Origin of the sequence: Pseudoalteromonas sp. MMG005 (assembly GCF_018101015.1) — a bacterium.
Lineage (GTDB): Bacteria > Pseudomonadota > Gammaproteobacteria > Enterobacterales > Alteromonadaceae > Pseudoalteromonas > Pseudoalteromonas aurantia.
On the sequence record NZ_JAGJEK010000032.1, the window covers coordinates 1 to 57,671 of the forward strand.

At 40.6% G+C, this 57,671-nt stretch carries 47 protein-coding genes (1 of these 47 running past the window's edge); 14 read left to right on the plus strand and 33 right to left on the minus strand.

All coding sequences use genetic code 11. From position 1 onward, the window contains the following. Window positions 1-276: 276 nt before the first annotated feature. The 23 genes from J8M01_RS21485 to fabR form a co-directional block, all read right to left on the minus strand. Window positions 277-780: a hypothetical protein gene (locus J8M01_RS21485; protein WP_192506216.1), complete on the minus strand. Its 504-nt coding sequence runs from the start codon at window positions 778-780 to the stop codon at window positions 277-279. 22 nt (window positions 781-802) lie between these two features. Continuing rightward, window positions 803-1,315, minus strand: a complete 513-nt coding sequence (locus J8M01_RS21490) for a hypothetical protein (RefSeq protein WP_211059285.1) — start codon at window positions 1,313-1,315, stop codon at window positions 803-805. Further along, window positions 1,312-1,869, minus strand: coding sequence for a hypothetical protein (locus J8M01_RS21495; protein WP_211059286.1), 558 nt, complete (start codon window positions 1,867-1,869; stop codon window positions 1,312-1,314). Before J8M01_RS21495 ends, J8M01_RS21490 begins: the two co-directional genes overlap by 4 nt. 2 nt (window positions 1,870-1,871) lie before the next feature. Then, window positions 1,872-2,384, minus strand: a complete 513-nt coding sequence (locus J8M01_RS21500; RefSeq protein ID WP_192506219.1) for a hypothetical protein — start codon at window positions 2,382-2,384, stop codon at window positions 1,872-1,874. A gap of 333 nt (window positions 2,385-2,717) precedes the next feature. Continuing rightward, a complete protein-coding gene (locus J8M01_RS21505) occupies window positions 2,718-3,380 on the minus strand; it encodes a hypothetical protein (protein ID WP_211059287.1) in 663 nt (220 codons plus the stop codon). Between the two features lie 74 nt (window positions 3,381-3,454). Beyond that, the gene (locus J8M01_RS21510) at window positions 3,455-3,955 is read right to left on the minus strand and encodes a hypothetical protein (RefSeq protein ID WP_211059288.1); all 501 of its coding nucleotides are present in this window, start codon (window positions 3,953-3,955) and stop codon (window positions 3,455-3,457) included. A gap of 23 nt (window positions 3,956-3,978) precedes the next feature. Continuing rightward, window positions 3,979-6,351, minus strand: a complete 2,373-nt coding sequence (locus tag J8M01_RS21515; protein ID WP_211059289.1) for a PKD domain-containing protein — start codon at window positions 6,349-6,351, stop codon at window positions 3,979-3,981. A gap of 20 nt (window positions 6,352-6,371) precedes the next feature. Beyond that, on the minus strand, window positions 6,372-6,923 hold the full coding sequence (locus tag J8M01_RS21520; protein WP_211059290.1) for a hypothetical protein: 552 nt from the start codon (window positions 6,921-6,923) through the stop codon (window positions 6,372-6,374). A gap of 59 nt (window positions 6,924-6,982) precedes the next feature. Then, on the minus strand, window positions 6,983-8,914 hold the full coding sequence (locus J8M01_RS21525; protein ID WP_211059291.1) for a hypothetical protein: 1,932 nt from the start codon (window positions 8,912-8,914) through the stop codon (window positions 6,983-6,985). A gap of 55 nt (window positions 8,915-8,969) precedes the next feature. Continuing rightward, entirely contained in the window at window positions 8,970-9,887 is a 918-nt protein-coding gene (locus tag J8M01_RS21530; RefSeq protein ID WP_211059292.1) for a hypothetical protein, read from the minus strand. Between the two features lie 20 nt (window positions 9,888-9,907). Next, a complete protein-coding gene (locus tag J8M01_RS21535) occupies window positions 9,908-11,746 on the minus strand; it encodes a hypothetical protein (RefSeq protein WP_211059293.1) in 1,839 nt (612 codons plus the stop codon). A 1,443-nt stretch (window positions 11,747-13,189) separates the two neighbouring features. Then, a complete protein-coding gene (locus J8M01_RS21540; RefSeq protein ID WP_211059294.1) occupies window positions 13,190-13,783 on the minus strand; it encodes a hypothetical protein in 594 nt (197 codons plus the stop codon). Window positions 13,784-13,889: 106 nt separating this feature from the next. Further along, window positions 13,890-14,489, minus strand: coding sequence for a 3-isopropylmalate dehydratase small subunit (gene leuD, locus J8M01_RS21545; protein ID WP_211049507.1), 600 nt, complete (start codon window positions 14,487-14,489; stop codon window positions 13,890-13,892). After that, window positions 14,486-15,889, minus strand: coding sequence for a 3-isopropylmalate dehydratase large subunit (gene leuC, locus J8M01_RS21550; protein ID WP_210997862.1), 1,404 nt, complete (start codon window positions 15,887-15,889; stop codon window positions 14,486-14,488). Before leuC ends, leuD begins: the two co-directional genes overlap by 4 nt. 56 nt (window positions 15,890-15,945) lie before the next feature. Next, on the minus strand, window positions 15,946-17,022 hold the full coding sequence (leuB, locus tag J8M01_RS21555) for a 3-isopropylmalate dehydrogenase (RefSeq protein WP_192506230.1): 1,077 nt from the start codon (window positions 17,020-17,022) through the stop codon (window positions 15,946-15,948). Continuing rightward, entirely contained in the window at window positions 17,019-18,566 is a 1,548-nt protein-coding gene (gene leuA, locus J8M01_RS21560) for a 2-isopropylmalate synthase (protein ID WP_192506231.1), read from the minus strand. Before leuA ends, leuB begins: the two co-directional genes overlap by 4 nt. 432 nt (window positions 18,567-18,998) lie before the next feature. Further along, window positions 18,999-20,063 (minus strand): hypothetical protein, encoded by a 1,065-nt coding sequence (locus J8M01_RS21565; RefSeq protein ID WP_192506232.1) that lies wholly within the window; start codon window positions 20,061-20,063, stop codon window positions 18,999-19,001. 50 nt (window positions 20,064-20,113) lie between these two features. Continuing rightward, complete coding sequence (locus tag J8M01_RS21570) at window positions 20,114-21,592, minus strand: internalin (protein ID WP_192506233.1); 1,479 nt, start codon at window positions 21,590-21,592, stop codon at window positions 20,114-20,116. Window positions 21,593-21,601: 9 nt separating this feature from the next. Next, a complete protein-coding gene (locus J8M01_RS21575; RefSeq protein ID WP_210997858.1) occupies window positions 21,602-22,447 on the minus strand; it encodes a GEVED domain-containing protein in 846 nt (281 codons plus the stop codon). Between the two features lie 10 nt (window positions 22,448-22,457). Continuing rightward, window positions 22,458-23,708 (minus strand): hypothetical protein, encoded by a 1,251-nt coding sequence (locus tag J8M01_RS21580; RefSeq protein ID WP_211049522.1) that lies wholly within the window; start codon window positions 23,706-23,708, stop codon window positions 22,458-22,460. A gap of 50 nt (window positions 23,709-23,758) precedes the next feature. Continuing rightward, on the minus strand, window positions 23,759-25,768 hold the full coding sequence (locus J8M01_RS21585; protein ID WP_211059295.1) for a Hint domain-containing protein: 2,010 nt from the start codon (window positions 25,766-25,768) through the stop codon (window positions 23,759-23,761). Between the two features lie 117 nt (window positions 25,769-25,885). After that, window positions 25,886-29,161 (minus strand): M4 family metallopeptidase, encoded by a 3,276-nt coding sequence (locus J8M01_RS21590; protein ID WP_211059296.1) that lies wholly within the window; start codon window positions 29,159-29,161, stop codon window positions 25,886-25,888. A 274-nt stretch (window positions 29,162-29,435) separates the two neighbouring features. Next, window positions 29,436-30,041, minus strand: a complete 606-nt coding sequence (gene fabR, locus J8M01_RS21595) for an HTH-type transcriptional repressor FabR (protein WP_192506238.1) — start codon at window positions 30,039-30,041, stop codon at window positions 29,436-29,438. 105 nt (window positions 30,042-30,146) lie between these two features. On the opposite strand from fabR, the gene J8M01_RS21600 reads away from it, so the two are divergent. Then, window positions 30,147-31,283: a fatty acid desaturase gene (locus tag J8M01_RS21600; RefSeq protein WP_210997854.1), complete on the plus strand. Its 1,137-nt coding sequence runs from the start codon at window positions 30,147-30,149 to the stop codon at window positions 31,281-31,283. A gap of 42 nt (window positions 31,284-31,325) precedes the next feature. Then, window positions 31,326-32,762 carry a Si-specific NAD(P)(+) transhydrogenase gene (sthA, locus tag J8M01_RS21605; RefSeq protein WP_211059297.1) on the plus strand — a complete coding sequence of 479 codons (1,437 nt, stop codon included), beginning with the start codon at window positions 31,326-31,328 and terminating at the stop codon, window positions 32,760-32,762. 45 nt (window positions 32,763-32,807) lie between these two features. Here the strand turns inward: sthA and J8M01_RS21610 are convergent, their stop codons facing one another. Both J8M01_RS21610 and J8M01_RS21615 read right to left on the minus strand, forming a co-directional pair. Next, window positions 32,808-34,037, minus strand: a complete 1,230-nt coding sequence (locus J8M01_RS21610) for an OprO/OprP family phosphate-selective porin (RefSeq protein ID WP_247671225.1) — start codon at window positions 34,035-34,037, stop codon at window positions 32,808-32,810. Beyond that, window positions 34,030-34,668, minus strand: coding sequence for a methylamine utilization protein (locus J8M01_RS21615; RefSeq protein ID WP_211059299.1), 639 nt, complete (start codon window positions 34,666-34,668; stop codon window positions 34,030-34,032). Before J8M01_RS21615 ends, J8M01_RS21610 begins: the two co-directional genes overlap by 8 nt. 208 nt (window positions 34,669-34,876) lie before the next feature. Here J8M01_RS21615 and J8M01_RS21620 point away from each other — a divergent pair, with 208 nt between their 5' ends. Both J8M01_RS21620 and J8M01_RS21625 read left to right on the plus strand, forming a co-directional pair. After that, window positions 34,877-36,919 carry a glycoside hydrolase family 97 protein gene (locus J8M01_RS21620; protein ID WP_211059300.1) on the plus strand — a complete coding sequence of 681 codons (2,043 nt, stop codon included), beginning with the start codon at window positions 34,877-34,879 and terminating at the stop codon, window positions 36,917-36,919. Between the two features lie 242 nt (window positions 36,920-37,161). Then, window positions 37,162-37,650: a hypothetical protein gene (locus J8M01_RS21625; protein WP_211059301.1), complete on the plus strand. Its 489-nt coding sequence runs from the start codon at window positions 37,162-37,164 to the stop codon at window positions 37,648-37,650. A gap of 24 nt (window positions 37,651-37,674) precedes the next feature. Here J8M01_RS21625 and J8M01_RS24395 read toward each other — a convergent pair whose 3' ends face one another. Continuing rightward, on the minus strand, window positions 37,675-40,227 hold the full coding sequence (locus J8M01_RS24395; RefSeq protein WP_211059302.1) for a serine/threonine-protein kinase: 2,553 nt from the start codon (window positions 40,225-40,227) through the stop codon (window positions 37,675-37,677). 125 nt (window positions 40,228-40,352) lie between these two features. Continuing rightward, window positions 40,353-41,483: a hypothetical protein gene (locus J8M01_RS21635; protein WP_211059303.1), complete on the minus strand. Its 1,131-nt coding sequence runs from the start codon at window positions 41,481-41,483 to the stop codon at window positions 40,353-40,355. A gap of 644 nt (window positions 41,484-42,127) precedes the next feature. Between J8M01_RS21635 and J8M01_RS21640 the strand changes: the two genes are divergently transcribed. Further along, window positions 42,128-43,060 (plus strand): alpha/beta hydrolase, encoded by a 933-nt coding sequence (locus J8M01_RS21640; RefSeq protein ID WP_211059304.1) that lies wholly within the window; start codon window positions 42,128-42,130, stop codon window positions 43,058-43,060. A gap of 227 nt (window positions 43,061-43,287) precedes the next feature. Beyond that, window positions 43,288-43,971, plus strand: coding sequence for a LiaF domain-containing protein (locus J8M01_RS21645; protein ID WP_211059305.1), 684 nt, complete (start codon window positions 43,288-43,290; stop codon window positions 43,969-43,971). A 56-nt stretch (window positions 43,972-44,027) separates the two neighbouring features. Here J8M01_RS21645 and J8M01_RS21650 read toward each other — a convergent pair whose 3' ends face one another. Together J8M01_RS21650 and J8M01_RS21655 are read right to left on the minus strand one after the other, a co-directional pair. Further along, window positions 44,028-44,549 (minus strand): GNAT family protein, encoded by a 522-nt coding sequence (locus J8M01_RS21650; protein ID WP_211059306.1) that lies wholly within the window; start codon window positions 44,547-44,549, stop codon window positions 44,028-44,030. After that, on the minus strand, window positions 44,546-45,748 hold the full coding sequence (locus tag J8M01_RS21655) for an MFS transporter (protein ID WP_211059307.1): 1,203 nt from the start codon (window positions 45,746-45,748) through the stop codon (window positions 44,546-44,548). Before J8M01_RS21655 ends, J8M01_RS21650 begins: the two co-directional genes overlap by 4 nt. Window positions 45,749-45,849: 101 nt before the next feature. Between J8M01_RS21655 and J8M01_RS21660 the strand changes: the two genes are divergently transcribed. Next, window positions 45,850-46,743, plus strand: a complete 894-nt coding sequence (locus J8M01_RS21660; RefSeq protein ID WP_211059308.1) for a LysR family transcriptional regulator — start codon at window positions 45,850-45,852, stop codon at window positions 46,741-46,743. 80 nt (window positions 46,744-46,823) lie between these two features. Further along, window positions 46,824-47,021 carry a hypothetical protein gene (locus J8M01_RS21665; RefSeq protein ID WP_192506252.1) on the plus strand — a complete coding sequence of 66 codons (198 nt, stop codon included), beginning with the start codon at window positions 46,824-46,826 and terminating at the stop codon, window positions 47,019-47,021. 60 nt (window positions 47,022-47,081) lie between these two features. On the opposite strand, the gene J8M01_RS21670 is transcribed toward J8M01_RS21665, so the two are convergent. After that, on the minus strand, window positions 47,082-48,257 hold the full coding sequence (locus J8M01_RS21670; protein WP_211059309.1) for an MFS transporter: 1,176 nt from the start codon (window positions 48,255-48,257) through the stop codon (window positions 47,082-47,084). A gap of 99 nt (window positions 48,258-48,356) precedes the next feature. On the opposite strand from J8M01_RS21670, the gene J8M01_RS21675 reads away from it, so the two are divergent. The 5 genes from J8M01_RS21675 to J8M01_RS21695 all read left to right on the plus strand — a co-directional run bounded on the left by J8M01_RS21675 (window position 48,357) and on the right by J8M01_RS21695 (window position 55,172). Then, window positions 48,357-49,163 carry a helix-turn-helix transcriptional regulator gene (locus J8M01_RS21675; protein ID WP_211059310.1) on the plus strand — a complete coding sequence of 269 codons (807 nt, stop codon included), beginning with the start codon at window positions 48,357-48,359 and terminating at the stop codon, window positions 49,161-49,163. Between the two features lie 144 nt (window positions 49,164-49,307). Beyond that, window positions 49,308-52,040 (plus strand): hypothetical protein, encoded by a 2,733-nt coding sequence (locus J8M01_RS21680; RefSeq protein ID WP_211059311.1) that lies wholly within the window; start codon window positions 49,308-49,310, stop codon window positions 52,038-52,040. A 343-nt stretch (window positions 52,041-52,383) separates the two neighbouring features. Continuing rightward, window positions 52,384-53,694: a trypsin-like serine protease gene (locus J8M01_RS21685; RefSeq protein WP_211059312.1), complete on the plus strand. Its 1,311-nt coding sequence runs from the start codon at window positions 52,384-52,386 to the stop codon at window positions 53,692-53,694. Between the two features lie 146 nt (window positions 53,695-53,840). After that, the gene (locus J8M01_RS21690) at window positions 53,841-54,362 is read left to right on the plus strand and encodes a hypothetical protein (protein WP_211059313.1); all 522 of its coding nucleotides are present in this window, start codon (window positions 53,841-53,843) and stop codon (window positions 54,360-54,362) included. Window positions 54,363-54,518: 156 nt separating this feature from the next. After that, window positions 54,519-55,172, plus strand: coding sequence for an XRE family transcriptional regulator (locus tag J8M01_RS21695; protein WP_211059314.1), 654 nt, complete (start codon window positions 54,519-54,521; stop codon window positions 55,170-55,172). Between the two features lie 64 nt (window positions 55,173-55,236). Here J8M01_RS21695 and J8M01_RS21700 read toward each other — a convergent pair whose 3' ends face one another. Further along, window positions 55,237-56,130: a bifunctional GNAT family N-acetyltransferase/hotdog fold thioesterase gene (locus J8M01_RS21700; protein WP_192506259.1), complete on the minus strand. Its 894-nt coding sequence runs from the start codon at window positions 56,128-56,130 to the stop codon at window positions 55,237-55,239. A 175-nt stretch (window positions 56,131-56,305) separates the two neighbouring features. On the opposite strand from J8M01_RS21700, the gene J8M01_RS21705 reads away from it, so the two are divergent. Then, window positions 56,306-56,983, plus strand: a complete 678-nt coding sequence (locus J8M01_RS21705) for a fused MFS/spermidine synthase (RefSeq protein WP_247671226.1) — start codon at window positions 56,306-56,308, stop codon at window positions 56,981-56,983. On the opposite strand, the gene dtd is transcribed toward J8M01_RS21705, so the two are convergent. Both dtd and J8M01_RS21715 read right to left on the minus strand, forming a co-directional pair. After that, window positions 56,980-57,417: a D-aminoacyl-tRNA deacylase gene (gene dtd, locus J8M01_RS21710; RefSeq protein ID WP_210997835.1), complete on the minus strand. Its 438-nt coding sequence runs from the start codon at window positions 57,415-57,417 to the stop codon at window positions 56,980-56,982. The two genes, J8M01_RS21705 and dtd, sit on opposite strands and share 4 nt — an antisense overlap. Window positions 57,418-57,478: 61 nt before the next feature. After that, window positions 57,479-57,671, minus strand: partial view of an alpha/beta fold hydrolase gene (locus J8M01_RS21715; protein WP_211059316.1) — the final stretch only. It continues 749 nt past the right edge of the window; 193 of the gene's 942 nt are visible here — the last part of the coding sequence; its start codon lies beyond the right edge, outside the window — the gene reads right to left on this strand; the stop codon is at window positions 57,479-57,481.

Consider the following 57,671-nt stretch of genomic DNA (forward strand, 5'->3'; position numbering starts at 1 on the left):
GACGCTGACTGCGTTTTGCTTTGCTAAGTTAGCGTAGCGCTCCGTGTCAGTGGGGTCGCATTATAGGGAGATGAAGAAAAAGCGCAAGCCTTTATTTGCAGAAAAGTGATAAAAATAACGTGTTCGTGCAAAAATCAATCTCTAACCCTGATTTTCATATAAAAACGCTCTAATATCATACAGAAATACAAAGGTTTTCTATAAATAGAAGAAAGGTCAACTTTAAAAGAGAAAAAATTGACCTTATTTATACAATGCGATTATACGATTTACCGTTTAAAACGGTGCCAATAGATAAACATTGATATCTATATCTCTTATATTCGTATAATACTGCCGAGCAATACTGCCTACCTTGTCTAACCGTACGGTAACTTCTTGACAGCCAGCAGGGATATGAACAGAGCTTTTTACAATACTAGGCTTAACTCTGTAACTGACTCGCTCATATCTAACACCAAAAGTAGTGTCTTCCCCAATCTTTGTGTCATTACAGTATAATGAAGCGGTCATACCAAAATTAGATGAATACCATGCAGACGTAATCGAGCCACTCAAATGGACATCCAATTGAGATATACCCGCTGTATGTACAAGAGGTAATTTAACTTGATACGCTACTTCTGCATACCTGTCTACGCCACCTTCAGAAACAAAAAGTTTCTTTTCATGGGTAAAATCTGACTTTGTAAGTGAAGTCGTTTCACCACTCACAATGATTGGTAAAGCTGAAGCTGTACATGTAAATAAGCTTAGCAACAGCAAAGGTGCATATTTCATTTTACATATCCTCAATAGAAGACTAGTTTGGCAGCTTCTCTATAATGTGCACATTAAATTGTAGATCAGTCACTCTAGTGTAAAACTGCCGACTCAAATGGCCCACTTTATCTAGTCTAACCGTCATAGTCTGGCACTCACCACCGGTGTTCAGGTCATTAGAAAAACTCGGATTAGCTTCGTATGAAGTTCGGTTGTAGCGGAAGCCTGTTGCTAAATCTTCGCCAAGAAATATTGGCGCTGCAAGGCCAGGTCCAGTGCATGTAGCCGATAGTGATACAGCCATAGAACCAACGAACCATCGTGTATGGTACTTGCCACCAACTTGATAAGTAAGATCTTGTCCAAAATCACCATCCATCTCAAATGTCGCTTCATATGCCACAACAGCTTCCCGGCCTGCATATGGTTTTGTTATGGGTGAGAAGTCTTGAAAACGAAGCTCGACAACATTACCACCAACAGACACACTACCAGTGTCAGCAAACGCATTTACTGCACATAAAAGACTACCTATCGCTAATATTTTTTTCATAAATTTACATCATAATTTTTAAAAGTGGGAATTGACGTTGAATCTTTAAAACGAACAACGCCTGTAATAATGGCATCATTAGCACCATTAACTGTACGTACATTGACATTAAGATCAGAGCACTCAATCCGATTAAGCTTTATTTCAGAGTGAACAAATGCAAGCTGACTTGCCGTCGTCACTATTTCTTCATTAGTAAACTCAATATTGTTTTTGGTTTTCTGATAAAGTGCTTGACCGTTGCATTCCACAGAAACGTCAACTTCGTGCAAGAACTCACTATGCAAAATATCTTTTGCTGCCCCAACACAAGTACTGCCTTGCCACTCAGTACAAGCGGGTAGCATTTGAAAAACTGAGTCTCCTTCACCTTGGATTCGAATATCAACTTCTAATACCGACGCATTAATCGTATTCATGGTCTCTAGCGCATAAGAATAAGTTGCACCGCTTTGCACCATATCTTTATTTGTAAATAAGACTTCCATTTCAGATGCGTTAATTGCTGCGCTAGTCGTCATAAACGCTAGTCCTATTGCGGCTACTTTAAACATAATCAAACTCCTCCCGATGTGTTGTTGAGCCCTTTAACTGACAATGAGAAATTGATGTCTTGGATTCGAGTGTAAAATTGGCGGCTAATACTGCCTTCTTTGTTAAACTCGATCTTCAGTTGAGTACATGCACCCACATTATGTCTAAGTTCTGATATCTCTGGGCTAGCTGGCGTTGACACTCTGTTGATACGGTAGCCATACACTTTATCCATACCGATGGGAATCCCACTGCATGATACTTTTGCGGTCATCCCAAAATTAGAAGCAAACCATCTAGCCGTTAGCTCACCTTTGCCCTGAAACACCAAACTTGACTCGGCTCCCACAACATCGATTAAAGCTTGATATCCCGTTGTCACTTCACGATTAGCCCAATTTGTTGTAATAGGCTGAAAATCTTCCATCGATAACGTAATTACATCTTGGTTTACGGTCACTACTTTTTGTTGTTCTAGTGCATATGCTTGGCTCATACATCCAATCATACCGACTAAAATACATAGTTTTTTCATAAATAATTTCCTTATACTTTCACTTATTTGAAAGACTTTAATACTTTCTAAATTCGTTAAACTCGGATCTTAATGACCTTTCCTCAATACCTCTGGCAACGAGGAAAAGACAAACTTTATTTATTAACAAATCAGTTAGTGCCACGCAATATGAATTATATAAAACAAGTTAAGCTAATTAACAAATAAAAAACAAAAGCACCACACATAACCATTTAAAAATAAATTTACATTTAAAGAAAAATTAAAAATAAATACAAATAATTTAAAAAATATAAAATCAGCACCTCGTACGTAGTAAGGTAACTACGACGAGGAACAGAAATTAATTTATTATATTTCTTCTGAAATAGTAACATTCAGATTAATATAACTCGGTGCTGACCCCGTAAATCTGAATTTAACATGCATGTTTTTACAGCTTCCACCGGTATTTTTACGAGTAGAGATCACATATTTACTACCTGAATCAGAACCAGAGAAACTTCCACACGATGCCGATAGCGACATTGATTTATTCGAGCGACCTACCAGATCATAAATTAAGTCTTGACTCAAATCCCCATCAACTGGGAATGACACTTCATACCCGACAAGTTGGCGATAAGTGCGAGGTGGTTCAAAATCACAAGGGTCGTAAATAACACGTGTTTCATAAATACCATTGAAGTTAGATTTATTTAATGTATAGCGAGCACCTCCTATATAAATAGGTGCTGATAACATCGAAGGCTTGGCAGCAGCTAGCATTTCCTCAAGTGGCACTGAATTTGGTCCTGGGCAACCTTCCTCACCGGGTCGACCTCTGTCACGATCATAACAACAGCGAGGTCCGAAGACGGTGTTATTAAACTCAGCTTGCTCTGAATTGTTTAATTCTACTTGCGCTGAATGGTCAATTTTCGATAGTGCTAAATCACTCTCTTGCTCATTTGCAGCAGATTGAAAAGAGATGGCCCCTACCGAAAGTACAGCCAATGTAATAAGATTTTTCATAAAGTAGTCCTTTTATTTTTTGTTATTTTAAATGTAATTATTAAAACAACGCTCTGTTGATTTTATTTTTAACTTTAGTAGCCAAAGTAAACAATCAAGTCAAAATTAAAATTATCAATATAAGCTTCTGTATCAGTAACTGAACTGTGAATTTTTTCAATTTTAACATTCAAGTTTTTACAAACACCATTTGTACGCAACCTATTATAAATAGAGAAACGTGCATTTCTAACGGCACCCGCCCTTTTAATAATAATGTCAGCATCACGACCAATATCGACGCTTGATGCATCACCTGAACAAACAGCTGACATTTCGGCAAACATTGGGGCTGCCCCAATACTGCCTTTGACTTCAGATTTAATATCAAAAACCAGCTCTGGATAACCAAAGAAAGGGTCTTCTAGATCCACATGCACTGGAATATTAGCTTCATAACCAATGACATGACCTCGCTCTATAATAGGATCAAAGTCACTTTCATTATATTGAAACTTCTCACCACTCACATATATAGGCACTACGGCATTAGCTGAAATAGATATAAACAAAAAAAGCATAGATAGATATTTCACTTTTAATTTTCCTTATTGAAAAGTTAATTACAGATATTAATTATATTAACTGCACCAAAATCAGGAGCGTAATATATAGTTTTAGTTGATTCCGATGGCGATATAGTTATATTGTCATCGGTAGTTACTTCGTATGTAGCTGTTGCTGGTAAAGAGATTTTTTTATTACCTTCAACAGTAAATAGAAATGATTTTTCAAACTGGGCTGTGAATTTGTCCATGGTAGGGAAAGTCTCTACCATTTTAAATTTAATGCTTACCTCTTGTGGCCCGGTATAGCCAGCACAACCCCAAATATAGGTATCTACAACCTGATTCACTGGCACAAATGACTCACCCACATTAACAATAAAGTCATTTTGACTTATATGAGTCGTTATGTGCTTAGCACTGACCAAGCGCTCATCGTATGTCTCTAGTGTTATTACTGCGCCATTTTCCACTTTTACTGGAAATTCATAAAACCCGTCGCTACCGGCTGTGTGTAACTCGTCATTTATCTTAAATACCGCATTTGGCACACCATTTAATCCAGTATCAACTACACGACCTTTTACTGTCCCTGACAGGAGATCATCCATTTGCTCTGTGACCGTAACAGTGACTGTACTACTGGTCTGCAACCCGCCTGCGTCTGATACGGTTAAATTAACACCGTAAAGCCCTGCTATATCAGGTGTGAAGTTCAATAGCCCAGTACGACTATCATCCATTACGGTGTTTGAACCTGCTGGTGCAACAAGCTTCCATTGATAAACCAGTGCTTCGCCCTCTGGGTCATAGCTAGCTGTTGCATCAAGGGTAACTTGATCTCCAAGACGTGCACTTTGGCTATCTCCACCGTGAATATTGATCACTGGAGCTCTATCTTGTGTTACTAAAACAGTTTGTGTCACTGTATCGGAGTATTGTGTACCATCATGGGTTTTGAGTGAAAATACATAGGTGCCCGTATGACTGGCTTGCAACATTGCTTTACCCACTACAGATGTATCAAGCACCTCATTAGCTGGCTGCGAAACAACCTGCCATTCATAGGTAAGGTCTGCACCTTCAGGATCTGAACTGCCCGTCCCATCCAAAACTATCTGAGAGCCGAGAGCGACTGTAGATATAGGAGCTATTTGCGCGATTGGTTTTTGATTTGCCTTGACATCAAACATTTGAGTATTAGACGTTGTAGAATGCAGTCCATCTGAAACTCGCACTGCAACTAAATATTCCCCTTCAACATCCGGAGTAAACTCTGTAACAGCTGACTGACTTGACACTATGTGCGCGGCACTACTTTGCGGTGCGCCTAATAACAACCACTCATAGCTGAGTTGCTCTCCTTCTGGGTCAAAGCAAGATACACAGGATAAAGACACGGTTTCAGATAGATTAACCACTTTATCCGAACCTAAAACGGCAATCGGTACCTGATTTTCTGATTGAACTATAAATTGATGCACCACCTCATCCTGAGCTCCATGCTGATCGGTAACCGCTAATTGCACATCGTAAACACCGTCGATATTCGAGGAGAAAGATGCTCTCTTTGCGGATGCTTTACTCACAACCGGTTGACTATTCTCTGGAGCCGATAACACAGACCAGCGATAGCTCAAACGATCTAGGCGGTCCGGATCATGGCTTTTAGAACCATCTAATCTAATAATCTCATTAGGTGCTAATGTTGATTTTTCAACATTAATTATTGCCATTGGCGGCGAGTTTACATCAATGGCATCACTGGTGATCACAACCGAATCCTGTGCCGTCAACCCAGCTTTATCCGTCACCGATAATTGCACTATAAATGTACCTACAGCATCCGCGACAAAATTAGTTTTAGTACTTTGGTTTCTAAAGATCCGTGCACTACTATCCGCTGGTTTATCAAGAATTTTCCAGTGATATTCCGATATTGTTCCATTACTTGCTTTGCTATTTGCCCCGCTTAGTGAAATCACCTGCCCTTTTTTAACAGTAAAGTCTCTGCCCGCATCAGCAACAAGTGCAGCTTGCTCTGGTACCAAAAACTCAAACTGAGCTGCAGTGCTATCTTCATGCCCATCATTCACATACAGTCGCAAAGAGTAATTACCTTGCTCCGCGACACTGACGGCTATTTCATTGCCGGTATTTTGTTCTAGGGGAATCACTTTCTGATCGATCACTCGCACTAAGCTCCAGTGATAAGTTAAGGCATCACCATCAGCATCGGAACTATCCGCGCCATTGAATTTCAATGGCGTTTGAATCGCTTTAATCGGAGTCATATCTACAATTTTCGCGACTGGCTTAATGTTACTTACAAGTACTGTGTTTCCGGTGTCACTGTGGCCTTCGCTGCTGCCACATGCTGACACAACAAAACAAAGGGGAACTAATATGCTTTCTGTCCATTTCATTTACTTCATCTCCTTAGTGGCTACTTATTGTAGGCCGCTTCTCTAATCGCTTGATTCAGCGCCATAGCTTGCTGTCCTAGTACTCTTGCTTGCGCCAACAAAATATCCTGTTGCTCCTTCAAGGCACTATCAGCACCACTATCAATATTTTTTGACAACGACACCTGTTTATTTCTTTCGCTCATATGTGCACTAAACACACTCACTTTTTGCCGCTGCTCTTTAATCGCATGTCGATATGTATTGACGTCTTCAGTCAACTCAGGGAAGTTTTCAATAATGAAGTCGTAATATTTGTCTTCTTCGCTGGTATCGATATCAATGGCGTTTTGTACTATATCCTGTACATTCGTCTCTTGTTCTACGCTGACTTGAGCACCTTTCTCTCTACTTTTAATACCAACAGGTTTAGCTATGCCTTTACTCGTAGCAAGTTCAATATCTTCTAAGGTCACTGCAGTTGTTGAAGTGGAAGTTGGTGCGTCATTGGTTAAAGCAATCTCTTTACTGGAAAGCCCCACATAACCAATAATAGATACGGCGATAACAGCACCAATTGCTTTGATTTTCATATCCAAATCCTAAAATTAAACATGATTAAAGGGGGCAGGACCCCCTTTAAAAACGCAAACTAATTACATTGCGTGTTATCAACACATACCTTAACTTGTACTAATGCACTGCCTTCTTGTACATTCCATATTTTCTTATCAAAACGTTTATAAATTTTTCCGTATTGACGAGAAACATGTGACGTTGTACCCGTTGCTTTAGTACCACCGAGTGCATTCAGTGCTTTAAGAACAATGTTGCTATAACGACAATAAGTATTTCGACTGTTACATATCTCAGTTAAACCAGCTTCTTTCTTAGGATCTTGGAGCTCTGGCTTTTCTAGCTCAATATCATAAGATTTAGCATAGATTGACAAGAACATTTGCCACATATCGCTGTACATCTCTCTTTCGATTTCTTCAGCGATACGCGCTGCTTCATCAGGGTCATTTGTTTGTGGTTTAAGATCCAACTTACATTCCATCCCCATATTGTCTCTTGCCGTCTCAACAGTGTTATCCCAGCTCGATGTTTTACGCTTAAACCAGCTCCAACCCGTAGATTTTCCTACACTTCTCCAGTAACTATTCATACGGTCAACATTAATAGAACACTCACCAGAAATTGGACCAGGATAGGCATAGTAGTTATACGACAACCCTAAATTAGCAACAAACACTGCGCGGTTTGGTTGTGGTTCCCAAAGTTTACGTGTGACTTTCCAAGAAACAGATACATTGTTCTCTGTACCTGAATAATTTTCTTCCACTGTCTGGCTGTAATCACCACAACGTGCATCACGAGTAACAAAGAAATCAATTCCGCCTGATGCAAATGACCCTTCATCCATTGCATCAAAGTGGATAGTGTCACCAATTTCTTCACGCTCAAACGGCATTTTCCAATCATTCAAGATATCTTTATTGATCAAAGTATCCGCTGGGTAACTCCAAACATTACGTGAAAATAAACTCTCTCCAGATGCCGTCACATTAGGGTTATTTCGTGTAACCCCTGAGTTCACCCGTACATTAAACAAGTTCAACTGTTTCGCCGAGAATTGGTGGTTGTTTGAATTTCTCAATGCGGTTGATAATAGGTCTCGTTCTTTATCCCAAATGTTATAACCCGCACTGGCTAATCCAACTAACGCCTTACCATGTTCTTTGACAACGTCAGTTTCTAATGCCCAAGCATTTTTAGAAATAACCGATTGCGAGTTAATGATTAAACTATGGAAATTCACATTACTTTCAGCCAATACCAGCTTTTCTTTGTATGCGTCGTATGCCCCTTTCGCTGTTAGATAGCTCGTTCTGATATTGCCAACTTGCGTTTGCAAATCACTAATCGTCGAGGCAACAGCCGCTTCAAGAGGCTGGTACTTATTGGTCACCTTTGTAATACATTCAAAGTACTTGGCGAAATCACCACCGCTACTCGTAAAGCATCCTTGACCTTCCGATATTCTTGCTCGCTCTAACCTGTCACGCTCAGCAAAGGCTGCACTTAATTCAATGTTTAGCTGATTCCACTGTGCTTTCAATGTATTGTATGTATCAATCAAACCTTGATTCGCTAGTGCTGCATCAGTAATCACCTTGCGCGCCTTCTTGATCTCATTAAGACCTTCAAAGTTGGCTCGTGGAATACCATAAGTCAGCTGATACCAGTTACTGACAAAATCACCTTTTAAATACGCTTGCTCTTGTAATACCGGTGTTGCCAGCTGACGGTAGGCTTGAGTTTTAGTATTTACATAGTTATCACAACCCGGGCCTGCTCCTCCTAATTCTGCGTATAAACCATTGATTTGTTTCACAGGTACCGGTGCAACATGCAGCGTTAAAGGGTTCTCACTGTCAGACATAATATTGCCAACACCTGCAGGCGTTGACATGCCAAGTGCATCAAGTGGATTACCTGTCGTTAAATCCGGTAAAGCATTTGCTGCTGTACTTTGCAGTAACGCAGCGACAACCGAAGTTGTTATTAATTTTCCGTACATCTTTCATTTCCTTTATTACGGTTTGGGTGAATAAATCCTTACTCTTTAAAATCAGTTACAAGCGGCTACGTAATCTGTTAACCGCATTTGAAAGCACAAGCGCGTCTCTGCCGATTGATTGACCAGATAACCAACGCGTTTGCTCCGACAAATAAGTATGCAAACTTCTAATTCCGGCTTCATTCCACGTTAAATTATTCTGCAATACTTGACGCAAACGCGAGAGTTCTATGGTGCAATGAGATGAAGAACTTCCGGCACGGCAGTTATTTGTAAAAACAGCCTTTGAACGCTCTAAATCGGCTTGGGCGGTTGTGATTTGATCGAGGAATATCGGATCTTCAATATCAAACGTTAAGTTGCTTAACAGATCTAACGTGTTATCGATTGAGCTGACTAATTGAACACTGTTAGTTGATGGTTGTGCGATACTAACTAGCGACTTTATTACGCCATTATGTGTCACTAAATGTGAGGCTAACTGGCCAAAATAGCTTGGCTCAGGATAAGTCAGTAACTGGTTAACATTGAGTTGGCAGCCTGGCTTTATTGCCTGAAAACCCACAACACCATCTAATCCATTGAAAACTAAGTCAGCATCATGATTTCCATGCACCATAGATAAGGTATTAATTTCATTAATGCGTGAACCGGCAATTCTATTGGTCTCGGATGCATCGGAGCCTGCACTCAACGTATAACGTACAGACAGAGGTCGTAAAGACTCACAGACAAAGTTGTAATTCAAAATAGTTTTAAAAGAACCATTCCTGACAAGTCCGTCACTCGAGTACGCTGTATTACGGTCGGCTGTCATGCTTTGTGAAGAGAACTGACAAGGAGGAACAAATCGTTCTCCTGTGCCCGTCATTCTTGACGCACACTGTGTGTCTGCATTAAATACTTCTATTGGAGCTGCTTGAGCTAAGGTAGCACCTGTCAAAGACAAAGTGGCTAACAATAACATTTTCATAATATATCCTTTATTAATACTTATAGTTGATCGAAATTAGCGGTTAAAACTTGACGACTGACGGTGCCTTGTCCATCAGTCACTTTTACAACGGCATTTATCGTGGCATTATTTGCAGAACAAGCATGGAAAGCACTTTGGCTAAAGGTAATTTGCAAATTATTTAGCTGAGAATTTGCAGTTACTCCTGAAGGTAAAAGCGACCCTGACATTGTGCCGGCATGGTATATGGAAGGAAAAATTTCAGACAGCGTTCTTGACATGTTCGGTGTCCAAAACATGCCATTGTATTCAAGGTACTCCAGCTCAATAACCTCTCGTGAATGAGTTAATGCTGATGCTTCAAACAAATCCCAATCAATTGTTACTAATCGGTCTTTATCAAACATTTCGACATTGCTAATCACTTGACTTCGAGCTGCGAGTTGATTCAAGCGAGCGATTATTGCCTCTAACTGAGTCAGTAACTCTGCCGTATACCCGTCACGAATCATGAGTGAAAGCAAACTTCTTGCTTCTGTGGCTAACGTAAAACCCTCATCCTGAATCGCTGCCATTTCAGGATTTATTTTTCTAAACTCCTGACACAATAAAATAGGTTGTGTACCAAAAGCGCTTAAACTGGTGACTCCCATATTATCTGTAACATCACTGCGCTCAGTTAACGCAGCCAATACCGCTTTACCAGTTTGGTTTTTCGACAAATAAGCTATGTCTATTGCTGTCGCTAAACGTTCTAAATTAGCCTGAGAACGTAGGGCCTTATAATCCACTAACTTACTACTCACAAAGCCGGCAAAATCTGGCTGCCTCAATAACCTAGGTTCGATCACCTGATAATTATCATTATAAATATTAGTTAATGCAGATGCTTCATTGTTAAGTGCTGTTAGCACTTGCTCAAACTTCAGCAAACGATAATCAAACTCAGGATAGAACGGCATCGCTTCAGGTGCTGTGATCTTCGTATAACAAATACCTGTGTCACATTTTTTCAATTCAATATTGATATGTGGTGTAAGTAATTGCGACTTTTCGAGCATTTTATCTTGCAGAGCAAGCGGCAAAACATTAATCAGCCTAGACAATGTTCTGACTCGTCTATTCAAATGACCCACACGACTACTGGAAATTTGTTCTGGTGTATAGCGCTTTAATAAATCCCAATAACGTAGTTTCACAGTTAATACAGAATCAATTTCTGCTTTTAATGATTGACGCTGAGCTGTATCAAAATAAGGGTACTTATCAATATTAAATTTAATATCTATGATTGCTCTATTTAACTGTTCTTCCAATAACAGACCTAACGAATAGCGTCTATACAACCCAGCAAAACGTAAAGGAGAGGCTAAAGAGTCTAGTTTAGTAAGAACATCCAACCTAAAGTTTACCCGTCGGAATTCATCACTTGCTGGACTAAAGCCAAAATATTTTGGTTTATTGACAAACTCACCATATAACTCATCAAACAACTCTTGCTGAAAAATATGAAGTTCTGAAATAAGTTCTGGGTAAGTCAATAAATCAGATACATGAAACCACGAATAATCATCACGACTTTGAAAGCCTTTACCTGTGGAATGTAATCCTGAAATCACATCACACGGTAAATCCAGTGATTTAAAACACTGTGGGCTATATTCCGGATCAGCTGCCGCACACACATCGGTACAATCTGACTCACTAAACTCCGAGTAACATTTTTGAGGAGAATAATTTACCAATTGAAAGCTTGCGCTACACATAGGTTCTTGTGCATAGGCAACCCCTAAATTGAGTAACCCTATCGTGAGAATTTTCAACTTTAATCGACTTTTACTTTGCTTTTTCAACACAAAATCCTTCTTCATATTCATAAAAATACAATTTGATATTAAGGGAAAAATACTTATATGCGTTTAAGTTAGGGGTCCATCCTAATTGACAAAAACGGGAAAGTAAACATGTTAAAAACAACACATTAACATTTTATTAACCATTCTTTTGTATACATACTATTGTATGCAATAAACAAAAACATCATGGAATTTGTAAGGAGAAGGGCTATTTCTTTCAAGGATCAATATCTATCATGGCTATATCTAGTGTAATAATTAATCGAAAGGGGGTTGTTTTTACTACTTATTTTATCAAGTCAAAACCCCCGCACCTTGGGAGTAACAAAACTATAGTAGTACTTACTCTAAGCCTGTATTCTTTAAAGAAACATGATTTAATTACTCGGAAAATAGAATTATTCTTCTTGAAATAATAATTAAAATATTAATTTTTTATCGATAAAATAAGATTAGAAACATTGATGTAGCATAAAAAAGGACTGTTTATCATACTTCCTTAAATAAAAAGTGGCATAACGCATGTTTTAAATTAAGAGATTTAAAGAGGTTAAATTTAATATATTTTATTGCTTATATGAAATTTAGGCTGCTCTTCAAAAACCCGAGCTAGATAAAATTAATGATGCACAATGAAGAAAACCAACATCAAAATTACGCTAATAACAAATCTAAACAGCTAATCATTAGTAATAAGGCATTGCGTCACAAACTAAAAAATCATACGATACGCTAAATAAAATCACACAATTAAACGGACCATTGCTGAATTTGAGATTGAATACAACGGCTTTGTAAAGGCTTAAAAGTGCTCCCTCTCATTAAAACCTATCTTTATCAGTAATATTGTAGCGACTGTAATGCAGGGAAAATAGATTATAAACTAGTTCCACTGATATATTCATTTAATCACACTTATGGCGACAAGGTTTATAGAAACACCTACGGTATTGATAGTAGCATTCGACTTATAGAAAATTACGGAAAATATACGAATGGCTCATAGTCGAAGATTCAAGTTCAAAGATGTTGCTGACAGCCAAAAAATAAGCGTCACTAAAACAAGATAAATTATTGCTCATATAAAGTACGAGAATATCAATTATTACATTTTTATTAAAAATATAATTCAATGAAGGTACCTCTATAAAAACAGGCATCTCGTAAATTCAAGGCTCTTACATAACTGATTTTTGTTACATAAATATTAAGAGTAACATGATACTTAGTTAGTAAATGGCACCAATAAGTAAAACCCTATTTATTAATAAGGTTTACCGTTCAACATCGCATTAAAATATGCCTTGATGCATAGCGTGTTAAGCTTAAACAAGCTACTTGTGAGGTGGTTAACTAGTTTAGCTATTTATTATATTGCGATGAATGGACTGATTTAAGCTGTTGTAGGAAACAATTATTGTCAGAAATTAACAGTCAATCACTGCTAACTTCCGAAATAGTATATTAATCTTTATAACCCCATGGGGCTTTTGGTGGCGTAATAGGCTTCGTTAAATCAAAATCAACTCTAAACTCTCGACCTTGACGCACTAAGCGGTAAGTGAACTGCTCATCATATATATACATTTGCCATGTATTGCCCATCGACTGGGGAATGCCTTGACGAGCAAATGACTCTTTTGAATACTGATCAGCAGGGAACGACTGTACATTTGCAAAGCCAGCGTCTATTGTGTGACCGCCATACATGGTTGCATCATCATCGGTACCATCTTGATGGCGGTGGTCATGCTTAAGGCTCAAACCGCTGCCCGTTTTAGTGATCAACCAAGTACGTGACGCATCACTGCCTACATGAAAAGGCACTTGCAATTCGCGCTCATTACAACGACGTACGTGCATTACTAACTTTTTACCTGCAAATGAATTTGGTCCAGTTGCATTGTCAACTGTGATTTTACCTTCATACGCTTTACCACAGTGCGCTGCAATATTATCAAAAAAAGCGTCATGGCTAGGGATAGAGACCAAAGGTGCTGGGCGAGCGATAGCGACACTGCCCATTAACGTCAGTGCTGTTGCAACCACAAATTTCATAGTAATGTTCCTAAAAATTAAAAACCAAAGGGTAACTAGCCCTTTGGTTGTTTGCAATTAAATGCGCTTAACCCACTGCTTGATATAGTGGACCGCTAAAGTCACATTATTGCCATGGTCGCTCAGATTCTAATTTGCTCTCAAAGGCACTAATCGCGTCATTGAGCTGTTCTGTTTCACCAATAAAGTCTAGCCCGCTTAATAGTCGGGCTTTTATATCAGCCCGAACATCAAAGTTAATCGCATCAAAATAAGGACTGCGTAACTGTTGCTGTACTAAGTCTACTTCAACTTGCATATCATCATGCTGTTCAGCGAGTGAGAATAAAGATTCTAATGTGTCAGCCGCGAGCGCGATACACAGCATTTGATTGTTGCCACAATTATTAAAGAAAATATCAGCAAAACTTTCGGCTAGTATAATACTGAAACCATATTGCTTAAGCGCCCATGGTGCATGCTCTCGAGATGAACCACAGCCAAAGTTATCACGGGTTAGTAAAATTGATGCACCTTTATAGCACGCTCGATTTAATACAAAGTCAGGATTAGACGCACCATCATCTAAATAGCGCCAATCATAAAAAAGGGCTTTATCAAAACCATCACGGCTCGTCGATGTCAGAAACTGTTTAGGAATAATCTGGTCGGTGTCCACATTATTTTTATCCAGCGGTGCTAATAGGCCTTGGTGATATGTACTCATGATGCCTCCCCTCTTATATCCGTGAAGTGACCGGCAATAGCCGCCGCTGCAGCCATCGCTGGACTAACTAAATGTGTCCGCCCACCGCGCCCTTGCCGCCCTTCGAAATTTCGATTTGATGTTGAGGCACACCGCTTACCGGCGCCAAGTTTGTCATCATTCATAGCTAAGCACATAGAGCAACCAGGCTCACGCCATTCAAAACCAGCCGCTTTAAAAATATCAGCTAGGCCTTCTTGCTCAGCTTGCTGTTTCACCAAACCCGACCCTGGCACAATCAACGCTTCAACACCGTGCGCAACTGTTTTACCTTCGACCACTGATGCCGCAGCACGCAAATCTTCAATACGGCTATTGGTACAAGAACCAATAAATACAGTATCCACTTTTGCATCTGTTAATTTTTGCCCAGCTTCAAGTCCCATGTACTGCAAAGCACTGCGGATCGCATCGGCTTTAATTAAATCGCTTTCTTGCTCTGGGTTCGGCACAACCTCATCAATACCAATCACCTGTTCAGGACTGGTGCCCCACGTCACTTGAGGCTGTATATCTTGCGCATTCAGCTCAACCACTCTGTCAAATTGCGCCCCTTCATCTGAATGAAGCGTGCGCCAGTATGAAACAGCCGCTTCAAACTCTTCCTCACTAGGTGCAAACGGGCGGCCTTTTAAATACGCATATGTGATGTCGTCTGGCGCAATCAAACCGGCTTTGGCACCCATTTCAATGCTCATATTGCACAGCGTCATTCTCGCTTCCATCGATAGTGCTTCAATACCAGCACCACAGAATTCAGCCACATAACCAGTACCACCAGCAGTACCAAGTACGCCAATCACTGCCATGATCAAATCTTTTGCTGTCACTGTTGGGCGAAGCACACCATTAATTTGTATTTTTAACGATTTGGCTTTTTTTTGCTGTAAAGTTTGTGTTGCTAATACATGTTCGACTTCAGAAGTACCAATACCATGTGCCAATGCACCAAAAGCACCATGGGTAGAGGTATGGCTGTCACCGCATACAATCGTCGTGCCAGGCAGAGTGATCCCTTGCTCCGGCCCCATAACATGAACAATTCCTTGGTTTATTGAATTTAAGTCATACAACACAATGCCAAATTCTTTACAGTTTTCAGCTAATGCCATCAACTGGTTTTTTGATACCTCACTGGCCGCATCTAAAGACCGGCTTTTAGTAGAGACATTATGATCCATTGTCGCAAAGGTTTTTTCAGGGCAACGTACTGGACGATTTTTTTCACGCAAGCCTGAAAATGCTTGAGGTGACGTCACTTCATGAACTAAATGTCTGTCTATATAGAGTAAGTCGGTTTGTTCATTGATCTGTGCAACCACATGTGATTGCCAAATTTTGTCATATAAGGTTTGAGCCACGTGCTACATCCTCAAATAGAGCGGTAACCTGACGGAAGTCACCGCATTCGTTGCAATTAAATTCGCGATACTATGGCTTGTGCCACATCTTGTGTGGTGTAACCACCTTCTGGGTATATATCTGGTGTACCGACACCTGCTGCAACCGCCTCAGCGACAGCCTTTTCTATGGCGCGTGCAGCTTCATCTTGACCCAGCGAATAACGTAACATTAGGGCTGCACTTAGAATTTGTGCTATTGGGTTAGCAATGCCTTTACCGGCAATATCAGGCGCAGAGCCGCCAGCAGGTTCATATAAGCCAAAACCTGATTGATTCAAACTCGCCGAAGGAAGTAATCCCATGGAGCCGGTGATCATGGCACACTCATCAGATAAAATATCGCCAAACAAGTTATCGCATAACAACACGTCAAACTGACTTGGTTGCTTTACGAGCTGCATTGCAGCATTATCAACATAGATGTAATCCAACTGAACTTCAGGGTAATCTTGACTCACCTCTGTGACCACTTCACGCCAAAGTACACTGGATGCCAATACATTAGCCTTATCAACCGACGTGACATGATTATTACGTAGTTTAGCTGCTTCAAACGCAAAGCGAGCAATTCGCTCTATTTCTTTTCGAGAATAACGCTGGGTATCAAAAGCTGCTTCTTGATCACCTTCCCCGTCACGACCTTTTTCACCAAAATAAATCCCGCCCGTTAACTCTCGTACACACAAAATATCGAAGCCTTGCTCGCTAATATCTGCACGTAATGGAGAAGCACCACTTAATGCAGGTAATAATTGTGCAGGACGTAAATTACAAAATAATCCGAAATGTTTACGTAGCGGTAATAAAGAAGCACGTTCAGGTTGCTCACTCGGTGGTAAGTGTTCCCACTTTGGGCCACCAACTGAACCAAATAGAATAGCATCCGCAGCTTCACACGCTTCCAATGTTGTCTCGGGTAATGCTTTACCAAACTCATCAATGGCTGCACCACCAATCGCGTGGGTTTGACGATTTAACTTGAACTCAAATTTTTCACTCACAGCATCTAGCACTCTATCTGCTGCTGCCATAACTTCTGGGCCAATGCCATCTCCGGCTAATACGGCAACTTGGTAACTTGCTTGGCTCATCCTGCTTTCCTTTGTTGTTTCAAATCAGAGACTTTTTGCGCTCTGTTAATAAGATTATAAACACGGACCATAGCCCGTACCGATGCTTCAACAACATCAGCAGCAAGACCTGCACCGTGATATTGCCGTCCGTTGTACTTTGCAATGATATCGACTTGGCCAAGCGAGCTTGCACCTTGCCCCGTCGCGTCTAAGTTGTATTCTATGACTTCAACAGACATACCGATAATTCGCTCAATGGCTAGAAAGGACGCTTCTACCGGACCATTACCCGTTGCGGCTTCTTGTTTAGATTGACCTGCGACTGTCATACCAATAGTAGAACTGGCAACCGACTGGGAATTCGAGGTTGAATTGACAAATTCAAGCTTAAATTGATCATCATCATCACCCATTTGGTTAAAGTGGATCATGGCCTCAAGATCATAGTCATACACGGTACCCTTTTGGTCTGCCAATGCTAAAAAGCTAGTATATAGACTGTCCATATCGTAATCCGACTTTTGATAACCCAATTCAGATAAGCGATGCTCTATGACATGGCGACCCGAACGAGAAGTCATATTGAGTTGATTGTTTGGTACACCAACACTTTCTGGTGACATGATCTCATAGGTATTCTGCGCCTTTAAAACGCCGTCTTGGTGGATCCCAGAGCTATGAGCGAACGCATTTTCACCCACAATTGCTTTATTTGGCTGCACTGACATATTACAAATTTTTGCGACCTGTCGGGATGCTCGGTAAATTTCTTCACTGCGAATAGCAGTATGCACTTTTAAGTAGTCTTGACGCATCTTCATGATCATGGCCACTTCTTCTAATGAACAATTACCTGCGCGCTCTCCAATACCATTAATGGTACATTCGATTTGTCTCGCACCCGCTTGCACCGCGGCAACAGAATTGGCCACCGCCAAACCTAAATCATTGTGGCAATGCACACTTAAGCGTGCCTTATCTATATTCGGCACGTTATTCATTAAATGACGGATCATGGCTGAATATTCATCAGGTGTAACGTACCCTACAGTATCTGGCAAATTAATGGTCGATGCACCGGCATTAATCGCAGACTCGACAATACGACATAAATCTGCATGTGGGGTGCGCCCAGCATCTTCACATGAGAACTCAACGTCATCAGTATAATTACGTGCTAATTTAATTGATTTAACAGCCATAGCTGTCGCATCATCCAAGCTCATACGTAGCTTGTGCTCTAGGTGCAAGGGGCTGGTTGCAATAAATGTATGGATACGACCACGTTCTGCAGGTCGCAGAGCTTCGCCACATGCTTCAATGTCTTTGCTTACCGCGCGTGCCAAACCACAAATGATTGGATTACGTACTTCAGTCGCAATACGCTGTACTGCTCTGAAGTCAGCGGGGCTAGATACAGGAAATCCAACTTCCATAACATCAACATTGAGGCGGCTTATCACATGCGCAAGTTGCAATTTATCATCTTCTGTTAAACTGGCTTTTAATGCTTGCTCGCCATCACGCAATGTCGTATCAAAAATCCAAACTTTATCCTGCATACCCTATTCCTCGGCCCAAAAAATAAAAAACCCCGCAATGTGCGGGGTTGAAAGTAGTTGCTCAGTTACGCGCACTACGCCCCGCTCTTACATTTAATGAGTAAGAGGTTAAGCAGTAATGACAAGCGCGTTGTTTTTTTCATTGAGCAAAGTTGTCCTGTTGATGGATTAATTATGTTTTATCATGCATTCAAAACCAAGATCAAGCATATTTTTTTCAAAAATAAATCTAATATTCTTTTTTTAAGAAAAATAAAACCAATAAAAAAACAAATAAAGACTATATTAACCACTTCGTGTATCTAAAAAGAATAAATCCTAATCTTTATTTTTGATCTGTAGTAGATTTATAAAGCAATTAAATATCTATAAAAAGCAACATGCCGTTGTCAGCTCTGCTCATTAACTCTACTCGCTTCATTTGTGAATAAATTAGCTACACTCCCCAAGCCATGGCCTCTGCTGACATGTTTCTCGCAGTGCGCTTAATTCAGATAAATTCTGAGTTGCCATATCATATTCAATTTGCGCATCATCATACTCATTCTCAGTCGCTATAGTAAGAAATGCTTCAGCACGTGTATGTCGTCGGACAGCATCGCCAAAACGCGCTTCAACTGAGCGCCATATGTGATCATATTGGTGGTCAACTCGTACCTGCGCAGCATCCATCAGATCATAGTGACCAGAGTCTTGATAAGAACGCGTCGCCACACTACGAGGTGCTTTCTTTAACTTATTTAAATCACTCGTAAATCCAGTATCCCCAAATACATAATCGGATAAACGCTGTAACGTATTCAAACAAGGCGTGATATCACTTCCTCTGCAATGCTGTGTATTGCTATTTAATAATTGTGTCAAACCTGCGGGGAGTGAAGCATTTGAATTTGCATCAATACTTAACACTGCATTTGCTGCATATTTTTCAATTAACTTCACTTTAGTGATGGTTTTCTTGAAAAATAATAGACGTATTTTAATTTTCGTGACGAAACGCTTAAAATCAGCTTCAGAGCGAAAGTGTAAACGTGTATTAATAAATATATCTCGGCCATAATTAAGTTGATAAATAAATGCACCCCCACATGCTTTTTTATCATAATCCGCCACCAGCGAGCGGTTTTCTAATGTGCTATACCCTTCATCAAGCTTAAGGTGTAGTTGAGAGGTTAAACTCAAATTATCGGTTGAATTTCGGTGATTAATCGATGTTGAAACGCTACCTGCAACAATAAATAAGTTTACCCCTGCATGGATCTCACCGAACGTTCTGCGACTTATTGCTACTGAGTTCTGATGCTGTAAGTAGTCAAGCTCGCCAGACATCGCACTATGAAATTTTAGATCCCCCGTAACACAACTGTCCTGCTCTTGGTGTAACTCTTGGTCAAACCCTTTCCCTAAATCAGATTGGCTATATCGTTCACTATAATAACGCTGGGCTACAACACCGCACGAAAAGCACAATATTAAAAAGCTAAATAATAGTCTCATGCTCAGTCCTTGTTAGAGCCAAAGTCTCTGACTTTAGCTCTATCATTACTTTAGTCTGTGCCAAATACCGTACCGTAAGTACTCAATGCACCCTCACATAATCGCCAATTTAATATACCTACTGCAGGTGTCTTAGCATTTATGAACGTTGGCGCCCAGCGCATATTGCGATATTTAACACTCTCATTTTCACTGATCACCCCCGCACGAACGGCTTCCTGTCGAGCTAATTCACACTGTTTCCAATCCAAACGATCTGATGAAGGTAGCTGTAGTTGCGTAACATCGTAACTTGCAGGACAGGTTTTACCACGACGCGTACAATCATCTTTCATTTTTTGCACTTCAACCTCACAGGATGTACCAAACGGATTATCTCGGCAAAACTGTGCGGCATTGAATAAAAACCATGCATTGTCATATGCCAATTTTTGGATTTGTTCCACTGCGTTACTTTGCGAATCCGGTAAATAGGCGTAATAACTGGTTAAAAGACTCGTAGCACGCTGCTCATCTAGCACGGCTTGCTTAAAATCATCTTCCAACTCACTGATCATCCATTTCGTTGCATTACGTACTTTTTGATAATCAGCAACTAATGGTCGAATAGCTAATGACGCACTGTCGTAACGCGTAGTGTAATAACGCACAACATTGTAATCACTCAATGAGTTAAGCTGTGTTCTAAAGCCATCTTTTGAATACTTCACGGCTTCATAAAACATATCAAAACACGGCTTAGGGTTATCCAAGGAGCACGTAATAATATTATTAGGGATAATACTCAGTAACTGTTTCGGATCGCCGCCATGTTGAATGGCTCTCACGGTGATTTTTACTGATGACTTTGTATCATCTTGCAAATATTTAAGCTGTCCGCCTACGTTAAATACGCCGCCATATAAATCAACATCAAGGTAACCACCAATTTCAGATTTATCGCGATTACTGCCATAATCTATTTTTAAGTTGACCATAATATTAGCGCCATACTCTATTGCACTCACAAACTCGTCACCTGCTAACTGTTGAATGCGCGCTTGGTGCTTATTCGCTATTTCACTCCCTGCAGGCGTAAGCGTATACCCAACATTACTATCCTCAGGTAAAAACAGTCGTTTTTTAGGCGTACTCGTTGCGCTAAATGTATATGAACTAGAATATGTGCTCGATGCCATTTCTTTCGCTAACGACGCACCGGCCGAAACTCGCACGACGGGAAAATTAACATCAATATCAACACTGCCATTCAAGGTACTGAGCAAATCATCATAGCTCATGTCAATTCCGGTTTTGAATTTAACTTCTGTATTTCCAAACGTTTCGTCCACACGTCCAGATATTGGTTGTACATTCAAAAAACGCTTGGTCTGGCTATCATAGGCTGTGCCGATTGACACATGATCATTGATTAACCCCGATATAGTTGAGCCTGCATTTGACTGCTGACTTGCTAGTGATGACTCTTTTGCTAATGCATACTGGCTAGTCAATCCTACCACCAGCATTGTAAAATATATTGATTTCATGGTTGCTCCTTAACGAATTGTCACTAGGTAATCTTCAACTTCACCATAATGGATACGGTTACACGCATTGTCAGAACCACCTCCAGAGTCAGTGGCTACACGCATTAACGTCACTCCTTCTGGCTGCTCAGTCGGGACACTGATTGCAAATTTAAACACTCCGTCTGACGCCGATTTATACACCATTTCTGAGTCTGAAAATTGACCGTCTTGATCCCAATCAACCCACACTCTTGCCGCAACATAAGAAGGATATTGCGGCTCTTTATTACCCGGTGTTATCGTCATAGAAGCCTCTCTTCCGGCTGATAACGTAATCACCTTACCTGACACAGCTGTGTAACTGTGGCGTGCCGAGTCATGACTAAAGTCATCAAGCGTTACCTTATCAATCCATTCCCATTCACTATCAAACGCAACATTGTCACAATATGCATTTTTTAAAACGGTCGTCTTTAAAGCAACTGGTACATATTCAGGTGGCATCGTGCTGCATGCATCTGCTGCATTCGCCCCAGCATGCCAGTTATATGGATTAGTAAAATCTGAATTAGCAAAAGTGAGGTATTGCGCATGCCCTTGAGCAAGACGTTCCGGAGATAACCATAACGCCCTTAATTGCGCAAGCTTCTGTTCTTTGCTGATGATATCGGTTGTATCAAACGCACGTTCCCACACCTCAACAAGTAAACCGTCATAGCATTTCTCTAACCAAGCGAATCGACCTTGCGCCTGTTGAACCGTTAGTAGATCTCCTAATTCATTATAATTTGCGCTTGTTTCTGATTCTGTGTTCGCTTGAACCGTTGCTGCAATGCACATCAATGATGATGCGGCTATAAGTTGTCTTATCATGATCATATCCTTATTTTAAAACCTGACTAAAGCTGCTGTAATCTCGGTAATAACTCAGGTTTTCGGCCTCGTAATCCAAACAATAACTCCCTTCAGGGTTTTGCTCACAATAATCCACCATATCTGCAAATAAGTTGGCATTACTGCGGCTTGAAGTCTCAATTTCGTGCAGTTGATTTAGCTCCAAAGTGGAAAATTGAGAAGCATAATAGCGTTGTAAGTTTTTGGCTCTACGATAAGTTAACCGTTCTGTTATCCAGCGATTTGTTAACTCTTTTACAACCAGCTTGGTTAAGTAATTTACGGCTACATAACCTTGAGCAGGTACCAGTTGCTGTAACATTGGGCCTGAGTCTTGATAATTCGCAACATATGTATCGGTAATATTGTAATCATCCAATGAATTAAATTGATTGATATAATCGGTTTTCAAATAATTCACTGCAGACTCAAATAATGCAAAACATGGCTCTGGATTTAGTAATGTACACCGCATAATGCCATTAGGAATAATCGTCAATAATCGATTCGGATCACCGCCACTTTGATAACCACTTACGGAGATTTTAATAGATTGCCGCTTACTATCATCGAGCTTTTGAAGCTCACCATTGACTTTCACTTTGCCAATCCAATCAACACTTAAGTAGCCACCGATAGACCGTTTATCTTCTTCATTCCGGTAATCAATTTTCATGTTAATAACGACGTTAGACCCATATGCAAAACCGTGAACGAAGCCATCACCTAAGTTGCTTGCTTTATTACCTGGCTCAGCAATAGCTAAGTCTTGCGCGGCCAATGTAGGCTGGTAACCCATTGTTGATGCAGGCATTAACATACGTGATTTGGGCTTAACGGATGAATACACCGTGTAAGTCCCCGTATACTTATCCGCGCTAATATCTTTGGCATAATTGGCGCCAGCATCAATGCGAACGGCCGGAAACTTGAAGCCTGCGTCCACCTTCCCATCAATAAGTTTAAGCGCTTGCTCGTAGCCCAAATCGACGCCCACTCTAAAATCAATTTTTGAATTACCTAAATCTTCGACTTCCGCTCCTGTTACTGACTGTAACCCTAGAAAAACTTGACCCTTACTTTTATAGGCCGTACCTAGTGGAACTGAATCAATATTATCGCTACTGTTTGATAATATCTTAGGCTTAGCCCCTTCTTCAAAAGAGGGCGTTATACTTGCGGCAAAACTCGCCGTACTGAACAAAGCCAGCAATACTGGGGTATAAACAAAATTTCTCATAATGTCTCTCCGTGTGTTCGGCCCCAAAAATCATCAGAGCCATTCCTTGATTAGCGTAAGCTATTCAAATAATCTTTATGCCAAGTTTCTGGTATGCGATTCAGTACATCTTGTTCTGTTTCAATCACATTTTTGAATTCGTTGTTACTTTGCATTGCTAAATCGCCCACCTGAATCCCATTTGCAAACATGCTAAAAGTTTCTCCCTCCAGCTCGACAGGATCTTTCTTGGTTCGCTTCAAACGCAGGTTATAAACATTGCCATCAAACTTTACCTGCTCAATTTTGCTAATAAATTGCATTGCCCCTTGAGTATGAATATGCTCACCTAGCTGCAAATCTTTTGCCCATACCGACTCTCCTGATTGCGTAATGACAGGGTGAGACTCAGTTAACAGCAGTGTTTTTCCATCTTTGGTTGTTAGCTGGATCATGGGAATAGCCTCAACGCCAATTGAAATATCAGCAATTTCAAGATTCAACTTTTGAGTCGGGTGATATTGACTTGCCCCTAGAACGGTATCGCCAACACTTAATGTTTCTATCGGTAATTGACTGCCATCTGGTAATGTAATAAGGCTACCTTCGGCCAAGCAGCTATAAACGATTTGCATTTGTGGGTGGTCAGTATTTTCCCAAGACCCCGCTAACCCAGCGGATCCAATAACAATTGTTTCAGCGCGTGGCGTTTGGTTAGGTCGAGGCGCATTATCTACCGCTATATTCATCACCCAATTCGCATCTTGATAACGGCCATAAAGTGATGCATCACCAAAAACCCCTTGGTTTCGAGGGATATTCCAAGATAACTTGGTCGTGGTGCGTCGCCCAACGGTGATGTACTCAACATTGAGGTTATCAGCAAAGAAATTCTGTATATCGCTATATTGATCCCCTGAAATAGTCGTTGCCCCACCTCCCTCTTTCGTTTGAATAAAAATATTAGTACCAAAGTCAAGTACAGCTGGCTTTTCAACTTGTCCGCCCGGCACCAACTTGGTTGTGCCATCTGGGTTTTCTATTACGTCTAACACACTCCAATCAGAGCGATAAATACGTGACACTTTGCCAAGCATGGTGTATTCACCCACAAATGGGATCTTTAACTTAAGCTGATCATTGGGTGTATTAGTTGGGTAAATATTCTCATAATCACAATCGCCGTAATTTCGATTAAGACACACGATAATTTTTTGATCTGGCGTTGTCGGGCCTGCAGCTGAGCGAACATCCCTCGGGTGAGACACATTCGCACCATATGCACCATTCGATGCTCTCAATATATCCATATCGAAGTTTTGCTGTTCAAGTTCAGCTGCTGAACTAACCAACATATCTGGTGCTACGTAACCCAACAGCGCTAATATGGTGTCTTTTGAATATTCTACTTTAGAGTTGCGGTCTTCAACGACTTCTTTACCACTGGCATCCGTATAGATTACAGTCACCCAGGCATCGGCATAAACACGTTCAACCGTTTTCAGTTTTTGTAAGGCATCAGCAACTTTCACTGAAGAGTAAATTGATTTTCGTTTTTTTTCTGGCCCATCCCCAAAATACTCAGCATAGCGCGGCAACGTAATTGAACTGCCCTTTTCATCCACTAATGTAATATCAATAAAAGTATAATCAGTGGTTTTATTCTCACTATTTAACGCAGAGATCACTAAATGCTCTTCATCTGTTCCTGGAGGCGTGAGAACTTCAACTCCCATATGCTTGAAAAATGAACATAAGCTGACACGATGTGCATCACATTCCTCAGCCGTACTTTCAAGACCCTGTGCACCGAAAAACGAAGAAGATGTATACCCTGATTCAAGCTGTTTGTTTATTAAAGAAAATAAGTGTGGGCGGTTGTGTTTATTCAACCCATATTTATTTAATCGATCTTTTAAAGCCTGATTGTTTTCTTTTGTTTTAAGGTTTGTACGTGCAAAACCATGTTCAACATTAAAATACGGCGCAGCGGCAGTCATGGCGATATCTGACTGCGAAGCGTGCGCAGAAATTGAAGCCCCACCTAACGCCAATGCAATAGATAAACTTAAGATTTTCATCTGTTTTCCTTATTATTTTATAACAAAACACATTGAATTTTGAGCTCACGCTCAGGGCCCTTACATCTATCTATGTAAGGACCTTACGGCTATATATGACGGGATAAAATGGTGGCGTTAACGACCTTTCACTGTAATTTCCATATCTTCAACCTCACCATAGTTGAAGTTACTACAGCCATCGTGACCAAATTCAGTCAAAGGATGCTCTTCAAGTCGGACTCGAAGTGTGAAGTTCTTTTTTTGCCACCAATACATGCTGGGTAAAAATATGGCTTGGCTAGCTTTTATTCGACATTGGCCGTTATTGCAGTCTTTGGTGTAGTTACCACTCATATCGAAACTATTAGATTCATCAGAACGAAATACTTTATCTTTGTCTTGGTCAACCCAAACAGTAAGACGTACATCACGATTGTCGCGGCTTAACAGCCTATCGATCGTTGCTTCATTTAATACATTAGATTTGATATCTACATTTAATTCTGCACGGCGTAAAAACTCGAGGTTAGTTGCATGCTTTTTATAACCAGTATTATTTGTACCTGACGCATTTGCGATGAGATTACGGTTGTGAATAGATGTCCATACATGCATTTCATCAATATATAACGCTTGCGCATTGTTTGACGTAGTGATTCTGCTTTTACACTCTGATGGGGCAGTCAGTATTATATCCTGAGTCACTTCATCTGTTTGCCCACTGCCATCTTGGTAAGTAACTCGCAGTGACACTCGATAAGTTCCATTTGTTAACGGATAACTCACCGTTTCAGGCTGCTCATTATGGCTCGTTTGGTTATCATGCCCGAATTGCCAATAGTAACTCGGTTGACGAACCTTATTTACTTGAGAAGTATTGATAAACTTAATCTGGTTATTCGCCAACAACTGGTAGCTAAAACTTGCTTGTATCGGAAGTTCAGGCACATCAACGTCCGTTTTCACATCAATTACTTGAGATGCTTTTGCATATCCACACGTATCATAGAATGTATATTTCCCCCCAAATGATAATCGCATCAAGCCAATACCAGCGGTTGTTTGATCTTTTAGTTTAAAACGCACTTGTCCATTATTAATCACTTGATTCTCTATGATTAGTTCATTCGATGAAAACAAACCATCACGGTTATTATCAAATAATACCGACACGAGTTTACCATTGAGCGTATTGTCAAATTGCAATTGCTGTTCACTATGCTTATTCATAAGTAGAGTAGGCGTCAGGACACTTTGGTAAGGTTGATGCGCTAAGGGCACGCTCTGCGCGTTGATAGATAGTGAAGACAACGGAGAGTTTCCTTGTGCAAGCGTTGGTGCACATGCGGCTTTCACAGCTCGACTAAAATAATGCCTAAAGCCCACCAACTTTGTACTGTCTGTTTTTGTGACTGTGAGCTTAAACCGAATAAGTTCATCAATATCTAAAACGCGCGAGCGTTGTAAGAATGGGTGAATAGCTGAATTGTTACTTTTTTGCCAACGTTCATTAGTGCCATCACCCCACTCAACCTCGATCTCTTTTATATCAGTGGCAGCAATACTATTTAAAGTATAACTAACTGTGTCGTAATGCATTGCACTATCAAATTCTAATGAAGAAAGTTGTGTGTTATTCGCAACAATTCCTACCGAGTGCAAAGTGTTATCTATTTGTGCTGTTACTTCACTCTCTGTGCCTATGTGACTAAAAAACCGCGCTTGGTCAATCAAACACATACCAGCATCTTGCACCGATGCGCCGGTAAAAAAACAATTTACGTTGGCTCGAAGAAATAACTTAAATCCATCTTGAATACTCCAACCTTGCGTTTTTACCAATTCATAAAAGGCTTTTCTAAAAACACCCGCTGTACTATATATCGACTGACTCGGTTCGTATGACTTAAAGTGGTCAATGCTCTTGCCATCCCAAGAAGGCATCTCAAAATACCGAGCTCCCGTGTCTTCATATAAGACATCCCAGCCGTACCACCATTTTCGATTACCATCATGACTTGTAACCTGATCCACTGATTTGTTTTTAAATGCAGTTGATTGGCGGTATGAGCCCCGAACATATTGTGAAAAATAATCAAATACTGCGACGCTTGCAATGTCTGAAAACGCTTCATTCAATGCACCATCTTGACCGCTGGCATTTAACTGGCTATTCCAAAACGTTACCGCATGACTGACCTCATGAGCCACTATATCTAAGGTTGTATGGTAGTAATGTGTTCCCCCATAATTCCCTGTGCCGTAATTCACATGGGTATCGTCCCAATTGGCTTGCGAGTTACCATACGTGTTGTTGCCTACATTCTGTAATAATTGCTTTAAGCAAAAACCCGTTGCCTCACAGGTAGATCCTTGATCAGGGAACATCTCTGTTAAAAGTTGGTGGTAATACTGCATCACTAGGCCAGCATTGAAGTGAGCATCATTTAAGCCTGAGTAGCTGTAGTAATCATAATACTGATTGTCTATTGTTTCCTTATCAAAATTCTCGTTTGAGTTACTACATTGATAACTGGCTGCTTTTGTTTTGTCAGCGATATAATCGATGGTCTTTACGTAAGGGTTTTCTAGCGCACAATTTCCCTGCTCTTTAGTGACAATGAACGGGTACCCTGAGAATGCACTAAAAAGACTTACATTATTATCTGTAAACAATACCTCAGCAGCTGCGACATCGGTTGCTTGAAACTTGTAAGATAAGCAATTGTTCATACTCATTGGAGCTGGAGAATAACAAACCGCCCCTAATTTCTCATTACCGCCAATTCCTCCTCCAGCAATCAACTCTGCTTGAGGATTTAACCCATCAATATCATTGTCTTTTCGGATCACTTTTAGAGTTTCTGCGTTTATAATGAAGTTTACTCGCCGCTCAGGTGTGTGCACTCGTGCAACAAAAACGGCTTGGAGTTCGTTCTCATCCAACATGAACGCCTTGCTAAATGACAGTTCATTTGTGAACGGGATCCCATCCGCAATAAACTGCTTTGTTAAAGTATGCTTAATTTGAGTTTCGGTTAAACGAAATATATCCGGTATAGAGGTAGCGAATTCTTCTTCAGCAATAATAGCACTACCTAGACCTTGTTCGATATCGCCTAGTTTATCGACTAATAGAACAAAGCGACTGTTTAAAACGGGAATATTGCCAACATATACTTGATAGTGCTGATAACGATTATTGGCACCAACGGTCTTCATCGCTCGATAATTAATGGTGAGCTCTGACAGATTTTTCTCTGCTTTTAAAGCCATATTGGACTGAACAATTTTTTTCTGTACTTGTGCCCAAATATGACTTTGGTTCATTAAATTCTGCTGCTCTATTGCATGACTACCAAATGCAATACTCATCAAGCCACTAATAGCGGATATCGAAAGCGTATTCATCCTAACTCCTTTACACAGATGTGATAAATAAAGAAATACACACAGCAAACAATTGTGAATATTTTATTTAGAGTAATGGATCGAATTTAACATTAAAATAACAATAAAGTATGGAAGTAGCACAAATAACCAGCAAGAACTTGATCTAACTGGCTATTTAAAAAACAAAAAATTAACATTTTCGGGTTTATGAACGAGAATTTTGACGATTAGAATATAAATACCAAAAAAGTATTAAAAGAGTTTTTACTTCAACTATTTTCCTGAAGAGTGACTAGTGGCCACCATAATGTGCAGCGCCTCGAGCAATGTAGCGGAGCTGCCAAATCAAACGTTCTGTTAATTCACTAAGTTGTTGACTATCTTGATCTAGTGCATCAGCTCCCGCATTAAAAACTAAAATAACCATTGCTTCTGCTTGCATGTACGCATGGTTTTTATTGCATGGCGTTTCAGATTCTAGGTAGTGTGCAAGCTCTAACGTAAAATGCTTAATTTCTCTTGCAACTGCAGCTCGAAACGCCTTAGACGTGCCTGAGCGTTCTCTGAGCAATAATCTAAACTGGTTACTTGATGTATCAATAAATTCCATAAAGGTTTGCACTGAGGTATTTATGACACTGCCACCGTTTGCTATTCGTCGCCTAGCTTGACGCATCAACTGGCGCAATGTAAGACCAGCTTCATCCACCATGGTTAACCCTAGTTCATTCATATCCTTAAAATGGCGATAAAAAGAAGTGGGGGCAATACCTGCTTCACGTGCGACTTCACGTAAACTAATATTTGAAAAACTGTGTTCCGCACTTAACTGGTTAAAAGCGGCTTCTATCAGCGCTTGTCGAGTTTTTTGTTTTTGCTGCGCACGTACACCTGACATTTTTCATTCCATATATAATTAGTTCAAACATTGTAGAGTCTAATACTTGACGGCAGCAGAATGAAATACTATTTTAGCGTACAAGTGTACGCTGAGATTTAAATAATGAAAAAACCGCCGATTATTTGGACAAATGTGCTGTTCTTTAGCATCACCTTTTTGGCTGCCATCACATTGGTACCCTGGTATGGCTATGAATATGGCTATACCGCAACACATTGGGCTGTATTCACAGCTTGTATGTTCTATGCTGGACTATCTATTACTGCTGGGTACCATCGCTTATGGGCTCATAAGGCTTATGATGCACACCCCGTGATACAATGGATATTCGCAATAGGCGGAGCTTTTGCATTGCAAAACAGTGCCTTGCATTGGAGTAGTGATCATCGAGTCCACCATGGTCAAGTCGATGACCCAATCAAAGATCCCTATGCAGCAACCAATGGGTTTTGGTATAGCCATATAGGGTGGATGCTTCGTGATCATCAAGGTGAGAGTTATGGAAATTACAGTAATGCCCGTGATTTACAACGTAACAAAATCGTGATGTTCCAGCATCGCCATTATTTAAAGCTCGTACTCGCAACTAACCTAGGTATTCCATTGTTACTGGGTGTGCTTGTGGGTGATATTATTGCAATGCTACTATTGGCGGGAGTATTAAGGTTGGTGCTGAGTCAACACTTTACCTTCTTCATCAATTCACTGGCGCATATCTGGGGCTCTCGACCCTATACTGAGAAAAATACCGCGCGTGATAATGGGTTTTTAGCGTTATTCACCTATGGAGAGGGTTATCATAACTTTCATCATATTTTTGCAAGTGATTATCGCAATGGCATTCGCTGGTATCATTACGATCCAACGAAATGGATGATCCGTACAATGGCTGCTTTGGGGCTAGCCTATAAACTTAAACGGACCCCTGTAGAGCGAATTGAAAAAGCCAAAGCGGAAACGTTACTACTTAAAACAAAAGTACGCTTAGCAAAATTGCCTTTGGCGCAAGATAAGCTTACATTGTTACAACAAGAGTATGACTTGCTTCTAAAAAAACTGCAGACATTTTGTGTCGCGCAAAAAGCACTATTAGAAGCCAAAAAAGATTCCATGCGCGTGCAGTGTGATAAATCACTGCTCGCAACGCAGTACCAAGAGCTCGAAGCTGCTTGGCACGAGCAAAAACAAGCATGGCTAGCATTAAATGCGAGGCTGCTAAAACCGTCATTCAACGTTTAGCGGAGTTTCACAGCCTCTTTAGTCTAACGTTGAGGAGAGGCTGTGACTAAACAACAAAGTTCCCCTGAAGAAAAAGAAGTAAAAAACTACCAGTATGACGCAATCATCATTGGCACGGGGCCCGGTGGTGAAGGTGCAGCTATGAATCTATCTAAAAGCCAACAGCGCGTCGCCGTTATAGAGCGCCAGCAGGCTGTTGGTGGAGGCTGCGTGCACTGGGGAACAATTCCTTCCAAAGCGCTACGTCATTCAGTAAGTCGCTTAATAGAATATAAAGCCAATCCTCTATATCGTTTCACAGAGAAGCCACAACGCCACACATTTCAAGATATTTTGAATCATGCCAGTACCGTTATTTCAAAGCAATCTAACCTGCGCAGTAGCTTCTACGATAGAAATCGAATTCATTTATATCAAGGCGATGCCAGTTTTATCGATGCACACACGATAAAAGTACAACATGATGATGGCTCTCAAGAAGTATTAACAGCGCAAACAATTGTGATAGCTACGGGCTCTCGCCCCTATCGCCCTCCCGAAGTGGATTTTACACATTCTCGTGTTTATGACAGTGATACTATATTAAGCTTAAAGCACAATCCGCAACGTGTCATTATCTATGGTGCCGGTGTCATTGGCTGTGAGTATGCTTCTATTTTCAAAGGGCTCGGTGCAAAAGTAGACTTAATTAATACCCGAGATCGACTGCTTGCCTTTATGGATGCAGAGATATCTGATGCACTCAGTTACCACTTTTGGAATAGTGGTATCGTTATTCGTCACAACGAAGAATTTGCTACCGTAGAGGGAAGAGATGACGGCGTAATATTGCATTTGAAATCAGGAAAACGTGTTAAAGCAGACTGTATTTTATTTGCCAATGGTCGTACCGGTAACACCAACGATTTAAATCTGGCTGCTGTAGGATTAAAAGCTGATGGAAGAGGCCAGCTCAAGGTAAATGGGAACTATCAAACTGACATTGATAATATTTATGCCGTTGGCGATGTAATAGGTTATCCGAGTCTAGCTAGCGCTGCTTTTGATCAAGGCCGAATTGCAGCCCATGCAATCGTGCAAGGCGATAGTGCCGACAAGTTGATTATTGATATCCCTGCTGGAATTTATACAATCCCTGAAATGAGCTCTGTCGGTAAAACTGAACAAGAGCTCACCGCGGCAAAAATACCCTATGAAGTTGGTAGAGCGCAATTTAAGCACTTAGCGCGTGCGCAGATCACGGGCACCGAAGTCGGCAGTTTAAAACTGCTATTCCATGCGGAAACCAAAGAATTATTAGGCGTACACTGCTTTGGTGAACGAGCGTCCGAAATTGTCCATATTGGACAGGCAATTATGGAACAAAAAGGCGTGGGTAATAATGTCGAATACTTTGTTAATACCACTTTTAACTACCCCACAATGGCAGAAGCCTATCGGGTGGCAGCCCTTAATGGATTAAATCGGTTATGTGATTAGCCCACCAGCGCCAGGGTATATCTGGCGCACATTTTAATACACACGCTAAAACTGGTACTTTGCAGTCGCTCTATAAAGGGTTTCTTGCTGTTGTGCATCACGACCTACTGGCGGCCGGAATTCAGCGTGAGTATCTAAATATTGCCACTCAACTCCTAACTGCCATTGTTTACTCAGCTGTTTGCGAATATTGAAAGTAACAGCCTGTGTGTCACTATTATTGGGGTCAAATTCCCAGAAATCTTTATCGGTTACTTTAGATTGTTCCAGCCTGCCACTCACTCTATAATTCTGCCATGTATGGCTGAGCATCACAAACCAGCTATTAAAATCATTATCTACGCCTCTGCGCGCGCCCATAGCCGTGTTACCAACCATAGCTTGCATAATGACTTGAGTCTGTTTTGATAGCTTACTACGCCACGCTAAACTCCAAAATTTAGTGTCCCACGCATATTGCTGTGTGTTGCGATTGAGCACCGATGGGTCACCATTGTTATCATACCAATACAACCGCAATGTGTGTTTTTTCAAATACCCAATATGCGTACCAAAGTAATAACCAAAGCGTCCATCCACTTCACTGAATGGCTCTACATACTGACCTTGGTGCGCCAATTGCGGTGCCATAAGTGCATACAAAGGAGCAAATTGGACCCGCTCATTAATCACTGACTGCCTGTCATGAGGCGTAAAACCACGCCAAGCTACTAGCGTACCCGCAGGATCATTACCTTTATAAAGCGCCCCTAAAAAACTGATATCATATTTGCTGCGAAACCGCCTAGCTGGACGCTTAATTTCAAACTCAGCACCAAACGTGCGTACTTCTTCCCCTATCCAAGCATTAATGGCGGAATACTGATAAGTATAAGGAGAAGACCAACCTAAACTGGGGTTTTCAAGCGACATACGAGGATAAAAGGCACCAATACGAGACCTAAACTGATATCGTTTTGAAAGAGGTTGATAATTGACATAAGCTTCAGTAAAACCAAGCTTATCATTTTGGTCAGGGACATATTGTGCAACAGCATGACCAGACCATGCAGAACTCAAATCAACGCGACCTTCGAGTACACCTCTGGAAATATTAAGTACATTGCTTTGCGTACCAAAACGACTCATCCCCCAACCACCCGCGGTCCACGATTTTTGTTCACTGCGATCATGCGCACTTATTTCAACCAAGCCGTGTAGCTGCCCCTCAACTGCATAAGATTGATTAGCAAACAGAAAAAACAAGCTGCCAATCACTGTGACCCTTTTATTCATAGCCATCCGTTTCATCCGTTAAAAAGTCCAATTTATCAAGCAATGGTTGTTGTAATTGGTACTGTATTTTCTGATTAGTTTGCACAATGTTCAGCTGTTTTGACTCTGGTTTATCTAAATTTTCATAGCGTTCATGCCAGACTTTCAACGTCGTTGTGCCTAACTGATTTTCCATCACTGGCAAGTTAACCTTGCCATTGATGTCAGTTAAACCAAATACCCCTGAGTTCACCACCAAAATGTAACCTAGCATCCAGTCATGAATATTACAGCCAAGCTCCACAACACCAGTCTGAGAAAAGGTGATCGGGGCTTGGGGCTTATCGCGATATAGCTTTAATTCAAATGCTTTGGGTTCTGAGAAAGAATATACGTGATGTAAAATTGAATCAAAATTAGGAAAATCAACCTTGGCCCCTTGCGGCACAATTAAAGCATGTGGCGTGAAGTTTCGATCTTTTTGTCCCATATTATATTGCTGTGAAAGTGAGATATCATTTACTGACCATTGCTTCCCCTCAAGCCACACAGCCGCACCGACTAAAGGTTGGCCTTGTGTATCCTTCACTGTCAGCTCTAATGCTTGGCAAGAAAATCCTAACCAACACAATAACCCTATAAATTTTTTCATCTTTTACCAATTTTTATGTGTGAAACCGCTTATATTTTAGTATAGGTTATCTATACACAAATTCGTATTTTTACACCCGAATATAAACAGACCGGTACAACCAAACTTATCATTCATTATGAATACGTATGCAAGCTATTCATCCTGAAATTGCAGCGCAGTATGCTAACCCTACCTCACCACTAACATGCTTAACTAGGAACCTGTTATGCGTTTACTCACGTCGTTATCATTAACTGTTAGCTTATTATCGTGTACTGCTTTTGCTACCGTACACTCTGTAAGTTCACCAAATAATAATATTGTTTTTTCTATCTCTGATGAGCAAGGGCCACCCACTTATAGCGTCTCCTTCAACAATAAAAAAATCATTAACGGCTCCAAACTTGGTTTTGATTTTCAGCATCACCCAGCAATGCGCAGCAACCTAGCGATAGCTAAACATAACAAGAACAGTGCACACCATCAATGGCAGCAGCCGTGGGGAGAGGCACGTACAATCACTGACCATCATAACGAATTAAGCGTAGTGCTGAAGGATAAAACGACGCAAGATATTGCATACATACTGCGCGTGCGCGCATTTGATGATGGTATCGGATTTCGATATGAAGTCAATAAACCCAATGCTCGCTATATTACTCGTGAATTAACAGAGTTTAATTTTGCAGATGCGCACAATAGCACGGCTTGGTGGATACCTGCACGCGGATGGAATCGCTATGAGTATACCTATAACACCACCTCGTTACCTAAAGCAAGCCATGTCCACACACCATTTACTCTTAGAAATGCCGATGGCGTTCACGTCAGTGTTCATGAAGCAGCCCTTGTTGACTATGCAGCCATGACACTGAATCAACGTCGTCCAGGGACATTCGTTGCTGACTTAACTCCTTGGTCTGATGGTGTTGCAGTCAAAACCAATGGTCAATTTAAAACACCATGGCGTACCATTCAAATTAGTAATTCAGCGACTGGCCTCTTAAATTCGCATTTAATTCTAAATTTAAATGAGCCAAACAAACTGGGAGACGTTTCATGGGTCAAACCAGGTAAATACCTTGGTATCTGGTGGGGCATGCATATTGGTAAAAACACTTGGGGCAGTGGTGCCAAGCATGGCGCGACAACTCAAAACACAAAAGCGTATCTCACCTTTGCAGCTGAGCATGGCTTTGATGGTGTGTTAGTCGAAGGGTGGAACCTAGGTTGGGATGGTGATTGGTTTTCTAATGGCGACGTATTCAGCTTTACCAAAGCTTATGATGACTTTGACATTAATGCCATAGCTGAGCATGGTCAAAAAGTGGGGGCTCGGCTTATTGGCCATCATGAGACCTCAGGGAGCGTCAGTAATTATCGAACACAAATGGAAGCGGCCTTCAAACTCTATCAACAAACAGGTGTTCATCAAGTAAAGACCGGTTACGTTGCGGATGGAGGTAACATCAAGCGTATAGACGAGCGAGGCAATGCGCGTTTTGAATGGCATGACGGTCAATTCATGGTGAATGAGTATTTAGCCAATGTGACACTCGCAGCCAAGTATAAAATCAGCATAAACACACATGAACCGATAAAAGATACGGGGTTACGTCGTACCTACCCCAACTGGTTAGCGCGCGAAGGAGCCAGAGGGCAAGAATTTAACGCTTGGGGAACACCTCCAAACCCGCCTGAACATACGACTTTGCTTGCTTATACCCGTATGCTCGCAGGGCCTATGGACTTTACGCCTGGCATTTTTGACATGAGTTTTAATGGTCTGGGCGAGAACACTAACCGACCTCAAACCACACTCGCTAAGCAACTCGCTCTGTACGTAGTTTTATATAGCCCCATTCAAATGGCGGCAGATTTACCTGTTAACTATCTCGCTAAGCCCGATGCTTTTCAGTTTATTAAAGATGTCCCGACCGATTGGGAGCAAAGTATTGCCTTAGCGGGTGAAGTGGGTGATTACGTTGTTTTTGCAAGGCAAGAAAGGAAACGAGGTAATTATAGTGGCAACGACTGGTACCTTGGTGCAATTACTGATGAGCAGGCCAGAACACACACGGTTAAATTGAACTTTCTAAGTGAAAACACCCAATATGAAGCACATATTTATCAAGATGGAAAACAGGCAGAGTGGAAAAATAATCCATATGATATACAAATCAATAAGCAAATCGTTACCGCAAAAGACACGCTGACCTTAACGCTCGCCCCCAGTGGCGGCACCGCTATCCGTTTTAAAGCATTATAATCGCGTTGTTATGCATGAGGTAACACCTCATGCATTTTGCTTGCTTCATACGCTACATTGAAGAAATACGCTCCAATAGCCTTCGCTGAATTCACTCTTCTATTATCGGCGCTTCTTTTAAATTTTATCTCTTCACTATCAAACAATAATAAGTCTCATAGAAGTGGTAGTATTGCTATAGTTACAATGTAAGCTCTCATCATTGTACGATGACATATTAAAACTAACAAAGGACGCTGATAATGGCAAAGAAGACCTTAAATTTCACCGTAGAACCGAAAGATAATGGCAAAAACTGGACGATTAGTGACTCTAACGAAAAACCAGCTGAAGAAACACGCATAAACGTACAAAACAACATTCACACAATCGTACTTAAATACACACTGACTCAAGCAAGTACAGCTGACTGGAAATTCGCAGAAAACGGAACTTTGTTTGTTCATGCCCAAGATAACTTCAATTATCAATTAGATAGCGAAACACATTCCAACGGACATGAACTAACAGTTAACATTACTGCAATTCAAACCGGTGCAACGATTCCTGAAGAAGTCCTGCATCTCATGTTAGAGAATCCGAATACGGCGTTAAAAGTTGACCTGTCTGATAAAACAGAATATGCCGTAGATTTCAGGATTGTCGCCAAAAAAGCCGGAGATGCAGCGGAGGTTCGACACTTTTCACAAGATCCTAGAGTCGTGATCATTGATGTCGAAGTCCCTCATTAAAGGTCGAAGCCCCTTAACTTACAATTACAGCAAGTGACACCTTTGAGCAAGTTGCTGCTCTCTATTGAGCAATGTAATAAACGCAGCTTCATCGCATAGTCGGTCAAACCAGCTAAGTTGATAAAAAACAGGGGCTAACCCTGCATTAATACTTTGTTCAATGGCGATAACTGCTGATTTAGGCTCATTCGCCAAAACAGATACAAGTGCTGACGAGAATAAATAGTCAGCCTTGTTTTTATGCCCTTCATACAGAGATTGCAATACCTTTAAAGCGTCTATATGTTTCCCCAAATGTGCCAATGCTTGTGCGCGATCAAGTAACTTGGTGTACTCTTGAGTTGACGCAGTAAGTGCCAATATCTCTCTATAATAACTATGCGCTGCTTCTTTTTTTCCTTGTAATAGTAATGTATCAGCAAGCCCTAAAAGGTATAAGGTATGTTCCGGTGCATGCTTTACCGCATGTCGAGCATAAGTTTCTGACTGCTGATATTGCTGTTGAAGAGTGGCAATGGTTGCCAAGTTAGAGTAACTTTCTAAGTCATTAGGAACAGCTTCAATCACTTGCTGGTACAAAAGCAATGCTCTATTTAATTGACCTGTGAGCAATGATAAATCAGCTCTTAAGCGCATGGCACGGCTATCTTCAGGTGCCAACTCGGCTACTTTATCCAAATGCACTAGCGCATTCTCATAGTCGCCTAAATACGTGTATAAAATAGAAATATTGCGCAACAGAGTTAATGTTGGCCGCAGTTTATTGGCCTGTAAAAAGTAATCGATAGATTTTTCAAACGCTTGGCTTCGCTTATAATAAACACCTTTCAATGTCAGCTTTTCATAGTTATCGAAATCATAATTATCGAGTTTTGTCAGTAATGCTTCGGCTTCTTTTACCTTACCCGAGGCTTGTAACAGCTCTAAAGAACCTGAAAGATAATTCAAGCTCTGTCTGTATTGCGCAGGTGCAGAGTCTAAAATGTTTATAGATTGCTTTAACACAGACTGGTCATCTGTCTTTCTAAAGTATTTAATAGTCGCAGACTTAAGTAAATTATAAGCGGGATAAAAATCTGGTGAACGTACGATGATCTTGCGTAGTGCCGCTAAAATGTCTTCATTGCTTTTACCTTGCTGAGTAACCATCGTCATCAAAGAAAAGTACTCATTGTAATCCTCAGCCGCAATCGTATTGCTTACACTCTTGTTCTGACTTGTAATAACCTGTTGCAAACTTTGCATCATAGCCGTTAGGAATTTAGAAGGGCTATCAACAGCCACAGAGAAATGATCACTTGCAACCGTGTTAAATGATTCAACATCAATCACATCAAACTCTACTTCACATGCATACACGGTACAGCGTGCATTGGGCAACAGTAATATTTCAGCCTGCAGTGCTTTGGCTATTGCTCGTAAATCATTATTTTTTGGATCTTGTCGATAAAGTTGCATAACATGACGAATTTCGCGAGCAGGAATGACGGAATATCGTTCATCAGTAATAAAAGTCTGTTCAATCGCATTTTTTAAAGTTGATTCAACAACTTGTTTTTGCGCGCGTAATTCGCCAGTATTATCACTAAACTCTACAGGTAATGCGGCAACATACACTTTAGGTAAATGGGTAAACCATAACCAAGTCCCTAACCCCAATATACCGCAGAGACAACATACCAACGAAGCTGTCTTCCACCGTCTGTTGATAGGTTGTTTTCTCCCAGACAAATCAGGTATCGGTTGAGTAACACCACTTTGCTCATAACTTACCGTACTCATAATTTGTTTAAGCTGTTGAATAACTTCAATACAGCCGTTGGGTCGTTCTGTTTTTTTAAATTGCAATAAATGATCTATCAGCTCAGCTAATTCAATAGGAATACCTAGCATATTACGGGCATTAAAATTTAATGCCCGCGTTTTAACCTCTTCTGCAATGCCTTTATCGTCACAGGTTTTAGCTTGTGTGGTGTAAGGGTGGCTTCCTGTCAGTAGTTGATAAGCCAGTAACCCAAAAGAAAACAAATCACTACGCATATCTAAAGGCTCTTGCCTCAACTGTTCTGGAGACATGGCTGTTAAACTACCGAAGCTGCTTGGACTTGAGCTTGATTCTGTACCCACTAACTGAGAGATACCAAAATCAACTATTTTGGCCGTTTTCGATTCATTAATCAGAATATTGGAAGGTTTAAGATCTAAGTGTAAAATATTTTGTTGGTGAGCACTGTGAAGTCCTTCTGCAATATCAATGAGCAGCGAGAGTTTCTCTTCGAGTAAAACATTATTTTCCTGAACATAATTGTTTAATGTCGCACCTTGTACGTACTCCATTTCAATTGCAAATTCATTTGAAAGTTTCCTGACATTATAAACCTGTACAATATTACTATGATTCAGCTTAGCGAGTAAGCGTGCTTCTGCTACTATATCTTCATAATTGTGCTCAACCTGCTTAATTACCTTAAGTGCAACACGCCTTCCCAAATTTTTATCTGTAGCTAAAAATACATGACTCATGCCCCCTTCACCAATAGGAACAATATCAGTATAGTATTCATTAAAATTCTTCACTACAAATCTTACCCAATCATAAATGCAACAGTGTATCTTGATATAATTATGATGCCTAACTATTTAATCCTAGTAAAATATTATATTTCAGTAACCTTTTAATGGTGTGGAATACCCTTCGCGCGTTACACGACCTCAAGTACCCACACATAAACAATCGGCTTACCATTTTTATAGCTCACTTTAATGTCAATCAAATCCCCACTGACAATTTGATTCACTGAAAACTGGGCTTCAGATAATAAATAGTGACCATTCTCAAAATGAATATTTACCTCAGAAGTCACTGTAACTCCTTTGACCTTAGCCAGTTCGATTAAGGCATCTTTAATAGCATAATCAATGGCCGTACTGAGTAATGTATCTGCCGTCATCGCTCCCATTTCACCAAAGTTCCCCAAAGCGATGGCACGGCCTTGATAGTAAGGTTGCGATTTCCAATCAGCAGCTAACTTAAAGCGATGAGGTATAATTCGTTGTACCTCATATTGTGCAACGAAGGTGTTACCGTACGTACATGATCGCGTGTGTAGAAGTGGAGCAGACAGACGCTCAGCTGTTACCTCTCCAGAGCGAGAGCGCTTAATGCTATGCACAATCTCCCCAGACAAATCTTGATACAACTCTGTTTGAGTATCAATCACTTGAACATTAGCTGTATCGAGTAAACTGGCAATAACACCCGCATTTCTTTCACTTTCAGCTAGTTGTTCATGTGGTATGGCAGTAAAGTAACTGACTGAGGTAATCGTATTTTGGTCTGTACTACACAACCACTGAGGTGAACAAGTGTCAAAATTGCAATGCTTTTCAGAACAAGATAATGGTAATGCGACCGCCGAGCCTATAAACGCATAACTGTATATTACTGCCTTAGTTACATGAACAGGAACAAACGTCACAGCGTGTCCACTACTAAGCGAAATTACCATATGGTCTTGCGCCGTTACATCCGCAAAATCTTGATCCGTTAGGTTAATTTTGTGGAAATGTGCAAGCTTACGCAACGCTGTTTTTCTGCTTGTTTTGATTGCAAGTTGACCATATGCATTCAATACTGCACTTGTCCCAATAAACCCCCGCACATTGTCCGACACAGGTGCCTGTAACCAACAAGGTAAGGTATCAGATCCTAAGTCAGTCTCATTGTTTTCGCGCTCAAGTCTGTCATTACTAGTACCCGTCGTATTTTGACAGCCAACCAATAAGCAAGTCATCCCTCCCCAAATAGCAGCATGCACCCTGTTTAATTTCATCTATACTTGCCTTGTATTATCCATCTCAATCTCCCTTTAAATACCATCTACCATATATGGGATTAACACGGTCGTATAACGGAGAATCACTGTTCAATAACGCTCTATAATAGGTTTACACTGGTCAAGTAGTATACTAAGTGCATAGAAAACTAATCGCCACCATGACTGATCTTATCTCAATAAAGTATGATCTGATCAATTTAGCCGATGAGAAACGGCAAAAAACTCATACTAAATTTTCGCTTCACGACTAATTTCAAAACTAGATACATAAAGTATGAAATGTTAAAACTCGACAACATACAACCCATAACAGCAATAAACAACAACAAAACACACACCACATAAAAGAGCAAACCACCTCATTAACCAAAATCAAACAAATAAAGATCGCATTTTGAGCGACTTAACAAGGTCGCGGTAAATTCATCCGAATGTTACAAGCCAACAAACGCCAATAGGTATCACAACAACATATAAAGTTATCTGCGGAGTAAAAGGATCTTTGATCTTGTTCTTCTCATCATTGGCCTGGGAAGTCCTGCGAATCTCAGCAAGTAAATTGATGAGTATTTCATCAAATCCGCTATACTCCAGATTTACGCTTTATCACCTTATTGACGCACCTATAGAGTGTTGTAATGCACCAAATCCAAACGAAAAATGGCATCGTGGTTAGCTATCAAGATTTCGGACATAAAAAAGCTCCCGCTGTGATTTTGATTATGGGGCTAGGCGCACAAATGACCGTTTGGCCTAAAGAGTTTTATCTCGAGTTAGTTGATAACCATTTACGGGTTATTTTATTTGATAATCGAGATGTCGGTTTATCTAGTCAATTTGATGAATATGGATGCCCGAGCCTCTTTGATACATGGATCAATAAATATTTGTCTCTCGGCAAGCCTGCGCCATATACATTAGAGTGCATGGCTGATGATGTATTAAATCTTATGAATGAATTAGCCATCTCACGCGCCCACCTTGTTGGGGCATCTATGGGTGGCATGATAGCGCAAATTATCGCAGCCAAGCATAAACAAAAAGTCATCAGTCTTACTTCTATTATGTCAACACCCGGTACCTTCCATTTGACGACAAAAAGCATCGTAGCTTTACTCAAGTTACTCCCCCAGCATCAAACAACATCAACACACGACAAAGCCATTGAATACAATGTTAAATTGAACCAAACTATTGGCAGTCAAGGTTTTTTACCTGATAATGTTACGTTGCGTCACAATGCAACAACACAAGTAAACCGCGCATACAACCCCAACGGAATAAAGCGTCAATTACTCGCTATTGCCGCAACCGGCAATAGGTCTCAACTATTGAAAAAAATAAAGGCACCAACACTTGTGATTCATGGCAGTGAAGACCCGATATTTCCCATCAAAGCGGCGCTACAGACAACGCAACTGATCCAAAAATCAAAATTAAAAATCGTAACTGGGTTAGGTCATGACTTTCCGCCTGTTTTAATGGCACAAATTGCACAATGGATCACTAAGCATATTAATAAAGCTGAAAATAAACGTATAAAAAAACAGCTGAACAAACTCACTAAATAAATAGATCTGACGCCGACGCTATACATTGCAATTAATAGCGTCTGCCAATGTCATGCCAAGCATGATGTGCGAACAGTTAGTAATATTGACTAATAGTTAGCTAATTTGATTCAATTAATAAGAGAGAGCAAACAGCAAGGTATTGATTTTATTTAATTAAATAACTGGTATTAATATTGCTGTACATAGGAATATCAGTGTAATTACAGCGCATCAGGGAGCAAGTCATGCCAGTGTCAGCAAGTGATCGACCATTAGAGAAAGTAAAAGAAGAAGTCATTGACCAATTAATTTTAAACTATAGCCATGGTGAAATCTCAGCTGATGCATTCGAGCGCCGCCTAGATCAAGCCTATGCCTGTAACGACCAAGTCGCACTGATGGCATTGGTGGCAGATCTCCCACTACAAACAGATCCGAGATATCACACAGAAAAAGCATCACGTATGCAACCTAAGTTTACTGCTTCAAGTAACAATGATGCACCGTTAACCATTAGATCTATTTTAAGTTCAGATCAACGTTCTGGTGAATGGATTGTCCCCAAAGAAATTACCATTAACAATTACTTCGGCAGTACAGAGCTGGATTTTAGAAATGCTATATTCACGCACCCGGATGTCATTATTAACGTGAACAGTGTTATGGGTAGTGATGAGTTTATCGTATCCGAAAATATTGATGTCACCACATGTACAACTAATATAATGGGCTCAGTGAGTAATAATAAGCCTAACCTTGCCGCTACGAATTTAACCACGCAACGACCTCGACTTCATATCCAAGGTAAAGTGATCTTAGGCAGTATCGACATCCGAATCAAACAATCGATAAAACAACAAGTCACGCAATTTGCCAATGGTTTAAAAGACCTATTTCACGACGAAAGAAATAACCATAAATCCCATTAAAACCTCGTCAGATGTGTCCTGTTTATTCAGTCTACGGGACACATCAATTAAATTATTTATGTTTTGCATATACCATATGAATAAGCATCCAAGCGTTCACTGCCAATCAAAAAGTGAGATCGCAATAGACCTTCTCTTTGCATACCCAGTTTTTCCATTAACCGCCAAGATGCGGTGTTATCAACCGCACAAACCGCCACGATCTTCATTACTTTTAACTCTGAAAATAATGATTCGATAAGCATACTTACGGCCTCAAATGCATAACCAAAGCCGATAAATTCTTTATTGAGTCGATACCCAATTTCCCCAACTAAGCTCGGTTTGTTAACATACTTGAACATCAACTCACCAATAAGCTGCTGCGTATCTTTTTTGGTAATTGCCAATGCTAAACGTTGATTTTCTTCACCCAACCAAGGCTCACAGTTTTCACGTAAACGCGCTTGTGCTTGTGCTAATGTTAAAGGCTCACCAATGTAACGAGACGTTTCAGGACAACTTCGATGTGCATAACTCGCCTTTAAGTCTTCTAGAATCATGGGTCTCATCAATAACCTTGAGGTTTCGAACTTCATACTGTACTCCGTAATATTCTACCTGAAATGTCTTTTAATCTGCGGTATAAAACAAGCTCTCTTGGTAACAATTTCACCCAAGCTAGCACTAATAAACTCGCCACCGTTAACGTGATCCACGCTAGGTCATGTATAGAGTGAATAATATAAGCATTACAGCCCACAGCAAGCAGTGTAAATACCAATAACTCACAAGCCCCAACCAGTGCATTGACACTCCCTGCCTGCGCCAAATAGTGAAGCCCAATCAGTTGCATATAGGCCGCAAAATAGCCACCAAACACCACCATCGCAAAACCATATCCCAATAACGTGCTGAGCAAGCCAAAAGGTAAGAGCAAATAACACAATGCGCTTAGCAAAAGTAATGGCCAAAATAGTGCAAATAAAACGACTTCATTTAAATATCGGTGTAAGCACTTACTAATAAACGCACCGATTAACAAACCACTCATTGGCAACATCATCATTGTGCCAAACTGCTGCTCTGTTAATGCAAAATGTTGCTGTAATAAAAATGGAAAATACAATTGCGTGGTCAAATATATAAACGTGGGTAGCCACTTAAATGCTGCTATAGCGATAAATTGAGCATCATTTAATAGCTGCCAGTAAGTTCTCACCATTTTATATGGGTGTACTGAACGATCGGTGACCCTTTGCTTATTTGCAGGTAAAATCCACCAGCCCAGAGTTGCTACCATAAAAAAATACGATGCTAGGATCCAAGCAAGACTCTGCCAGCTGATTAAAGTACTGAGGGTCCCCCCAAGCCAAGGTGCTAATACAGAAACACCGCTGGCGGCCAGCGCTAAAGTCGCCATTGCACTTTTTAAATGTGCACCACTTAATGTTGCAGCGAGCAACGTCCGGCTTATCAATAATGGGGCAGCTGCGCCTATACCTTGTAAAACCCTGCCGAGCGAGAATATTTCCGCTGTAGTTGCTAATGCACAACAGACTGTGCCTATAACAAAAACACCTTGCCCAATTAAAAAAACGGGTCGGTCACCAAACCGGTCTCGTAAAGGGCCTACGACTAATTGTGCTATGCCCAAACAAATAAAATAGCCAGTGATCATCGCTTGGCTTTGGCTTTGACTTAACGATAAGCTGTGCGCTATTTGTGGTAAAGCAGGCAAGAATATTTGGCTTGCCAACTGCGAACACGATAGTAATAAAATCGCCAATACAAGCATACATCCCCCCCCTTTCTTTTATGCTAAGTCCACTATAGGCTTTACTTTGATGACGAAAAACACTGTAATTGGCAAAACATTATTTCTTAATAGGAATTAATATGGATTGGCTCACTGCTACTCGCAGCTTTATCGCACTCGCCGAGCACGAGAGCTTTACACTGGCGGCCGAACACGAAGGTGTCTCCGCCTCAGCCATGAGTAAACGAATTGACTGGATAGAAAAACAACTAGGAATAAGCTTGTTCACACGTACGACTCGGTTAGTCAAACTCACTACAGCAGGTCATAGCTTCTTGCCTAAAGCCAACGCAGTACTCATGCAATTTGACGCCATGATAAATCACAGTGATGAAGCGACTAAAGTACCATCTGGCACGCTAAAAATAGCCGCAACACTCGCTGTCGGTAGTCATATTTTACTGCCACATATTCAAACTTTTTTGGCAAAATACTCACAAGTTACTATACAACTTAATGTACTTAACCCTGGTGCATTACCCGACTTAAGAAATGATTTGGTGATCACTCGTCAATTTGAACAGTTTGACTCTGCAGCACATAAAGGCACACGGTTACTCGATTATCAAATGCACTTATTTGCGTCACCTGACTATATTGAGCACCATGCAGATGTTCAATCTATTGACGATTTGGCCCAGCACAAAATGCTACTAAGTAATTATTATCAAAAAAAAGGCCATATAGAGCTAAGCTGTGGATCACGGTTTTTATTTAATAATTACAACTTTGTATCAGATAATCTAGATTCTATTTTAGAAGCTGCGATTCAGGGAATGGGGCTTATTTTTATTTCCCCTAGTTATATTCAAAAGCAACTTCATGAAGGTACACTCGTACCATTGCTACCAAAGCTACGCTCTGCAACCAAACAATTGTGGGCCTATTACCCCAAGAGCACATTTGTCCCTCTCAATACTCGTTTATTTATCGATCACTTAAAACAACAACTAACACATTCTGTTTCATTTTAAATTGAATAATTTATTTACATGTATTCGGTAGGTGCTAATTTTTAATGTGCCAATTATGGCCATTTAAAAGGAATATAATAATGAAATTATCTTTAAATAAAAAAACAATTAAACGCCTATTAGATAAAACAACAGAAATTGATCATAAATTGACACCACAAGCGGCCGGTGGACGCCCTGAAGAAACGTTCTTTTGCCAAAATACACAAGTAATTTACTGGTGTACGCGACCAACATCTCCCAATGTAGGCTGCTCTAACGTAGAGCGCTGCTTATAACAGTTACGCATAAGGCCAATTGAAAAATTGGCCCTATTCTTACTGTACACGACATAGCTGCTAAGACGTTACCGTGCTGACTTTACGTAGATGAGGGGATACAAACTGACTTAATATTAACGAACATCCCGACAATACCGCGCCAAAGTAAAATACCAAAGATTGATCATATAACCACACCATACCAAATGCTGCTGGTATAATGACCGCAGCTATATGGTTAATTGTAAAACTCACACTGGCAGTTGCTGCGATGTCTTCAGGTTCCGCTATTTTTTGAAAATATGTCTTCAAAGCAATAGCCATTGCAAAAAACACATGATCAATAATATATAAAGCCGCCGCAAAAAGTGGAGAATCAACCAGAGCATACCCAATAAACACCAATACCAACCCAGAATACTCAATCGTCAGTGTACGCTGTTCACCTATTTTGCTGATCATACGACCTACTTTGGGGGCAACAAATATATTAATGATGTGATTTATCATGTACAAGGTGGTAATTTGCGCAACATCAAAACCAAACTTTTCAACCATCAAGAACCCAGCGAATACCATAAATATTTGCCTGCGTGCCCCTGAAAAAAAGAGCAATATATAGTACAAACTATACTTTTTTCGTAAAATTATTTTTTTATGCTGCGATGAAGACATCTTAAATTCTGGAAACGCGACGACTAAATACACGGTTAACAACAGCCCAGCCCCACCAATCACCAAATATAGCACTTGATAACCCGTCGATAGAAACGTCACTGACAACCAAATGCCCGCGTAAGTCACTAAAGAAGCAATTGACTTAACAGACAATAGTCGCCCCAATAGCTCTGGCGCTTCATCTTTATTGAACCACTGCAAGCTTAACGACTGGTTAATAGTCTCAAAATAATGAAAGCCAATCGACATTAAAACGGTGGTTGCATATAGACCATAAATACTCGGAAACAGCCCTGTTATCGCAACACCCATTGAGAGTATGCATAAACTGACCAGCGCAAAGGTTTGCTCTTTCAACACTAACAATACAAACACCGCGGTGAATGCCAAAAAGCCAGGGATTTCACGTAAAGATTGCAGCATGCCCATGTTAGCCCCGGTAAATTGTGCCACCTCAATGGCAAAGTTATTCAATAATGCCATCCAACCCGCAAAGGTAATAGCCATCACCGACGTCGCTATGGCTAAAAACCCGAACGGTGAACGCCATTGCTTTAAATCCAATTTATTGATCATGTTTGTTCCTAAGCACGCTTCTAATTGCAGCTGTTTCTTTAAATTGTTTAAACCTCCCAGCTATTGTATGCTCATAAAAAATGACCGAAATTACCAAAAATGACAGATAGCTTACCGGATCAGACACATCATAAGTGGAAAAGCGTAAAATCAGGCTTTAAATTAAACCAACTTAGCAAACCGATTTTCCCACGCGCCATGACGATGCCTCCGTGGCAGCATGTGTATACCCACCAACACAGCTGGGGGCAGCTTGCCTACACTAGCAATGGCGTAATGACGGTAGGCACCCCCGTCGGCCGGTTTGTTATTCCACCTAACCAAGCACTTTGGCTTCCTCCTAACTTACCTCATGAAATTTATTGTCGCTATGGTGGGCACTTTCGTAGCGTCTATATTGATAAGAAATATGTCGATATTTTAGGTCTTCATGCCAAGTTATTACACGTAGATGAATTATTAAAAGCCATGATTTTAGATATATGTAGCTGGGGATCTGATTACGGCTTAGACGGCAAAACCCTGCGCTTTATACAAGTATTTATAGATCGGCTGGAAATGGCACAAACCAGTACATTTTTTATTCCTACCGCGCAAGACAAACGATTAATCCCTATCATTAGTGAACTTCATGCAAACCCGGGCAACCCACGCACTCTTGAACAATGGAGTGAGCATGTAGGTGCATCTAGCCGCACTCTAAATCGCTTATTCAATAAGAGCTTTTCCATGAACTTTAGCCAATGGAAACAAAAACTCAGAGCATTACGCGCTGTCGAAATGCTCGAAGCTGGCCAAACGCAGCAATTTATTGCCGAACAACTCGGTTTTGAGTCCAGCTCCGCGTTTAATACCGCATTCAAAAAAGCCTTTAATTGCACACCTGGGCAATACTTAAAAAAATAACTTTTATTTATTTCATAAAAAACAATAATATCTGAAATAAATTACCGAAATCACTTAAAAGCCGTGTAATTTTGGTGCATTAATACCTAAAAAATGTACAATACGCTCCGAAAAAAATCTCCGTAAATTGAAATATAGGCAATTATGAATACATTAAAAACCACTAAGGGATTAGCGGTCTCGCTATTGACTTTGGCTTTGACTGCATGTGGCGGCGGTAGCTCTACCCCGTCAACTGAAACACCGCCAACAACAACGACACCGGTCACACCGCCTGTCACACCACCAGAACCAGAAAATGTAGCGCCTAGCATTGCAAACTTAACTGATTTGAGTGTGATGGAACGAGCAGAACTGACGGTTACAGCCACAGCAACAGATACCGATGGCACAATAGCAAGCTATGCATGGGAGCAGATTTCAGGCACAGCTCTTGAACTCTCAGGAACAGACACGGCCAGCATTCAATTTACAGCACCGAATATGACGGAATCAGAAAGCGTGGTTTTACGTCTAACTGTGGCAGATGATAAAGCAGCCACCACCAGCAAAGACTTCTCTGTATCGCTTGAAGCATATGACGCTATTTCTTCTGAAAACGTGACCGATCAAGCACTATTGAGTTGCGCACTCAGTACGAATATGGATATGGGTTCTGACTCCCTAAAATGTATCAACATCCCAGTATCAACATTGGATGACTTGAGCAAGTTTACAAACTTGAAATCAGTACATTTAGAAGGTACTCACATTTCAGACGTTGCGCCTTTGGCCAATATAAGCTCACTACAAAATCTCAGCTTAATAAATAACCCAATTAATGATATCACAGTTGTTGAGCAACTAGAGTCGTTAACGACATTATCAATTGTTCAAGGTGCCTACGGCTTTGAAAACCAAACTGTCAGCCTAGATAAGTTTAGTAATTTAACCCAACTGACATTTAATGCAGAACAGCATAGTTACCGCAAGAGATTGCATATCAAGTTCAATACATTGCCAAATACTCTGACACACCTGAACTATGTGGTCGGTCGTGACTTTGATGAAGCGCATTTAAGTACACTCACTAATCTAACCCATTTAAAGTTAGACTCTGTAAATGTGAATGAAGCTCATATAAAGCCCCTAATTAACCTACAAAGCTTAGCACTGCATAATATTAATAACCTCGAATCACTGTCATTTCTTACTGTAATGCCAGCAATGAAAGTGCTTTCATTTGACAATATATCAGCTGCCGACTCGACTGCACTCTCTCTTTTAACAACCTTGACATCTCTGTCATTAGTAAATCACAACTTCACAGATTTAACCTTTATTGGCGCAATGACTGACTTAGAAAAGTTAGAGCTCAACGCTCGATATTCCAGACCTGATTTTGATGCTGCGCTTCTTACCGAGCTAACTAAACTGACTGAGTTGGTAATTACTGGCTATAAACTAATAAGTCCAGAACAGCTGGCAAACTTGACCCAACTGACATCTCTAACACTAAACAATACAGATCTAAACTCAATCAGCTTTGTAAAAAGTATGTCTGAGTTATTAAAACTTGATGCGCGCAACAATTCAGATTTAAATGACATTGGCTGGTTAGAGTTCACCCCAAAAATAGAATACTTGAATATTGAACGTATTGGCAGCATTAGTAACTTATCTGTTATCAGTCAGCTACCAAACCTATCAGAGCTAGCACTAAGTGCAAGTACACACTACAGCATGCATTTAGACGCAACTATTTTGCAAAACTCAGCTCAGTTAAAAAAACTAACAGCTGAAACGCGTACAATTGAAAATATCGAAGTCATAGCAAAACTAGTCGCGTTAGAAGAATTAAATCTAAACGTGCGCACTCTGGATACATTACCAAGTTTAGGGTCTCTAACGAACCTAAAAAATGTACTAATTCGTACTGCTAGTAGTGAGCTTACTGATATCTCTCAATTATCTCAAAATACCAGTCTAGAATCGCTGGAATTAAACGGATTCAGTAACGTAACCGATATCACCGTATTATCTGGCTACTCTAACCTAAAAGCGCTCAAACTAGCGAGTTTTGAAGTATCAGATATAGCTCCAATCACACAATTAACCGGCCTGACCAGCCTCTCTCTACGCAATTTTAATGAGCTTTTATCAGCAAAGGCATTATCCAGTTTAACCAATTTAAATACATTAGATTTAGAATATTCACGCTACATTCTATGTGCTGACCTAGAGCACCTTAAAAATACGTTCGCGGATATCAATTACAAACAATCTTATAACTGTATTGAACAGCCAATTAACCTTGAACTAATTACTGATCCGGCTATAGCCGAATGTCTAAAAGATGTAAGAGACGCGGCCAGAGTTACACGAATTAACACATGTGGCTTCTCGCCAATCGAATCTCTCGCGGGAGTAGAGCAGTTTTCAAACCTTACCGATCTTAATTTCCAATATCTTAATTCTGGTGCAATACTCAACAGCCCAATACTCCCTCAACTCGCAAACTTGAAGAGCATTGGGCTTTCTGGTGGTACATTTAATAACTTAGAAGGGGTGACACTGCCTGAGCATGTCAAAACGCTTACCATCTACGGTGCGCAACAATTTAGCATTAGCACGTTTGTTGCCCCCGCATTAACGTCGTTAAATTTAGAGTTTACAACCGTATTAGACCCTGCAAAGCTCAGCAGCTTTACAGAGTTAACCAACTTAGACTTAGACCGCACTGATATTCGTGATTTGTCTGCCTTGCCTACATTGAGCAAGCTAGAATATCTATCATTAGAAAGTAATCATAACCTGCCATGTGCTGATATCGAAGCCCTAAAGGCAGCTAAACCTAATTTAAACATTAGTTTATGGAATACAAATTGCAGCTCGTAATTTAGCAGCTTGCATTATTTTGTGAGCGTCTTAAGTCATATTAATTGACGCTCTTTTGCTGATAGTGCGCCAGCAACTTTGAAGGCGCACTATGACTTTTTTTCAAGATGGCGTTTCTTTGTTATATCTTTGAAATCTTTTCTTCAATAAAAAATATAACCCCCTAACTCTACAATTAGCATAAAAACCTCACAAATGAGTGAAAATTAAAATAATATCACCTGTTCCTATTTGTAATTACATGACACAAAACTGAAAACAATTCATTTACATTTAGTTTGCATTTAGATGTCAGTCCCCATATTCTCGTTGCCAGATACAACAACACAACATGGAAATAACAATGAACAAGCGAAATTCATTATTTAAAAAGGTGTCTCCACTCATTACCAGTAGCGCGCTCCTACTAAGTGCCACGTCTTTAGCGTCAGCAATCACACCCAATATCGTCGGTGGCCAGCCTGCGGATACCAGCCAGTGGCAATTTTATACACAAATATTAAACTCAAATGGCTCCACCGCTTTCTGTGGCGGCAGCTATATTGGCGATGGTTATGTATTAACCGCCGCCCACTGCGTGAAAAACAAAGCAACACGGTTTTTACATGTAAAAGTCGCAGGATTTGTACTCGGCGGCAATGATGGCGATCGTATCCAAGTCGCTGAGAAATTTGTGCACCCACAATATAACTCAAACACATTAAATAATGACATCGCTCTACTGAAATTGGAACGTACCCCCTCGACAGGCCGCCAAGTAATACTGGCCCAAACCGACATTAACCACTATGCACGCAATGGTGACTTGTTAACCGTTGCTGGACTAGGTCGTTTAAGTGAAGGCGGCAGTCGTCCATCAAATTTGCATGAGGTCAGTGTGCCACTTGTCTCTGATCAAGTCTGTAATCAATCTGGCGGCAATTACGCAAACGTTGGCAGCGTCGCATTTTGTGCAGGCTATACTCAAGGCCAACAAGATTCTTGTAGTGGCGACAGTGGCGGCCCAATTGTGATCAATTCAGGCGGTCAAATTGTTCAATTGGGTATTGTAAGCTGGGGTATTGGTTGTGCGCGTCCTGCTAAATACGGTGTCTACTCTGACGTTGCAGCGTTAGGTAATTGGATCGATAGCGTCAAAGGTGGGGCTCAACCGGTTTCAGTTGCATACCAACAATCACAAACGTTACCTAACTTCACGCTCGGTGAGCAAGTTTCACACACCTATGCAATTAAAAACACAGGGACTAGCGCATTTACGTTTAACAGTATCAACTTAACCAATAGTGGTGTGGCTTCAACGCCGGTGACTGCTGTAGATAGTTGTAGCGCTAGCACATTACAAGCAAATCAAAGTTGCCAAGTCGGGGTTGAATTCACAGCAACAGCGCCAGGTTCTGCGAATATTGCTTTGAGTTTCAAACTTGACGAGAGCCCAAACACCTATGTTGCCAAAATAAGCGCTGTAGCGACAAGCTCTGACAGCAACTGTAAAGGCTCCTGGAATGCCAGCGCGGTATACGACAAGCCAGATCAAGTGACTTATTACGGTAAGGTGTACAAAGCACTTTGGTGGACGCAAGGAGATGTGCCATCAGAGTCTGGTACTTGGGGTGTGTGGCAAGAAATAGGTACTGATAGCAGCTGTAAAAACTAGCAAGTAACATTTAAATATTCTAAGAGGCAGTGCATACTTGCGCATTTACTGCCTCTAATTTAATCATAATACTAGACTAGCGATGACCATGTATTATTCCTATAATAAGGTTGACAAAATGGATACACTCAACCTTAAGGATAGATATGAAAAATCATTATATAACAACATTATTTAGTTTATTAATTATTACACTGTCAGGCTGCACCACAACACAGCCCAACAAACAGCACTTCAATAAAAACGAAATACTCCCCAATATCGTTGGTTACAACAGCAGTAAAACAGTCATAAAACTGGATGATCACCTTGCTGATACCACCATTTTGCTGTTTTGGGATCCAGCGCAACATACCGAATGGCTTCACAGCCTAGATAAGCTCTTATCGGCAGCACAAGCCAAAGAAGTAAACCTAGAAATAATAGCCGTGTCATTCAAGACCAGCGGCACAGGTCACTTGGTTAAAAGTCACAAAGCGGCAAAAGAAGTCAGTATGCTGTACCATACCAGTGATATTATCTTTTCATATGCCGATAATGAAATCCGCAAAAGCTATAAACATATTAAAGCGCCAACAATTATTGTTACCAATAACAAAGGTCAATATGTAGCCTCTTTTAATAAGCTGAGAGATTTAGGTAAATACTTCAGTAAACAAAAAACCTGATTGCTTTTCCATGCGGTATTGAATATATACCGCATTTGTTTCCACCACTGAATTTTTATCTTTTGCTGTACAGACATTGAGATGACGCGTAATCTTGCCCCGTTTTCTATCAGGCAACACACTGTATAAGCATTATTTAATCTTACTAGAGGGTTTATGAGCAGCGCTTTTTCTCATCGTTTTAACGAACTTGTATTACAATTTTCTGGCGGCAATAAACGTCACTTCGCTGAGCTAACAGGAAAGTCTCAATCTCATATTTACCGAATATGCCGAGGCTTAAGCCGCCCTTCGATGGCATATTTAGAGCACCTTTACGAACTATTTAAAATAGACTTAAACTGGTTGCTAACTGGACAGTACTCTATAGAACAACACCCAAACAATCAAAGCCCAGACCTGTTAATGGTGCCCAAGTTTGACATAGAAGCCAGTGCTGGCTTTGGTAGTGTAAACAACTCCGAAGACATTACTGAGCAATTTGCACTCAATAAGCATTGGCTAAGCACACAATTAGGGGTCTATGGAGAGCAATTAGCATTTGTTTCTATTCGCGGTGATAGCATGCTGCCAACCTTGCACCATGATGACATGGTATTGGTTGACCTCAGCCACCAAACACCTCATCAAGAAGGTATTTATATTATTCAAACCAGCGATGGTTTAATGGCGAAACGATTAAAGCAAGGTAAGCAACACATTGATGTCATAAGTGACAATCATGATTACCCTAACTGGAAAATTGATCACAGTAATGCCGAGCAACATGGTATTGCAGGAAAAATTGTTTGGTGTGGTAGAAGTATATAGCTAATAACGAGTTAAAGTGAATATATCACTTTAACTCGTAGTAAAATATTTGCTTGATAAATACTTAGCGTTTGACGATGAATACGCCTTCAAATTGCGCCACCACAATATCTTGATCATACACATTTACTGGCACGATATATTTTGCTTTCCCATGTGTTTCTAACTCTTCTAATTTGCCATCACACTCAGCAATACATACTGTTGCTCGAGGTGCAGTCGTTAAAGGCTTTAAATACTTAATATTCGCGTCAGCTAAAACAATGTCACCTTCTAGGTTAAGCTCTTTTAGCGCTAAGTAGGTTGCCCCCCACCCAGTCAAAGTTGCCATACTATATATTGACCCAGCAAACATTGAATTATGTAAATTTAAATTCGCTTTGAGATCTGCACGTGTTGAGAACTGCCAGTCGGTATAACTTTCAACTTTAATGCCCATAGCATCGCTAATTGGAATAGATTCACGCCACGTATCTTGTAAAATTTGCGTCCAATCAGGGTGACGAAACCACCCTGGTTCAGACGGGTTCTGCTTCACCATTTTCCAATGCTGTATATCTCCATAGGCTAAATGTGCTTTTTCTAACACTTTATATCCATGACGCTCATAAAATGCAAGTGCACGTTCCCTTGCATACAATACCAACTCGTCTGCATTTTGGTGCCATGCAAGTTTCTCTAATTCATGCAATAACCGCCCACCTAAACGGTGACCTCGATGTTGATCTGACACCGCCATATAGCGTACTTGCGCTTGCTGCTGAGTATTAAAGTGAAGCCTTGCAACAGCAAGAACATCGCCCTCATTATTTTTAATAAAGCGATGCTCTGACTCTTGCTCCAAATCATCTTGTTCCGAGCCTCTCGGCTGATCCCAAGGCGCTCTAAGCACTTGCCAGCGCAACTGATAATAATCTTGCCAATCTTCACTGCTTTGTGGTGTCGTCACTTGAAACATACGAATTCCTGTTGTTGTGCATCTTAAGATGATTTTTTATAACACCCCACCTTACTAAAAATTGGCTCTACTTCAAGTAACATTTAAGTCTTACAGGGTTTCTTTCGTAAATATTACTTAACAAAGTGGAATTACAGGAACGCTCGACTATGATGATGTAATTATGGTTAATTTTATGACTGCCGAGGGCACGGTCGCTAACCAATTTGTTAAACAAAGTCATTTGCTGGGTCATTTACTTTATTGGCATAAGCATGGCAGTGTTAGCATACAAATAAGGCAAGATAAAACCTTTAGATGGTTATTGATCAACGATACCTTACAATCTGTTGTGGAGAGAGACCACCCAGAGAATTTACTATTTCCTCACTTACAGCAACTCGCTCGCCTCTGGGAGTTATATCCGGCCCCAAAAAAAGTTTTGGAATTAGGCCTGGGCGCAGGCGCTATTAGAGACTATTTACATGCAACTTACCCAGAATGTGATGTGTTGTCGGTCGATAATAACCCAGATATCATCCGTTGCTATAAACGCTATTTTAGTGGTGATCACACCTGTGCTGTTGCGTGTATGGATGTTGATGACGCACTAACAGATAACAGCATGTATGACTGGATCATCCTTGATTTATTTAGTGAGTTTGATGCTCCTATATTTTTATTTCAGCACCAATTTTACCGCCAGTTAAGAGCTCGACTGCGCCCTGGCGGAAAGCTATTTATAAATTTTTTAGCTGAACACGAATCACAGTTAAAACAATTAACGCACTTGCTCATTACTAATTTCGGAAGAAAACCTCATATTGAGCAAGTACCCTTATATGCAAACCATGTCATTGTGATCAATCGCTAACTCTTAAGCATAAATGTTACTGGACCATCATTACATAAGCTCACTTGCATATCGGCACCAAACTCTCCCGTTGATATAACTAAGCCAAGTTCACGGGCCTGCTCCACAAAATAATTATAAAGGTGCTCTGCTTGAGCGGGTGTCGCCGCACTTGAGAAACTGGGCCTCATCCCTTTTTTAGTATCTGCCGCGAGGGTGAATTGTGAAACTATCAATAAGTCACCCCGAATATCCTTTAAACTCAGATTCATCTTACCCTCCGAGTCAGTAAATATACGATAATGCGTGACTTTATGAAGTAACTTATCAACAGAGGTTTCATCATCCCCCTTTTCAACACCCAATAGTAATAAGATCCCCTGTTGAATCTCTCCTATCATAGCCCCATCAACCACCACATTTGCATGCGTCACTCTTTGGATTAATCCTTGCACAAGCAGCTCTTTACATATTTAAATAGAACCAAATAATAACGTAAAGTGCAAATGAGTGGTATCAATGAGAGAGTTTACAAGCCAATAGATCTGCTGCCCGTCGTATAGCTTCAACGTAAACTTCATTTGCCCCACAGTGACCCAAGCCATCAAGTACATATAGTTGCGCACCAGTGTTTTTTGCCAATTGTTGTACCGCTGCGAAGCGACACACTAAATCATGACGGCCATGTATAAACCAAGTTGGAATGCTT

Excerpts from the sequence above, each read along its gene's own strand:
- J8M01_RS21495 (WP_211059286.1), bottom strand. The coding sequence starts at position 1,869 with ATGTTTAAAGTAGCCGCAATAGGACTAGCGTTTATGACGACTAGCGCA.
- J8M01_RS21675 (WP_211059310.1), top strand. The coding sequence starts at position 48,357 with ATGACAGATAGCTTACCGGATCAGACACATCATAAGTGGAAAAGCGTA.
- J8M01_RS21600 (WP_210997854.1), top strand. The coding sequence starts at position 30,147 with ATGAAAAAACCGCCGATTATTTGGACAAATGTGCTGTTCTTTAGCATC.
- J8M01_RS21485 (WP_192506216.1), bottom strand. The coding sequence starts at position 780 with ATGAAATATGCACCTTTGCTGTTGCTAAGCTTATTTACATGTACAGCT.
- leuD (WP_211049507.1), bottom strand. The coding sequence starts at position 14,489 with ATGAGTACATATCACCAAGGCCTATTAGCACCGCTGGATAAAAATAAT.
- J8M01_RS21645 (WP_211059305.1), top strand. The coding sequence starts at position 43,288 with ATGCCAGTGTCAGCAAGTGATCGACCATTAGAGAAAGTAAAAGAAGAA.
- J8M01_RS21565 (WP_192506232.1), bottom strand. The coding sequence starts at position 20,063 with ATGAGACTATTATTTAGCTTTTTAATATTGTGCTTTTCGTGCGGTGTT.
- J8M01_RS21540 (WP_211059294.1), bottom strand. The coding sequence starts at position 13,783 with ATGAAATTTGTGGTTGCAACAGCACTGACGTTAATGGGCAGTGTCGCT.
- J8M01_RS21640 (WP_211059304.1), top strand. The coding sequence starts at position 42,128 with ATGCACCAAATCCAAACGAAAAATGGCATCGTGGTTAGCTATCAAGAT.
- J8M01_RS21520 (WP_211059290.1), bottom strand. The coding sequence starts at position 6,923 with ATGAAAATCAAAGCAATTGGTGCTGTTATCGCCGTATCTATTATTGGT.
- J8M01_RS21620 (WP_211059300.1), top strand. The coding sequence starts at position 34,877 with ATGCGTTTACTCACGTCGTTATCATTAACTGTTAGCTTATTATCGTGT.
- J8M01_RS21500 (WP_192506219.1), bottom strand. The coding sequence starts at position 2,384 with ATGAAAAAACTATGTATTTTAGTCGGTATGATTGGATGTATGAGCCAA.
- J8M01_RS21490 (WP_211059285.1), bottom strand. The coding sequence starts at position 1,315 with ATGAAAAAAATATTAGCGATAGGTAGTCTTTTATGTGCAGTAAATGCG.
- J8M01_RS21590 (WP_211059296.1), bottom strand. The coding sequence starts at position 29,161 with ATGAATACGCTTTCGATATCCGCTATTAGTGGCTTGATGAGTATTGCA.
- J8M01_RS21570 (WP_192506233.1), bottom strand. The coding sequence starts at position 21,592 with ATGAAATCAATATATTTTACAATGCTGGTGGTAGGATTGACTAGCCAG.
- J8M01_RS21655 (WP_211059307.1), bottom strand. The coding sequence starts at position 45,748 with ATGCTTGTATTGGCGATTTTATTACTATCGTGTTCGCAGTTGGCAAGC.
- J8M01_RS21505 (WP_211059287.1), bottom strand. The coding sequence starts at position 3,380 with ATGAAAAATCTTATTACATTGGCTGTACTTTCGGTAGGGGCCATCTCT.
- J8M01_RS21585 (WP_211059295.1), bottom strand. The coding sequence starts at position 25,768 with ATGAAAATCTTAAGTTTATCTATTGCATTGGCGTTAGGTGGGGCTTCA.
- J8M01_RS21660 (WP_211059308.1), top strand. The coding sequence starts at position 45,850 with ATGGATTGGCTCACTGCTACTCGCAGCTTTATCGCACTCGCCGAGCAC.
- J8M01_RS21690 (WP_211059313.1), top strand. The coding sequence starts at position 53,841 with ATGAAAAATCATTATATAACAACATTATTTAGTTTATTAATTATTACA.
- J8M01_RS21670 (WP_211059309.1), bottom strand. The coding sequence starts at position 48,257 with ATGATCAATAAATTGGATTTAAAGCAATGGCGTTCACCGTTCGGGTTT.
- J8M01_RS21580 (WP_211049522.1), bottom strand. The coding sequence starts at position 23,708 with ATGAGAAATTTTGTTTATACCCCAGTATTGCTGGCTTTGTTCAGTACG.
- J8M01_RS21515 (WP_211059289.1), bottom strand. The coding sequence starts at position 6,351 with ATGAAATGGACAGAAAGCATATTAGTTCCCCTTTGTTTTGTTGTGTCA.
- fabR (WP_192506238.1), bottom strand. The coding sequence starts at position 30,041 with ATGTCAGGTGTACGTGCGCAGCAAAAACAAAAAACTCGACAAGCGCTG.
- leuB (WP_192506230.1), bottom strand. The coding sequence starts at position 17,022 with ATGAGCCAAGCAAGTTACCAAGTTGCCGTATTAGCCGGAGATGGCATT.
- J8M01_RS21530 (WP_211059292.1), bottom strand. The coding sequence starts at position 9,887 with ATGAAAATGTTATTGTTAGCCACTTTGTCTTTGACAGGTGCTACCTTA.
- J8M01_RS21685 (WP_211059312.1), top strand. The coding sequence starts at position 52,384 with ATGAACAAGCGAAATTCATTATTTAAAAAGGTGTCTCCACTCATTACC.
- J8M01_RS21665 (WP_192506252.1), top strand. The coding sequence starts at position 46,824 with ATGAAATTATCTTTAAATAAAAAAACAATTAAACGCCTATTAGATAAA.
- J8M01_RS21700 (WP_192506259.1), bottom strand. The coding sequence starts at position 56,130 with ATGTTTCAAGTGACGACACCACAAAGCAGTGAAGATTGGCAAGATTAT.
- J8M01_RS21625 (WP_211059301.1), top strand. The coding sequence starts at position 37,162 with ATGGCAAAGAAGACCTTAAATTTCACCGTAGAACCGAAAGATAATGGC.
- J8M01_RS21680 (WP_211059311.1), top strand. The coding sequence starts at position 49,308 with ATGAATACATTAAAAACCACTAAGGGATTAGCGGTCTCGCTATTGACT.
- J8M01_RS21525 (WP_211059291.1), bottom strand. The coding sequence starts at position 8,914 with ATGTACGGAAAATTAATAACAACTTCGGTTGTCGCTGCGTTACTGCAA.
- J8M01_RS21635 (WP_211059303.1), bottom strand. The coding sequence starts at position 41,483 with ATGAAATTAAACAGGGTGCATGCTGCTATTTGGGGAGGGATGACTTGC.
- J8M01_RS21610 (WP_247671225.1), bottom strand. The coding sequence starts at position 34,037 with ATGAATAAAAGGGTCACAGTGATTGGCAGCTTGTTTTTTCTGTTTGCT.
- J8M01_RS21705 (WP_247671226.1), top strand. The coding sequence starts at position 56,306 with ATGACTGCCGAGGGCACGGTCGCTAACCAATTTGTTAAACAAAGTCAT.
- J8M01_RS21650 (WP_211059306.1), bottom strand. The coding sequence starts at position 44,549 with ATGAAGTTCGAAACCTCAAGGTTATTGATGAGACCCATGATTCTAGAA.
- J8M01_RS21535 (WP_211059293.1), bottom strand. The coding sequence starts at position 11,746 with ATGAATATGAAGAAGGATTTTGTGTTGAAAAAGCAAAGTAAAAGTCGA.
- J8M01_RS21695 (WP_211059314.1), top strand. The coding sequence starts at position 54,519 with ATGAGCAGCGCTTTTTCTCATCGTTTTAACGAACTTGTATTACAATTT.
- J8M01_RS21575 (WP_210997858.1), bottom strand. The coding sequence starts at position 22,447 with ATGATAAGACAACTTATAGCCGCATCATCATTGATGTGCATTGCAGCA.
- leuA (WP_192506231.1), bottom strand. The coding sequence starts at position 18,566 with ATGCAGGATAAAGTTTGGATTTTTGATACGACATTGCGTGATGGCGAG.
- J8M01_RS21615 (WP_211059299.1), bottom strand. The coding sequence starts at position 34,668 with ATGAAAAAATTTATAGGGTTATTGTGTTGGTTAGGATTTTCTTGCCAA.